45 protein-coding genes and 1 pseudogene (1 of these 46 running past the window's edge) are annotated in these 57,671 nt (G+C 71.7%); 30 read left to right on the forward strand and 16 right to left on the reverse strand.

The genetic code is table 11. The annotated features are described in order from the left end of the window. Nucleotides 1-292: 292 nt before the first annotated feature. A complete protein-coding gene (locus AB4Y83_RS18540; RefSeq protein WP_442274402.1) occupies nt 293-763 on the forward strand; it encodes an SRPBCC family protein in 471 nt (156 codons plus the stop codon). A gap of 69 nt (nt 764-832) precedes the next feature. Here AB4Y83_RS18540 and AB4Y83_RS18545 read toward each other — a convergent pair whose 3' ends face one another. Together AB4Y83_RS18545 and AB4Y83_RS18550 are read right to left on the reverse strand one after the other, a co-directional pair. After that, nucleotides 833-1,246 (reverse strand): (R)-mandelonitrile lyase, encoded by a 414-nt coding sequence (locus AB4Y83_RS18545; RefSeq protein ID WP_442297775.1) that lies wholly within the window; start codon nt 1,244-1,246, stop codon nt 833-835. After that, the gene (locus AB4Y83_RS18550; RefSeq protein WP_442297776.1) at nt 1,230-2,153 is read right to left on the reverse strand and encodes a helix-turn-helix transcriptional regulator; all 924 of its coding nucleotides are present in this window, start codon (nt 2,151-2,153) and stop codon (nt 1,230-1,232) included. Before AB4Y83_RS18550 ends, AB4Y83_RS18545 begins: the two co-directional genes overlap by 17 nt. Nucleotides 2,154-2,324: 171 nt before the next feature. On the opposite strand from AB4Y83_RS18550, the gene AB4Y83_RS18555 reads away from it, so the two are divergent. From AB4Y83_RS18555 to AB4Y83_RS18585, 7 genes are all read left to right on the forward strand, one after another. Further along, a complete protein-coding gene (locus AB4Y83_RS18555; protein WP_442297777.1) occupies nt 2,325-3,344 on the forward strand; it encodes a zinc-dependent alcohol dehydrogenase family protein in 1,020 nt (339 codons plus the stop codon). Between the two features lie 35 nt (nt 3,345-3,379). Further along, nucleotides 3,380-3,904 (forward strand): cyclophilin-like fold protein, encoded by a 525-nt coding sequence (locus AB4Y83_RS18560; protein ID WP_442297778.1) that lies wholly within the window; start codon nt 3,380-3,382, stop codon nt 3,902-3,904. Continuing rightward, nucleotides 3,904-4,485, forward strand: a complete 582-nt coding sequence (locus tag AB4Y83_RS18565) for a DapH/DapD/GlmU-related protein (protein WP_442297779.1) — start codon at nt 3,904-3,906, stop codon at nt 4,483-4,485. Before AB4Y83_RS18560 ends, AB4Y83_RS18565 begins: the two co-directional genes overlap by 1 nt. Before the next feature lie 179 nt (nt 4,486-4,664). Next, complete coding sequence (locus AB4Y83_RS18570) at nt 4,665-4,916, forward strand: hypothetical protein (protein ID WP_442274396.1); 252 nt, start codon at nt 4,665-4,667, stop codon at nt 4,914-4,916. A 385-nt stretch (nt 4,917-5,301) separates the two neighbouring features. Then, on the forward strand, nt 5,302-5,964 hold the full coding sequence (locus tag AB4Y83_RS18575) for an HAD family hydrolase (protein WP_442274395.1): 663 nt from the start codon (nt 5,302-5,304) through the stop codon (nt 5,962-5,964). Between the two features lie 576 nt (nt 5,965-6,540). Further along, nucleotides 6,541-9,201: a S8 family serine peptidase gene (locus AB4Y83_RS18580; RefSeq protein ID WP_442297780.1), complete on the forward strand. Its 2,661-nt coding sequence runs from the start codon at nt 6,541-6,543 to the stop codon at nt 9,199-9,201. A gap of 271 nt (nt 9,202-9,472) precedes the next feature. After that, on the forward strand, nt 9,473-11,380 hold the full coding sequence (locus tag AB4Y83_RS18585; protein ID WP_442297781.1) for a CocE/NonD family hydrolase: 1,908 nt from the start codon (nt 9,473-9,475) through the stop codon (nt 11,378-11,380). 143 nt (nt 11,381-11,523) lie between these two features. Here the strand turns inward: AB4Y83_RS18585 and AB4Y83_RS18590 are convergent, their stop codons facing one another. The 4 genes from AB4Y83_RS18590 to AB4Y83_RS18605 form a co-directional block, all read right to left on the reverse strand. Next, on the reverse strand, nt 11,524-11,955 hold the full coding sequence (locus AB4Y83_RS18590; protein WP_442297782.1) for a hypothetical protein: 432 nt from the start codon (nt 11,953-11,955) through the stop codon (nt 11,524-11,526). Between the two features lie 131 nt (nt 11,956-12,086). Then, a complete protein-coding gene (locus tag AB4Y83_RS18595) occupies nt 12,087-12,308 on the reverse strand; it encodes a hypothetical protein (protein ID WP_442297783.1) in 222 nt (73 codons plus the stop codon). Then, the gene (locus tag AB4Y83_RS18600; RefSeq protein WP_442297784.1) at nt 12,305-12,631 is read right to left on the reverse strand and encodes a fibronectin type III-like domain-contianing protein; all 327 of its coding nucleotides are present in this window, start codon (nt 12,629-12,631) and stop codon (nt 12,305-12,307) included. The genes AB4Y83_RS18595 and AB4Y83_RS18600 overlap by 4 nt, the downstream gene beginning before the upstream one ends. A 275-nt stretch (nt 12,632-12,906) precedes the next feature. Next, the gene (locus AB4Y83_RS18605; protein WP_442297785.1) at nt 12,907-16,368 is read right to left on the reverse strand and encodes a GH36-type glycosyl hydrolase domain-containing protein; all 3,462 of its coding nucleotides are present in this window, start codon (nt 16,366-16,368) and stop codon (nt 12,907-12,909) included. 93 nt (nt 16,369-16,461) lie between these two features. On the opposite strand from AB4Y83_RS18605, the gene AB4Y83_RS18610 reads away from it, so the two are divergent. The 4 genes from AB4Y83_RS18610 (at nt 16,462) to AB4Y83_RS18625 (ending at nt 20,272) form a co-directional block, all read left to right on the forward strand. Further along, nucleotides 16,462-16,938, forward strand: a complete 477-nt coding sequence (locus AB4Y83_RS18610; protein ID WP_442274388.1) for a hypothetical protein — start codon at nt 16,462-16,464, stop codon at nt 16,936-16,938. Nucleotides 16,939-17,091: 153 nt separating this feature from the next. Then, nucleotides 17,092-18,417 carry an ABC transporter substrate-binding protein gene (locus AB4Y83_RS18615; RefSeq protein WP_442274387.1) on the forward strand — a complete coding sequence of 442 codons (1,326 nt, stop codon included), beginning with the start codon at nt 17,092-17,094 and terminating at the stop codon, nt 18,415-18,417. A gap of 278 nt (nt 18,418-18,695) precedes the next feature. Continuing rightward, nucleotides 18,696-19,421, forward strand: a complete 726-nt coding sequence (locus tag AB4Y83_RS18620) for a carbohydrate ABC transporter permease (RefSeq protein WP_442297786.1) — start codon at nt 18,696-18,698, stop codon at nt 19,419-19,421. Then, nucleotides 19,421-20,272: a carbohydrate ABC transporter permease gene (locus AB4Y83_RS18625; RefSeq protein ID WP_442274386.1), complete on the forward strand. Its 852-nt coding sequence runs from the start codon at nt 19,421-19,423 to the stop codon at nt 20,270-20,272. Before AB4Y83_RS18620 ends, AB4Y83_RS18625 begins: the two co-directional genes overlap by 1 nt. A gap of 88 nt (nt 20,273-20,360) precedes the next feature. Here the strand turns inward: AB4Y83_RS18625 and AB4Y83_RS18630 are convergent, their stop codons facing one another. The 3 genes from AB4Y83_RS18630 to AB4Y83_RS18640 all read right to left on the reverse strand — a co-directional run bounded on the left by AB4Y83_RS18630 (nt 20,361) and on the right by AB4Y83_RS18640 (nt 22,321). Then, a complete protein-coding gene (locus AB4Y83_RS18630) occupies nt 20,361-20,693 on the reverse strand; it encodes a cupin domain-containing protein (protein WP_056780721.1) in 333 nt (110 codons plus the stop codon). 83 nt (nt 20,694-20,776) lie between these two features. Continuing rightward, nucleotides 20,777-21,166 (reverse strand): hypothetical protein, encoded by a 390-nt coding sequence (locus AB4Y83_RS18635; RefSeq protein WP_442297787.1) that lies wholly within the window; start codon nt 21,164-21,166, stop codon nt 20,777-20,779. A 33-nt stretch (nt 21,167-21,199) separates the two neighbouring features. Further along, nucleotides 21,200-22,321 (reverse strand): carbohydrate kinase family protein, encoded by a 1,122-nt coding sequence (locus AB4Y83_RS18640; protein WP_442297788.1) that lies wholly within the window; start codon nt 22,319-22,321, stop codon nt 21,200-21,202. Nucleotides 22,322-22,462: 141 nt separating this feature from the next. On the opposite strand from AB4Y83_RS18640, the gene AB4Y83_RS18645 reads away from it, so the two are divergent. Genes AB4Y83_RS18645 through AB4Y83_RS18655 form a run of 3 tightly spaced genes read left to right on the forward strand, consistent with a single transcriptional unit; the run spans nt 22,463 to nt 26,282 of the window. Then, entirely contained in the window at nt 22,463-23,830 is a 1,368-nt protein-coding gene (locus AB4Y83_RS18645) for a 6-phospho-beta-glucosidase (RefSeq protein WP_442297789.1), read from the forward strand. Between the two features lie 41 nt (nt 23,831-23,871). After that, the gene (locus tag AB4Y83_RS18650; protein ID WP_442297790.1) at nt 23,872-24,630 is read left to right on the forward strand and encodes a LamB/YcsF family protein; all 759 of its coding nucleotides are present in this window, start codon (nt 23,872-23,874) and stop codon (nt 24,628-24,630) included. Nucleotides 24,631-24,653: 23 nt separating this feature from the next. Then, nucleotides 24,654-26,282, forward strand: a complete 1,629-nt coding sequence (locus AB4Y83_RS18655) for a carboxyltransferase domain-containing protein (RefSeq protein ID WP_442297791.1) — start codon at nt 24,654-24,656, stop codon at nt 26,280-26,282. Between the two features lie 4 nt (nt 26,283-26,286). Here the strand turns inward: AB4Y83_RS18655 and AB4Y83_RS18660 are convergent, their stop codons facing one another. Both AB4Y83_RS18660 and AB4Y83_RS18665 read right to left on the reverse strand, forming a co-directional pair. Next, complete coding sequence (locus AB4Y83_RS18660) at nt 26,287-27,435, reverse strand: sensor histidine kinase (protein WP_442297792.1); 1,149 nt, start codon at nt 27,433-27,435, stop codon at nt 26,287-26,289. Beyond that, nucleotides 27,435-28,106: a response regulator transcription factor gene (locus AB4Y83_RS18665; RefSeq protein WP_442274379.1), complete on the reverse strand. Its 672-nt coding sequence runs from the start codon at nt 28,104-28,106 to the stop codon at nt 27,435-27,437. Before AB4Y83_RS18665 ends, AB4Y83_RS18660 begins: the two co-directional genes overlap by 1 nt. Before the next feature lie 316 nt (nt 28,107-28,422). Between AB4Y83_RS18665 and AB4Y83_RS18670 the strand changes: the two genes are divergently transcribed. The 13 genes from AB4Y83_RS18670 (at nt 28,423) to AB4Y83_RS18730 (ending at nt 50,099) form a co-directional block, all read left to right on the forward strand. Further along, entirely contained in the window at nt 28,423-33,894 is a 5,472-nt protein-coding gene (locus AB4Y83_RS18670; RefSeq protein ID WP_442297793.1) for an IPT/TIG domain-containing protein, read from the forward strand. 117 nt (nt 33,895-34,011) lie between these two features. Continuing rightward, on the forward strand, nt 34,012-35,310 hold the full coding sequence (locus tag AB4Y83_RS18675) for a multicopper oxidase domain-containing protein (RefSeq protein ID WP_442297794.1): 1,299 nt from the start codon (nt 34,012-34,014) through the stop codon (nt 35,308-35,310). 20 nt (nt 35,311-35,330) lie between these two features. After that, nucleotides 35,331-36,680, forward strand: a complete 1,350-nt coding sequence (locus tag AB4Y83_RS18680; RefSeq protein ID WP_442297795.1) for a multicopper oxidase domain-containing protein — start codon at nt 35,331-35,333, stop codon at nt 36,678-36,680. An 11-nt stretch (nt 36,681-36,691) separates the two neighbouring features. Next, entirely contained in the window at nt 36,692-39,853 is a 3,162-nt protein-coding gene (locus tag AB4Y83_RS18685; protein WP_442297796.1) for a multicopper oxidase domain-containing protein, read from the forward strand. Nucleotides 39,854-39,921: 68 nt separating this feature from the next. After that, nucleotides 39,922-40,446 (forward strand): hypothetical protein, encoded by a 525-nt coding sequence (locus AB4Y83_RS18690; protein ID WP_442274374.1) that lies wholly within the window; start codon nt 39,922-39,924, stop codon nt 40,444-40,446. Nucleotides 40,447-40,454: 8 nt separating this feature from the next. After that, nucleotides 40,455-42,392 carry a copper resistance CopC/CopD family protein gene (locus AB4Y83_RS18695; RefSeq protein ID WP_442297797.1) on the forward strand — a complete coding sequence of 646 codons (1,938 nt, stop codon included), beginning with the start codon at nt 40,455-40,457 and terminating at the stop codon, nt 42,390-42,392. Between the two features lie 147 nt (nt 42,393-42,539). Next, nucleotides 42,540-43,496 carry a lytic transglycosylase domain-containing protein gene (locus AB4Y83_RS18700; RefSeq protein WP_442274372.1) on the forward strand — a complete coding sequence of 319 codons (957 nt, stop codon included), beginning with the start codon at nt 42,540-42,542 and terminating at the stop codon, nt 43,494-43,496. 168 nt (nt 43,497-43,664) lie between these two features. After that, entirely contained in the window at nt 43,665-45,389 is a 1,725-nt protein-coding gene (locus tag AB4Y83_RS18705; RefSeq protein ID WP_442297798.1) for a nitrite/sulfite reductase, read from the forward strand. Then, nucleotides 45,386-46,135, forward strand: coding sequence for a phosphoadenylyl-sulfate reductase (locus tag AB4Y83_RS18710; protein ID WP_442297799.1), 750 nt, complete (start codon nt 45,386-45,388; stop codon nt 46,133-46,135). Before AB4Y83_RS18705 ends, AB4Y83_RS18710 begins: the two co-directional genes overlap by 4 nt. Further along, entirely contained in the window at nt 46,132-47,124 is a 993-nt protein-coding gene (cysD, locus tag AB4Y83_RS18715) for a sulfate adenylyltransferase subunit CysD (protein WP_442297800.1), read from the forward strand. Before AB4Y83_RS18710 ends, cysD begins: the two co-directional genes overlap by 4 nt. Beyond that, complete coding sequence (locus tag AB4Y83_RS18720; RefSeq protein WP_442274368.1) at nt 47,124-48,500, forward strand: sulfate adenylyltransferase subunit 1; 1,377 nt, start codon at nt 47,124-47,126, stop codon at nt 48,498-48,500. The genes cysD and AB4Y83_RS18720 overlap by 1 nt, the downstream gene beginning before the upstream one ends. Next, nucleotides 48,488-49,711 carry a uroporphyrinogen-III C-methyltransferase gene (cobA, locus tag AB4Y83_RS18725; protein ID WP_442274367.1) on the forward strand — a complete coding sequence of 408 codons (1,224 nt, stop codon included), beginning with the start codon at nt 48,488-48,490 and terminating at the stop codon, nt 49,709-49,711. The genes AB4Y83_RS18720 and cobA overlap by 13 nt, the downstream gene beginning before the upstream one ends. 214 nt (nt 49,712-49,925) lie before the next feature. After that, nucleotides 49,926-50,099: a hypothetical protein gene (locus AB4Y83_RS18730; protein ID WP_156415697.1), complete on the forward strand. Its 174-nt coding sequence runs from the start codon at nt 49,926-49,928 to the stop codon at nt 50,097-50,099. A 26-nt stretch (nt 50,100-50,125) separates the two neighbouring features. On the opposite strand, the gene AB4Y83_RS18735 is transcribed toward AB4Y83_RS18730, so the two are convergent. After that, nucleotides 50,126-50,680, reverse strand: coding sequence for a hypothetical protein (locus AB4Y83_RS18735; protein ID WP_442297801.1), 555 nt, complete (start codon nt 50,678-50,680; stop codon nt 50,126-50,128). Between the two features lie 98 nt (nt 50,681-50,778). Between AB4Y83_RS18735 and AB4Y83_RS18740 the strand changes: the two are divergent. Beyond that, nucleotides 50,779-53,812 (forward strand): annotated as a pseudogene (locus tag AB4Y83_RS18740) (alpha-mannosidase). 29 nt (nt 53,813-53,841) lie between these two features. Here AB4Y83_RS18740 and AB4Y83_RS18745 read toward each other — a convergent pair. The 3 genes from AB4Y83_RS18745 to AB4Y83_RS18755 all read right to left on the reverse strand — a co-directional run bounded on the left by AB4Y83_RS18745 (nt 53,842) and on the right by AB4Y83_RS18755 (nt 55,941). Then, entirely contained in the window at nt 53,842-54,795 is a 954-nt protein-coding gene (locus tag AB4Y83_RS18745; RefSeq protein WP_442274364.1) for a phosphotransferase enzyme family protein, read from the reverse strand. Between the two features lie 30 nt (nt 54,796-54,825). Continuing rightward, a complete protein-coding gene (locus AB4Y83_RS18750) occupies nt 54,826-55,425 on the reverse strand; it encodes a hypothetical protein (RefSeq protein WP_442297802.1) in 600 nt (199 codons plus the stop codon). 123 nt (nt 55,426-55,548) lie between these two features. Beyond that, nucleotides 55,549-55,941, reverse strand: a complete 393-nt coding sequence (locus AB4Y83_RS18755) for a YciI family protein (RefSeq protein WP_442297803.1) — start codon at nt 55,939-55,941, stop codon at nt 55,549-55,551. A gap of 167 nt (nt 55,942-56,108) precedes the next feature. On the opposite strand from AB4Y83_RS18755, the gene AB4Y83_RS18760 reads away from it, so the two are divergent. Beyond that, complete coding sequence (locus tag AB4Y83_RS18760; protein WP_442274361.1) at nt 56,109-56,642, forward strand: AAA family ATPase; 534 nt, start codon at nt 56,109-56,111, stop codon at nt 56,640-56,642. Nucleotides 56,643-56,714: 72 nt separating this feature from the next. Here AB4Y83_RS18760 and AB4Y83_RS18765 read toward each other — a convergent pair whose 3' ends face one another. Then, nucleotides 56,715-57,671: the 3' portion of an MFS transporter gene (locus AB4Y83_RS18765; protein ID WP_442274360.1), read on the reverse strand. It continues 327 nt past the right edge of the window; only the last 957 of its 1,284 coding nucleotides appear in the window; its start codon lies beyond the right edge, outside the window — the gene reads right to left on this strand; its stop codon occupies nt 56,715-56,717.

Below are 57,671 nucleotides of genomic sequence, written 5' to 3' on the forward strand. Positions count from 1 at the left end.
GCCACCCGCGACTACGTCGCTCGCCGTACTGCCGAAGGCAAGACCGGCCGAGAGATCAAACGCTGCCTAGCCCGCTACGTCGCCCGCGACCTCTATCGCCTACTCGAAAACACCACGACAGGTGCTTGACGAAGCATAGGAGCGTCGCACCGCCGCAAACGGCAGTCCTGACCCTGCCCGGCAACCGCAGCCGCGTCAGGGACGTGCCGTCAGCTGTGGCACCTGATGATGTAGGCAGATCACCTCGACCTGCCTAGGCTTGAGTGGTCGCCGCACCGATCGAGGAGGCTTCATGGCTGGGAGCGTGATTCGGTTCGAGGCGCGGACGGTGATCCGTCGGCCGGCGAGCGAGGTGTTCGAGCGGCTGGCCGATCTCCCCGGCTATCGGCAGTGGATGCACCGCGACGGCGTGTTCGGCGGCACGGAGCTGACGTCCGCGCTGCCGGTGCGGTCGGGCACGACGTATGTCGACCGGACGCGGATGGGCCGCTTCGTCGGGGAGGTGACCGAGCACGTGCCGTCGACGCGCCTCGCGTTCAGTGAGACGTTCAGCATCTTCGGCCACCCGCTCACCCAGGCGCGTCCGCGCTACGTGCTCGAGGTCGACGGCGACTCCACGGTCGTCCACCACACCGCCGAGGCGGAGCTCTACGGCGTGGCTCGGGTGTTCAAGCCGGTGGCCGCGCGAATGGTGACGAGGGAGCGGTCACACACCCTGGCCTCCCTCGAGCGCTCCTTCGAGGGCTCTCCCGAGACCGTCTAACAGGCCGCCTCCGCAGGCCTGCGGGCGTCCCGGGCCGGGCCGCTCGTGTCGACGGCAGGGCTGGGTCGGTCAGTCGGAGAGGGAGGGGGCGGCGGCATACTCCTCGTCGGAGACGGGGGTCAGCCAGTGCACGACGTCGTGGTCGGCGTCGCCCTCGTTGATGGCGACGTGCACCATGAGCCGGGTGGGCGCGGCGCCGTGCCAGTGCTCCTCGTCGGCCTCGAAGAGGACGCGGTCGCCGGGGCGGATGACCTCGATCGGGCCGCCGCGGCGCTGGCAGAGGCCGACGCCCTCGGTGACGAAGACGGTCTGGCTCAGGGGGTGACGGTGCCAGTGGGTGCGGGCGCCGGGCATGAAGTGCACGAGGTTGGCCGAGACGCGCGACGGTGCCGGCGCGGCGGCGACCGCGTCGATGTAGACGTCGCCGGTGAACCAGTCGCTCGGGCCCTTGACGGTGTCGACGGAGCTACGGGTGATCTGCATGGGTTTCCTTCTGACTGTTGGGGATCGCAGTGTCGGTGGTCGCGGTGGGGCTCGGTGTGTCGGCGGCCCAGGAGGCGAGCAGCTGGAGGCGCTCGGCCGAGGGCGAGCCGGGCTCGGCGGTGTAGACCATGAGGACGAGTCCGGGCTCGGCGGTGATGGCGAGCTCCTCGTAGGCGAGGGTCAGCTCGCCGACGACGGGGTGGGTGAAGCGCTTGGTGCCGGTGCCGTGGGTGCGCACGTCGTGGGCGCTCCAGAGCCGCCGGAAGACCTCGCTCTGCGTGGAGAGCTCGCCGACGAGGTCCTGCAGGCCGCGGTCGTGCGGGTCGCGGCCGGCCTCGGTGCGCATGATGCCGACGCACATCCCGGCGAAGAGCTCCCAGTCGGGGTAGAAGTCGCGGCTGGCCGGGTCGAGGAACTGGAAGCGGGCGAGGTTGGGCAGGCGGCCGCCCTCGCCGATGACCGGCGAGTAGAAGGCGCGGCCGAGCGCGTTGGTCGCGAGCAGGTTCTGGTGGGGGTCGCGCACGAAGGCGACGGCGTCGCGGATCGACTCGAGGGCCCACTGCAGGCTGGGCCGGGACGCGGGCTTGCCGGCCGCGCGTCGGCGCGGACGCCCGGACGTGGGTATGCCGTCCGCTGCCCTCGCGAGGTCGAGCAGGTGCGCGCGCTCGGTGTCGTCGAGCTGCAGGGCGCGAGCGAGCGCGTCGAGGACGCCGGCCGAGGCGCCGGCGATCTGGCCTCGCTCGAGGCGGGCGTAGTACTCGACGCTGAGCCCGGCGATGGTCGCGACCTCGCTGCGGCGCAGACCGGGCACGCGTCGGCCGCGGCTGACGGGCAGGCCGACCTGGTCGGGGGTGATGCGGGCGCGGCGGGTCATGAGGAACTCGCGCACCTCTTGGCGGTTGTCCACGCCTTCGAGACTAGGCCGCGTCGAGGGGTGGGCCGAGCCGTGAGAGGTGCCCTGTCAGTACGTGCCTCGACAGGGACTTCCTCGGTCTCTCGCCGGCGGCTTCACTCGAGTGGTGGGCCGTCGGGCCCGGCGGGCCGTGGGCTCGCGACGAGACGATGGAAGGAACACGCGATGCGTGGAGTGGTCATGTACGAGCCCGGCGACGTGCGGGTGGAGGATCGCGCGGATCCACAGATCATCGAGCCGACCGATGCGATCATCCGCCTGACGGCGACGTGCATCTGCGGCAGCGACCTGTGGCCCTACCGCGGTGCGGAACCGGTCGACCACCAGGTCATGGGGCACGAGTACGTCGGCGTCGTCGAGCAGGTCGGCTCGGAGGTGCGCACCGTCACGGTCGGCGACTTCGTCGTCGGGTCGTTCTGGGCGTCGGACAACACGTGCGAGATCTGCCGGGCCGGCTACCAGGCGTACTGCGTGCACCGCGTCCTCATGGGCACGATCGGCACCCAGTCCGAGCTGACGCGGATCCCCCTCGCGGACGGCACCCTCGTGGCGACGCCGGGGCAGCCGGAAGCCGACCTGATCCCCTCGCTCATGGCGGCCTCCGACGTGCTCGGCACCGGGTGGTTCGCCGCGGTGGCCGCCGAGGCGGGCCCGGGCACGACGGTGGCCGTCGTCGGCGACGGCGCGGTGGGACTGATGGGCGTTCTGGCCGCCCGGGAACTGGGGGCCGAGCGGATCATCGCCTTCAGCCGCCACGCGGACCGTCAGGCGCTCGCGCGCGAGTTCGGTGCCACCGACATCGTCGAGCAGCGCGGCAAGGCCGGCGTGGCGCGGGTGAAGGAGCTGACCGACGGGCTCGGGGCGCACTCGGTCATCGAGGCCGTCGGGACGCAGGAGGCGATGATGCAGGCGATCCACTCGACGCGGGCCGGTGGGCACGTCGGCTTCGTCGGGGTGTCGCACGACGTCGCGATCCCCGGCGACGAGCTGTTCATGGCCGGCGTCCACCTCCACGGCGGACCGGCACCGGTTCGGGAGTACCTGCCGCACCTGATCCAGCTGATCTGGGACCGGAAGATCAACCCCGGCAAGGTCTTCGACCTCACCCTGCCGCTCTCGGAGGCTGCCGCTGGCTATGCGGCGATGGACGAGCGTCGGGCGACCAAGGTGTTGCTGACGTTGTGAGTGTGGGCTTGCTCTCGAGAAGGACGCACGGCCCGATGGTGGCCCTCGGGCTGACGACGGTCCTGACCGCGGGCTGTGGCTCGACGGTCGAGACCGTCGACGCCCGGGAGGCGCCCGGCCGCGCGCAGACCATCGCGACCGCCACCACACGGCATACGCCATCCACACCACTTCCGTCGACCGACCACGCAAAGGACCAACAGGTGAAGATCGTCATCACGCTCGGGGGCCAGCGCCTCGGCGCCACCCTCGACGATGACAGCGCCGCGGCGCGTGACCTGCTCGCACAGCTGCCGGTGACCGTTGACATGGTCGACCACGGCGGGGTGGAGAAGACGGGACCGCTGCCGTCACCGCTCTCGCTCGACGGGCAGCCCGAGGGTGCGGACCCGGACGTCGGAGACGTCGGCTACTACGCCCCCGGCAACGACCTCGTCCTCTACTACGGCGACCAGTCCTACTTCCCGGGCATCGTCATCCTCGGCCGCCTGGACGAGGGCGTCGCTGCGCAGTTCGCCGACCAGCAGGGTCCCGTCACGGTGACCGTCGAGGCGGGGTGATGGCGGTGACGCTGGAGGAGTTCCTCGACCACGTGAACAGCGGACGCCTCATCGAGGGCGGCTCGCCGGCGCACGCGTTCATGCACGAGGCGTCGCAGGAGGCGCTGCGGACGCTCGCCGAGCTGAACGGCGCCTACCGCTCGCCGGACGAGGTGCGGGCGTTGCTCTCCCGGCTGACCGGTCGGGAGGTGGCTGAGTCGGTGACGGTCTTCCCGCCGTTCTACTCCGAGTTCGGCAAGAACCTCACGCTCGGCGAGGGCGTCTTCATCAACATGGGCTGCCGCTTCCAGGACACCGGCGGCATCTCCATCGGAGACGGGTCGCTGATCGGCCACGGCAGCACGCTCACGACGCTGAACCACTCGATGGACCCGGCGCGGCGCGCCGACATGGAGCCGGCCCCCGTGACGATCGGCCGCAACGTGTGGCTGGGAGCAAACGTCACGGTCGTGCCCGGCGTGACCATCGGCGACGGCGCCGTGGTCGGCGCCGGAGCGGTCGTGACCAAGGACGTCCCCGCCGACACCATCGCCGCCGGAGTCCCGGCCCGAGTCATCCGACCCACCGGTTTCGAGGCCTGAGGCGCGGCCTTCAGGGCCCATCGTCTCTCGACGGTCAGGGGTGGGATGTCGCCCTTCGGACGGTGGTGACGCTCGACCCCAGCCATGCCAATCGCCTGCTGCGGCGCACCTGTCGACCTGGACGCGGTGACGTGTGCGATTCGCCTGCGCGCGCTCTGCTCGCGCCCTACCGTCGAGGAATGGCTGAGTCCAACTCTCAGACGGCGGTGACCTTCTTCAGCGCGCCGATAGGCGGTGGAGTGCTCGCCCTCCTGCTGTGGTTCGTCCTGAAGGGCCCGTGTCAGCTGGCTGGGTTCGAGACGGAATGTGTCAGCGTGGGCGATCAGACGTTCTACAACCCCGGCGGTCTCATGGCGATCGGCGGCTTCCTGGGTTTGCTGCTCGCCGTCGGCATCGAGCTCGTCCGTCATCTGGGCGCGTCCAACGACTGATTCCGTATGCCGTCAACCGCGTCGGTGTCTGGCACCATCGCCGGGCCAGCGGGGGTCGCGGCAGACGTCCCGAGCTTCTCCGGCCGAGAGAGGGCGTTTGCAGCACGCGACAGCGGGCATGGTGGAGGCATGCGTCTGCGGGATCACCACAAGGGAGACCTGGCACTGACGGCACTGACGCTGGCGGTCGCCGCGGCGGCTGCTGCCAACGAAGCAGCCCGCTGGGCAGCTCGCCGTCATCGTCGACACCACGGCTCCGGGCCGTCGACGCGTCCCACGGGGACGTAGGCCGGCAGCGCTGAGCCGACGGTCTCCGGCCGGCCCCGCGTCCATCGTCAACCGCGCGCGGGCTGGTCACTGCTGCCCTGCGGGGTATGAGGATGGCATGGCGGATACGGCGATCTTCGATGTCGACGGCACTCTCGTGGACACCAACTACCAGCATGCGCTGGCGTGGTTCCGCGCCCTGCGCCGCTACGACATCACTCGGCCGATGTGGCGCATCCATCGCGGCATCGGGATGGGTGGCGACCAGTTCGTCTCGGCGGTCGCCGGTCGTGAGGCCGAGGAAGCCCACGGGGACGACCTGCGCGAGGCGTGGGCGGAGGAGTTCGACGAGCTGATCGGCGAGATCCAGCCTTTCGAGGGCGCGCACGAGCTGTTGGCCGAGGTCAAGGAGCGCGGCTTCCGGCTGGTGCTCGCCAGCTCGGGCAAGACCCAGCACGTCGAGGCCTTCCTCGACCTCATCGACGGCAAGTCCCTCGCCGATGCCTGGACGACCTCGGACGACGTGGAGAAGAGCAAGCCTGAGCCGGACATCGTGTCAGCGGCGCTCGCCAAGGTCGATGGCGCCAGCGCCATCATGGTGGGCGACTCGATCTACGACGCCCAGGCAGCGGCCAAGCTCAGCATCCCGACCCTCGGGGTCCGCACCGGCGGCTTCTCCGTCGGTGAGCTGCAGGAAGCCGGGGTCTTGCAGGTCTTCGACTCGCTGGTTGCGTTCCGTTACGCCCTGGATGGCACCCCCTTGGCCCGCCCCAGCCGCTGAGCCCGGCGGGCGAAACCGTGTGAGTGTGGGCTGAGCTCCCGGTCCACTCGCCTCTGCCGAGGCCGGCGCCGCTGGCGCGTCCCCGGGGCTCCCCCCACAAGCAGCGGGATGCCGGCGCCCGAGTTTTGCGATTCGTCCCTCGGAGGGACAAATCCGCCGATACATTCCGATCTCGGCCCGCTGCAGTCCTGCGCGGGAGATCAATGCCGCGTGTCAGCCCACCGGGCCGCGCGGGCCATACAGGGGAGTTCTTCTATGGGCGCTCGTCGCCGATGCTTCGTTGCTGCCACCGTCGCGATAGGCCTGTTCGTCCCGACGGGATCAGCAGCAACCGCGGCTGATGGCAGCCCTTCGCCGACCACGAAGCGAGAGCGGCTGGAGGAGCTGCACGGCCAGCCCGTCAGAACGCCGGCGCCGACGGGACGCGGAGCAGGCGGTCGGTTGGGCGGCCTTGCGGCGCAGCGTGACTCCGACCGGGTCGTGTTGTCGGTGAAGGTCCGAGGCGGTGCTGGCGCAGCCAAGGCCCTGACCGAGGTCTCACGTTCAGCCACAGCGCAAGGTGGTGTCCAGCGGCGCATGATGCGCCAGCTGGCCACCGTGTCCGTGGAGGTCCCGAAGGCTGATGCGGCATCCATGGCCGCCGCCCTGCGTCAACGCCCTGACGTCGAGCACGTCGACATCGTCAGCCGCAGAACGCTGACGTTCGTGCCCAACGACGAGAAGTACTCGGCCAGCGCCCCCTATCTCGAGGCGGTCAACGCGCCGTCCGCGTGGGACGTGCAGCATGGTGACGCTGCCGTGCGCATCGCCGTCATCGACAGCGGCCTCGACGTGAACCACCCCGACCTGACCGACCGAGTGGTCGGTACCTACAACGCGTTCGACGGCAGCAGCGACGTCGTCGACGAGATCGGCCACGGCACCTTCGTCGCGGGCGTCGCAGCCGCCACCGCCGACAACGGGATCGGCGTCGCCGGCGCGTCGATGGGCGCAAGCGTGATGGCCGTCAAGGTCGCAGACCCGTACGGTCAGGTGTTCACTGACACCGAAGCCGCCGGCATCATCTGGGCTGCCGACCACGGCGCGAACGTCATCAACATGAGCTTCTCCGGCGACACGCCCGACCAGGTCGAGTCCGACGCGGTCGCGTACGCCGTGAGCAAGGGCGTCCTCGTCGTTGCCGCCGCCGGCAATGATGCCGACACGCTCCCCGCGTACCCCGCTGCCTACCCCAGCGTCGTCGCCGTGGGAGCCACCGATGCCGCCGGCCACCGGGCGTCGTTCTCCCAGTACGGCTCTTGGGTGACCGTGGCCGCCCCAGGCACTTCCATCACGAGCACCTCGCCCACCAGCGCCAGCTCCGGCTTCCAGCTCGACTACGACACCGCGGACGGCACCTCGTTCTCCGCACCGCTCGTGGCCGCTGAGGCGGCACTGCTGTGGTCGCGAAGCCCCAGCGCGAAGGCCGCCGACATCCGTGCAGCCATCGTGACGACCGCGCACGGTTACACCGGTCTCGGGCTCGGCACAGGACAGGTCGACTTCCGCGCCGCTCTCGACGCGGTCGCGCCGAACACCGTGCCTGCGCTGACCAACCCCGCCGACGCGTCGTCCGTCACAGGCGTCGTCACCCTGACCGCAGCCTCCACCGCACCCAAGGTCCGCTTCTTCGTCGACGGCGCTCCCCTGGGTGCGCCCGTGGCCAGCAACAGCGGCACCGCCACGACCACCTGGTCGACGTGGGGGCTGGCCAACGGCGCCCACACCCTGCGCGCTGTCGACTGCAGCCTTAAAGACCTGTGCAACACGGCGGGCACCCAGGTCGCCGTCGCGCTGGGCAACGCGGCGCCCGTCATCACCTCGCCGCGGCCGTCGCAGCTCGTCTCCGGGTCCGCGACGTTCACCGCCACCGCGCCGGGCGGCGCCGTGGCCTTCTTCATCGACGGTGTACGCCGCGGGCAGGACACCAGCGCGCCGTACGCCCTGACCTACCCGGTGAGCGCGCTCACCGATGGAACCCACACCGTGAAGGCCGTCAGCTGCACAACTGGCGGCACCTGCAGTGGCCCCACCTCGACCGCGGTGTCGTTCAAGAACCAGTCACTGCACCCCACGTTCACGGGGGTCAGCCCGAGCGTGTTCAGCCCCAACGGTGACGGTCGCTCCGACAGCACGAAGCTCACGTACTACCTGCCCGACAGCGAGACGGTGAAGTACCAGGTCCGCAACGCTGCCGGCACTGTGGTTCGCGGCCCCGGAAGCCTCGGCACGCTTGCCGCGGGCACCCGCAGCTTCGTCTGGAACGGTCTGCTCAACGGCGGCGCACGCGCCACGAGCGGCGCCTACAAGGTCGAGCTCGTCACGACGCGGACGACGAGTGCCGGCACGTTGCGCGGCCTCGCCACGATCAACGTCCGCGTGGACCAGCTTGCCCCGACGATGAGCTCCATCACGGGTAGCGGTTCCGGGTTCTACCCGTACCCGGACACCTACCGTGACACGTTCGCGCCGGCCTTCACGTTGAGCGAGGCGGCGACGATCACGCTGACGGTCCGGACCAGCGGCGGGACCCTTGTTCGATCCGTCAGCGGCACTCGAGGCACCGGCCGGGCGAGCATCATCTGGAACGGTCGTAACAACGCAGGTTCCCTCGTCGCTGGCGGCACGTACTACTGGACGTTGACCGCTCAGGACCCAGCCGGCAACCGGCGCTCCAGCGCCAAGTACTCCGTCACCGTGAGCAGCAAGCGGCTCGTGACGAAGACGGCCACGCTCGACAAGCGAGGCAGCCAGTTCTACAGCGCCGGCGGCAGCGACGACTACTGCGCCGGAGCGAGCCTGAGTCTGTCGTACTTCAACCCCTACGGTCTGTGGCTGGCCAACACGTGCAGCGCGTCCTACGACGGCTACCAGATTGCCGGAGCCGTGTACCGCTTCTCGGTGCCGTCCGCCGTCAGTTACGGCTCGCTGAAGGTGCAGACCTACGGGTTCTCGATGGATACGTCGACGCTCGGTGCAGGCTTCACGAAGTGGGGCACCTCGAACTACGCGTTCACCCCCGAGATCTACACCGGCACGGCGAGCGCGTGGCGCACCATCGGTTCAGTGTCCGCGTCCGGGCTGGTGAACTCCTCACGGGCCGTCGAGACGACTCTGTATGTGCCGAACGACTTCTACGACAACGACTACGACATCAGCTACGTGCGACTCGTCGTCACCTACAAGGTGCTCGCCTGACGAAGCGGGCGTCGCACGCGGACATCTGATCTGCACTCTGGAGCCGGTACGGCATCACCTGCTGTGCCGGCTTCGGCGTGCCGACCAGGCGGGTTTTGCGAGGCCGCTGGCCCCGTCAGGTGCGAGACAGTGGGCTGACAGTGAGACAGGAATTCGGACAACGAGGCATCTAGTTCGTCGTGCCCTCCTTTTCCGGGCATTTGCTCGTTACGTTGTGAAAGCCCCTCACCCTCAAGGGACGTCGCCGGTCCCGGGGGCAGGAAGGACTCACATGAAAGCCAGGATCCTTGCCCTCGCCAGCTCACTCGCCGTGGCCGCACCGTTGGCCCTCGGGACTGTCGGGGAGGCCAACGCCGCACCGACCAGCGCCACCGACGCCCCGCCCGTCACTCTGGTCGACGGGATGACCTCGTCGAGGTACGACTACACGACCGCCATCCGCGAGACCGTCTGGGTCGACACGCCCGACCTGGACGGGGACGGCAAGGCGGAGCGGATCGCGACCGACATCATCCGGCCGCGCGAACTCGACGGCAGCGCGCGGGTGCCGGTCATCATGGACGCCAGCCCCTACTACCTCAGCCTCGGCCGCGGCAACGACGGCGAGTTCAAGGAGTACGCGGCTGACGGCAGCCCGACGAAGTTCCCGCTCTACTACGACAACTACTTCGTTCCGCGCGGCTACGCGTTCGTCGCCGTCGACATGGCCGGCACGGCCCGATCGACCGGGTGCACCGACGAGGGTGGCCGCTCCGACGTCGAGTCGGCCAAGGCGGTCGTCGAGTGGCTCAACGGCAAGGGCAGCGCCCACGACTCGAGCGGCGCACTCGTCCAGGCGACCTGGAGCAACGGCAGCACCGGGATGATCGGCAAGTCCTACGACGGCACGCTCGCCAACGGCGTCGCCGCCACCGGCGTGGACGGGCTCAAGACCGTCGTTCCGATCAGCGCGATCAGCTCGTGGTACGACTACAACCGCTGGCAGGGCGCCGTGAAGTCGCGCCACTACGCCAGCAGCCTCTCGCGCACCATCGCCCAGCGCCGCACCATCCCCACGGACTGCTCGGCGCGGTTGGCATACATGGACGCCAACGACGCCGACTCCACCGGCGCCTACACGGACTTCTGGGCCGAGCGGGACTATCGCGACGGCACCTTCTACGACGCGTCCAACGTCAAGGCCAGCGTCTTCATCGTCCACGGGCTCCAGGACACCAACGTCAAGACGATGAACGCCTCCAAGTGGTGGGAAGCGCTGGGGCAGAGTGGAGTCGAGCGCAAGATGTGGCTCAGCCGGCTCGGCCACGTCGACCCGTTCGACCACGACCGGCAGGAGTGGGTCACCACCCTCAACCGGTGGTTCGACCACGAGCTCATGGGGATCGACAACGGCATCGACCGCGAGCCGGCCGTCCGCGTCGAGACCGCCCCGAACCAGTGGGAGACGTCGAAGACGTGGCCCATCCAGTCCGCGCGCACGATGTCGCTCAACCCGCGCGAGGACGGCACGCTGGCCCTGGGCAAGCGGGACACGGCTACAGCGTCCTACGTCAACAACTCCCGCCTGTCCGAGACGAACGCCGTCTCGCTGGCCGCCAACCCGAACCGGGTGCAGTTCCTCACCGGAGGGCTGACGAAGGACGTCCGGATCTCCGGGACGCCGACGGTCGACCTCACCGTGACCCACTCGGCTCCGGTCGGGCAGGTGTCGGTCATGCTCGTCGACTACGGCGCCATGGACCGGGTCAGCACCACCGGTGACGGTGCCCTGACCTTGGCCACCGAGACCTGCTGGGGCGAGTCCATCGCCACCGACGACGCCTGCTACAAGGACGTCACGCGTCGCCTGCAGACCACCCAGCTGCAGGTGCTGGCCCGCGGTTGGGCCCGTCTCGACGGCGCCGGCAAGCACCAGGTCACCGTCGAGCTGGCCGCGAACGACATCGTCGTCCCGGCCGGACACCAGCTGGGACTCGTCGTGAGTGGAGCGAGCAACGGTGTCATCGCTGTCGACACCAGTTCAGGCACGTATGCCGTCGACCTGCGCTCCACGCGGCTGAACCTGCCCGTCTCCGGCTCGATGAGTGGCTTCGCTCCCGGACGCCTGACCGCCAAGGACACCGACAACCTGGCGAAGGGCACCCTGCCCCACCTCGACGAGACGCTCTGGCCCCGGTGACCCGGCCGGCACGGGGGTTCGTCAGCCCCTAGCGCCGTCTTCCAGTACGAGCGGCCCCCACTCCTGAACCTCAGGAGTGGGGGCCGCTCCACGCCCGGGAAGCAAGAAGGCCGGGCCCAAGCGCACAGTCCCGCAGCGGCGCGTCAGGAGACGGCCCGCTTCACCAAAGCGATGATCTTCTCCTCCTCAGCAGGTCCAATCTTCAGCAGGGCGAAGGAGGTCGGCCACATGTTGCCGTCGTCAAGGTTCGCAGTCGGATCGAAGCCGATCGTGCAGTACCGGACCTTGAACTTCGTCGCCGGCTGCATGAAGACGCAGATCTTGCCGTCGCGTGCCCATCCGGGCATGCCGTAGTACGTCTTGGACGCGAGTTCCGGAGCGTGCTCGCGCACGATCGCATCGATCTTCTCTGCCATCGCTCGTTCATCCTCCGGGAGCTGGGCAATCACATCTGCGAGGGCCTTGTCCAGGTCCTGCTGCTTCTGTGACGCCTTGCGCTCAGCGGCGGCCGCTTTCATCGCGGCGCGTTCCTCCGCGCTGAACCCGCTCTTCGCGTTCTTCTTCGTCTCAGCCATACTGCCAACGCTGCCCGACATCGGGCTGGGTTGTCGAGCGCCTGAACCCTTCGTGCAGCTGACGTGTGTCGAACCCCGTCCGTGCAGACGTGTGTGCGGGTCGGGGCGGGGTCAACTCGCGGCGGAATGCGCTACTCGCGCTCGGTCCGCTGGTCAGCAGCAGAGCGGCCGGGGTGCGAACTCTTGTCGCGCCCCCGGCCGTTCTCCGCGCCGTCGCTCTCGGGGGCGGAGCGCCCGCTCCCCTGGACCAATTCGATCGGGAGGGCGTCGACGATGACTGTTGTTGATGAGACGCACGGCGCCATGACGGGCTCGCCGTCGATGCGGATCGGGCGCTGGACGGTCTCGATCATGAGGAGGCCTTCGGGGACGTGATGGTCACCGACACGTACTGGAGGCGGGCCGCGTCGGGCCCGGTGAGCAGGACGATCTCGCCCTCGTCGACACGCGTCGTGAGGTCACGGCCTGCGTATGCGAATCGCGAGGCCTGCACGTCGAAGGTGACCTCGCGTGCCTGGCCGGGCTCGAGGTCGACGAGCGCCCAGTCGGTCAGCTCGACGAGGGGACGGGTCACCTGGGCGACGGGGTCGCGGAAGTAGAGCTGGACGACCTCGCGGCAGGGTCGCTCGCCGGCCGAAGAGGAGCGGGATGCCGAGGCGGCTGCCCTCGACGGCATGCCTCTGGGCGGCGTCGATGTTGCCGACGAGGACGCCCTCGTCGCGCTCGTTGCCGGCCGTCGCGCCCGAGGCGTAGAGGCTCGAGCTGATCCGGCCCGACGCGATCTCGGCGGCGTCGTCGTCCGGGTTGATGTTGGCGACCTGGTGGGTCTGGCCGACCTTCTCGGCCAGGGTCATCTCGGCCATGAGAAGGTCGATGCGCTCCTCGACGGGCAGGGTGGCATCGAGCCACGGCCGCTGCTGGGTGGGCGGCGTGGCGGTGACGTCGGTCATGTCAGTGGGTCTCCACGAGGATCTCGCTGGTCGGGGCCGTGGCGTCGGTGGCCTTGGCAGTCTGGGCAGTCTGGGCAGTCTGGAGCCCGAGCAGGTCGGCGGTCCGGACGGCCGCACCCGCCCGCCGGTAGGGGTTGGTCAGCGGTCGCAGGCTCAGCTCGCGCCCGTTCACGGTGACGCGGCGGACGCCGTGGCCGACGGGCCCGACGACGTAGCGGACCGTGAGGTCGGTCCCGGCCAGCGGCAGCCGCGCGGTCAGCTCGGAGGCGCCGGCGTCGCCGCTCGGTGGCAGGACCGGGTCGATCTCGACGTCGTCGCCGCGCTGGCGGATGCCGAGGAGCACCTCGGTGACGAGCCGCAGCACGATGCCGGGGCCGGAGGAGTAGACGCGCCACCCGCCCTCGAGGGGCACGTCGCCGGCCATGAGCGCGGCATACCGCTCCGACGCGTCGTAGCGGTCGGTGAAGGCGCCGTCGGACGAGGAGTAGTAGCACGTCGTCTGGCGCGGGCGGGCCTGCGGCACGAGCGAGTCCAGGCCCACGGGGCTCGCCTTTGCGAGAGCGGTGAGCAGGGCTGCGCCGTCACCGACACGGGCCAATGCCTCGGCGTAGCGCAGGTGGGCGTGCATGTACATGAGCCCGATCTCGCGACCCCAGAAGGTGCTCGCCTCGGCCCGCTGGAAGACGGCCATCGGCCCGCCGACGTAGCTGACCGGCCGGTCGAAGAGCCGCGCCCCGTCGGGTCCGAGGAGGTGCTCCTCGATGAGGTCGAGGTGGTGGCGGGCCTGCTCGGGCGTCAGCAGGTCGGCGCCGATCGCGTGGATCCACGGCAGCACGCCGTAGTGCAGCCCGGTGCGCTCGTCGCTCGGGTGGACGAGCGGCTCGAAGTGCCCGTCCTCGTGCTGCAGCAGGTAGCCGGGAAGCACCGGGTCGGTCGCGAGCTGGTCGAGGAGCGCGTCGTGGGTGCGCTCGGCGAGCTCGTCCGCGTCGGCGGCCAGGGCCGAGGCGCCGTTGGGCGCACCGACCGCGTGCAGGCCCTCGGCGAGGGTGCGCAGCGACTGCGTCTGGAGCACCGCCGTCCACGTGGAGACGAGGTGGGCCGCGAGGTGCGGGTCGGCCGGCTGGAGCGAGTCGTTCCAGTCGCCGTGGCCGTATGCCGGCAGCGGGCTCCCGGGGACCGTGCACTCCGCGATGCGCGCGACCGCACGACGCAGGTGCTCGGCCACGCTGGCCGGCTCGCCGAGTGCGTCGTCGCCGACGAAGGCGACCGTCTCGTCGAGCAGGCTCGCGTCACCGGTCGTGCGCAGGTAGTCGCCGGCCGCGAGGACGGGCCAGAAGATGACGTCGCCGTGTGAGTCCTGCTGGCCGGTCTCGGGCAGCGGCGGGAGGAACTCGAAGGCCTGCGGCCAGTCACCCCGGGCGTTCTGGGCGCGGAAGACGCGCAGCAGCACGTCGCGGACGGCGTCCTGACGGCCGAGCGCCGTGAGCAGACCGACCGGACCCTGGCAGACGTCTCGGGTGCCCCACGCGCCGCCCGAGAACTGCTCGAGCCCGCGCGGCGAGAGGTAGTGGACGAAGGCGTTGTGCGTGAACCACGGCAGCGCCGCCGAGAGGTTCGCGGCCTGGTAACCGGCCTCGCCGAGCGCGGAGCCGTCGAGGGCGACGGCGTGACCGGCCTTGTCCCAGAACGATGCTCCGAGGTGCTCACCCGAGGGCACGACCTCGCCGGCCGCGGCCTCACCGGCGCCCGGGGCGGAGCGGACGACGACCTCGAGCTGCCCGCTCGGGTCGAAGAGCACGGTGAGCCAGCCCGGTCCGCGGCCGACGCCGTCGGCCTGGAGCCGGGCGTCCCCGACCTCCGGGTCGCCGGGGCCGGTCCACGAGATGCGCCACGGCCGTGGGTCGTTCGCCGTCGTGACGTCGACGTGGTCGATGGAGGTCGCCACCGACGGGGCGTCGGACAGGTCGTCGGCGACCTGCAGCGCGAGCAGCACCCGTCGCGGAGCCGCGCCGTGCTGCCCGATCGAGAGCGTCAGGGCGTGCTCGTCGGCAGGCGCGCTCGAGGTCACGGTGAGCACGGGACCCGACGCGGCGGCATACCACCACGTGCAGTGGTCGAGGCCGGTGAACCACGCGCTCGGGGTCTCGAGGAGGCTCCACGTGCCGTCGGCGTCCTCGATGAAGAGGCGCACGCCGTGGGCGCGCTGGAGGCCGAGGTAGGTGCGGCGGCCCGTCACGACCGGGTCGCGGCCGACGTGGCCGCGGGTGATCTGCGAGTGGAAGGTGCCGGCCATCCACACCGTCGACGCGAGCGAGCGCGAGTCGGGCGTGAAGGTGTCACCGGTGCGGAGCAGGTGGCCGTGCGGGCGCAGGACCGCGAGCTCCTTGGCGAGGGTGACGAGCTGCCCGCCGCGGACGGTCCACGCGAGCTCGGTGCCGTCGTCGGCCGTCTCGACGTCGGTGCGGTGCTCGAGCAGGCAGGCGTCGCCGAGCTCGGCGCGGTCGAGTGGCCGTGACGCGAAGGCCGGGCTGGACGACCACAGCGTCGCAGGCGTCGCGGCGTCGTCTGCACCGTCGAGGGCCTGGCCGTGGGCGCCGTCGCCCGCCGGCGCCCACAGGGTCGGGGTGGCCGCGATCGCGGCGTCGGCCCAGCGGGCGTCGGCGTCGGACGTGGCCTCGGGGTGGTCCTCGAGGGCGATGCCCCAGAAGCCGGTGCGGTGGGTGTCGGCGGGTGCGATCTCGACCGGGGCGTCCTGCAGGGCGATGAGCGAGTGCTCGTGCTGGAGGCGCGCGCTCGGCAGGTCGACGGCGTCGAGCCCGGCCCAGTCGACACCGTGCGCGGTGCGGCGGGCGAGCTGGAGGGCGTCGGTCGCCCAGCCGGTGCCCGTGCCGGTCGTCCCGACCATGAGCCACGGGACGCGCTCACCGGGCATGTTCTGGCGAACGGCGACCGCGGTGCCGTGGCCGTCCGTCGCGACCGGGGTGAGGTCGAGGTACTGGCTGACGTAGTACTCGTTGATCCGGACGTTGCCGAGGGGCGCCAGAGCGGGGTCGTGGGTCAGCACCGCATCGGCGGTGACGGGCTCGCCCGTCGTGTTCGTCAGCTCGAGGTCCCAGTGCCACGTCGGCGTCTCGGGTGAACCGTCGCCGAGCGTGAGGACGAGGCGGTAGTCGAGGCCTTCGTGGCGGCCGGTGACGACGACGGCGCCGTCGACCGAGGTGACGACCGAGCCGCTGCCGGGGCCCAGCAGGGCCCGACGACGGATGCCGTCCGGCCGGTGCACGCGCAGGTGGACGTTCGTCAGACCTGCCTCTGCGACGGTCGCGGGGTGCAGCAGCAGGCTGGTGCCGAAGGCCTCGAGACGGCGCAGGGCGCCGTGGGCGAGGACCTCGGCGGACAGCCCTGAGCTGCCCACCAGGGTGAGGACCGTGGGGGCGGTCAGGACGGCGTTGTCGTCGAGCACGGTTCCTGTCTACGAGCGGTGGACTCCGCGACCTGACGGGCAGGGCGGTCGTACGCTGGAGGGGCCCCGAGCGCGTGAGAGGCGGTGGCGGTCGTGTCGCAGTGGCGTGAGCAGTGGTCGGAGCAGGAGTGGTTCACGCTCCGGCTCGCCCCCGTGTGGGTGCTGAGCGCCCTGGCCGGCCGCATCCGCTTCGACGACGACGAGCGCGGCGCCTTCTGGGACGCCGTGACCGACGCAGCCCTGCGCAGCGAGGGTCCCGGGCGCGAGCTGCTCGGCACCGCTGCAGCCGAGCGCCTCTGGCTCTTCGACGAGTTCGAGCTCGACGGCCGACCGGTCGTCTCCGGACTGCTCTCCGTGAGCCGGCTGCTCGAACGCATGGACCCCGACACGCGGACCGACGTCCGGTCGAGCATCCTGCGCGTCGGTGCGGGCGTGGCCCTGGCCCGCGGCCACTTCGGCCGCCGCATGACCCTCGAGGACGAGCAGACCCTGCTCCTCGTCGAGCAGCTGCTCCAGACGGCCCCCGAGACCCTGAGCGACAACCCGCTCAACTCCCCGGCCACCATCTGAGCCGCGCTGACCTCCGGGGGTGGCCCATCCGGCATACGCGGAGGTAACGGGCATACGATCGGCGGGTGGGCGAGGTCGAGCAGACTGGCCGAGCGCCCGCCCCGTCGTGAACGGTGCCCGCACACCCGGGCAGGAAGGACGCAGGGGAACCCTATGTCTGACAAGCAGATCGGTCGCGAGATCGGCCAGGCCCTCGGGGCCAACCTCACCCGGCGCTCGCTCTTCGCGCTCGGCGGTGCCGCTGCGGTCACGGGTGCGCTCGCCGCGTGCGGCAGCAACACGGGACGCGAGCCGGCAGCCACCGGTGGCGCGACCGGAGGCGGCAGCGGGACCACGCTCAACCAGTGGTACCACCAGTACGGCGAGGCCGGCACGCAGCAGGCTGTCGAGAAGTACGCCGCCGCCTACAAGGACGCCACGGTCAAGGTCAGCTGGAAGCCCGGCGACTACGACCAGTCCACCGCGGCCTCGCTGCTCACGGACGCCGGGCCCGACGTCTTCGAGTACGGCAACGGCCCGACCATCGACATGATCAAGGGCGGACAGGTCGTCGACCTCACCGACCTCATCGGCGACACGAAGTCCGACTTCAACCCGAGCATCCTCGAGCGGATGACCTACGAGGGCAAGACGTATGCGATCCCACAGGTCGTCGACATGCAGCTGCTCGTCTATCGCAAGTCGATGCTCGACAAGGCCGGCATCACGCCACCCCAGACCATCGACGAGCTCATCGACGCGGCGAAGAAGCTGACGCAGGGCAACGTCAAGGGCCTCTTCCTCGGCAACGACGGTGGTGCCGGCCTCATGGGTGGCCCGATGCTGTGGTCGGCCGGGCTCGACTACCTCACCAAGGACAACCAGTTCGGCTTCGACGACCCGCGCGCGGCGACCGCCCTCGGCAAGCTCCGCGAGATGTGGGACGCCAAGGTGCTGCTCCTCGGGGCGCCCAAGGACTGGTTCGACCCCTCGGCCCTGACCGCCGGCCTCACGGCGATGCAGTTCACCGGCCTCTGGACCTTCCCCGACCTCAAGAAGGGCCTCGGTGACGACTTCGGCGTCATGGCCTGGCCCGCCCTCGACGGCCAGGGCAAGGCGTCGGTCCCCGTCGGCGCCTACGGCTCGTGCGTCAGCGCCAAGAGCAAGGACGTCGAGGCCGCCAAGAAGTTCGCGAAGTGGCTGTGGATCGACCAGACCGCCTACCAGCTCGACTTCGCAACGGCCTACGGCTTCCACATCCCGTCGCGCACGAGCCTCATCGGCCAGGCCTCGACGCTCACGAGCGGGCAGGCGGCCGAGGCGGCCAAGCTCGCCACCGACGTCGGCCACGCGCAGAGCCCGATCCTGTGGACGCCCAAGTGCGCCACGGCCTTCGGTGACGCGATGAACCGCATCGTCAAGGAGGGCGCCGACCCGGCCGGTGAGATCGCCAAGGTCAAGACCGTGGCCGACGCCGAGCTGAAGCGGGTCCTCGCCTGACAGCGCAGGCCGACCCGGCGGCATACGACAGCGCCGCGCAGCGGAAGGCAGCCGACCGGGCGACGCCGCCCCCCACCGCGGGGAGGCCGTCGCTCGGTCGGCGCCTGCGCGGGCGCCAGGACCGCAACCTGTGGTTCTGGGTCTTCGTCGGGCCGTTCGTCATCGGGCTGATCGTCTTCGTCTACATCCCGATCGCCTGGTCGATCTACCTGTCGTTCTTCGAGTCCTACAACACCGTCACGCCCACGAAGTTCGTCGGCGTCGGCAACTACCTCGACATGCTGCGCGACCCGGCCTTCCGCAACAGCCTCGTCACGTTCCTCGCCTTTGCCGTCTTCATCGTGCCGACGACCTTCGTCATCTCGCTCGGGGCGGCGCTGCTCGTCGCGCGCACCCGGGTCATGCAGTCGTTCTTCCGGTCGGTCTTCTTCCTGCCGACCGCGTGCTCCTACGTCGTCGCCGCGCTCGTCTGGAAGATGTCGATCTTCAGCGGCATCCGCTCGGGCCTGGCCAACGCGGTGCTCGGCTGGTTCGGCGCCGACTCGATCCCGTGGCTCAGCCTCGCCGACCCGCCGTGGTACTGGCTCGTCATCGTCACCGCGCGGCTCTGGCTGCAGGTCGGCTTCTACATGATCCTCTTCCTCGCCGGCATCCAGCGGATCAGCCCGACGCTCTACGAGGCGGCTGCGATCGACGGCGCCGAGGGGTGGAAGGTCTTCCGGCACATCACCCTGCCGCAGCTGCGCGCGACGTCGACGGCGGTGCTGCTGCTCCTGCTCATCAACGCGTTCCAGGCGTTCGACGAGTTCTACAACATCCTGTCGACGTTCGGCACCTACCCGCCGTACGCCCGGCCGCCGCTCGTCTACCTCTACTACACGGCGCTCGGCTCGGGCCAGGACTTCGGCCACGGGTCGGCGGGGGCCGTCATCCTCACCCTCATCATCGCGATCGTCGCCGTGGTGCAGGGCCGCATCCTCCGACTCGGCGACAGGGGCGACTGATGGCGATCGTCCGCAGCAAGCGGCAGTCCCGGATCACGGGGTGGGCCCGCTACAGCGCCCTCGTCGCGGCGGCGCTGCTCTTCCTCGTCCCCTTCTACCTGCTCGTGCGCAGCGCGTTCATGCGCGAGCAGGACCTCGGGTCGCCGGACTTCCACTGGCTGCCGCCGGTCTGGGAGACCTCCAACCTCACCGGACTCTTCGACAACCCGGCGATCCCGATGGCGCGCAGCCTGCTCAACTCGGGGCTCATCGCCGTCACCCAGACGGTCGGCGTGCTCGTCGTCTCGGGGCTCGCCGGCTACGGTCTCGCCCGCATCCCCTATCGCTGGTCCAACGCCGTCTTCTACACGATCACTGCCACGCTGCTCATCCCGGCGGCCGTGACGTTCGTGCCGAGCTTCGTCCTCGTGTCGACGCTCGGGTGGATCTCGACGCTGCGTGGCCTCATCATCCCCGGGCTCTTCCAGGCGCTCGCGACGTTCCTCTTCCGGCAGTTCTTCCTCGGCTTCCCCAAGGAGATCGAGGAGGCCGCCTTCATCGACGGGCTCGGCTACTGGGGCACGTTCTGGAAGATCGTCGTCCCCAACTCGTTCGGCTTCGTCGCGGCCATCGGCACCATCACCTTCATCGGCTCGTGGAACGCCTTCCTCTGGCCGCTCGTCATCGGCCGCGACCAGGAGTCGTGGACGGTGCAGATCGCGCTGTCGACCTTCCTCACCGCCCAGTCGGTGCAGGTGAGCCAGCTCTTCATGGCCGCGCTCGTCGCGATCGTGCCGCTGCTGCTGATGTTTCTCTTCCTCCAGCGCTGGATCGTCGAGGGCGTCGAGCGCACCGGCATCGGCGGCGACTGAGTGCGGTGGATCGCCGGCGTGTGCTGCCGGTGATCCACCGCGCACCGCCGCGTGACGGCCACCCACGGCGTGGGCCGTGCAGCCCGGGTCAGGGCAGCTTGGCGACGGTGAGCAGCACGGCAGAGTCCTCGAGTGCCTCGAGCGAGTGGCGCGCCTGCGGGACGACGAGCAGGTCACCCGGCGCGCCCTCCCAGGCCGCGTCGGCGGTGCTGATGCGCACCCGTCCGCGCAACACCTGCACCGTCGCCTCGCCGGGGTTCTCGTGCTCGGTCATCGACCGACCTGCCGCCAGCGCGACGACGGTCTGGCGCAGCACGTGCTCGTGGCCCCCGTAGACCGTGTCGGCGCCGCGACCGCTCGAGGTCGTCCTGGCGTGCTCGAGCAGCTCCCGGGCGAGGGCGGTCAACGACGACTTCTCCATCCACTCACCATGGCACCCCGGGGCCCGGTCGTCGATGGTGCCGTCGCCCCTGATGGCGTATGCCGGGTGGCGCGGTCTCCGGGTCAGCGCAGGCGCCGCAGGTGATCGGGTGCCGGCATCCGACGCACCTCGACGCTCCAGAAGCGGACGACGAGCGGGTAGGCCGGCACGAGCGTGACCCGGTGCTCGAAGCCGCCGTCGGTGGTGGGCACGACCTCGGACCGCTCGATCTCCGCGGCGGCCGCGACGGCACGGTCGAGGTCGCGGCGGTTGGTGTGGAGCACGACCGCGCCGACGTAGGTGATGGTGGCGAGCTCGTGTCCCCGGTCGGCGTGACCGGCGAGCAGGATCCACGTGAAGGAGTCGCCGGCGATCGACCAGTGCTGCACCTGCGCCGCACGCAGGTCAAGGGCCGCCAGGTCGCTGACGTCAACGGGCAGCTCCGCTGGGAGCTCGGCGGGCAGGTCGGTCACGTCACCATGGTGCCGCGTGGCAGCGGACGACGGTCAGTCGAGGTCCTGCACATCGGCGCGCTTGGCGATCGTCGCGGTCGCGCGACGGCACGCCGTGACCGGGACGCGCGGCACGATCTCGTCGAGGAAGCCGAACCGGCGCCGGAGCGAGCGGTGGTAGGCGTCGCCGCTCGTGTCGGAGACGAGGGCCGTCCACCAGTCGGCGAGGTCGCCCCAGCCGGGTGCCGCGAGGGAGCCGCCGTACTGCTGGAGCGCGAGGCCCGCGCAGAGGCTGGCGAAGGTCATCCGCTGCTCGAGCGGCCACTCCGCGAGCGTGCCGACGAGCAGGGCGGCCCCGAAGACGTCGCCGGCGCCGGTCGGGTCGACCTCCTGCACCCGCAGCGACGGGACCTGGGACTCCTCGCCCGTGCGGGCGTCGATGCCGAGCGCCCCGTTGGCGCCGTCGGTGACGATGGCGACGGGCACGCGGTCGGCGAGGGCGTAGACGGCCTCGACGGGCGACCGGGTGCCCGTGTAGGCCATCGCCTCGACGGCGTTGGGCATGAAGACGTCACAGCGCTCGAGCCGGTCGAGCACGTGCGGCGACCACTCCTCCTTGGGGTCCCAGCCGACGTCGGCGAAGACGAGCGCGCCGTCGTCGCGCGCCCGGTCGACCCAGGTCCGGCCGCTCGCACCGAAGGCCTCGTCCTCGCCGAGGTCGACCATGACCGCGCGAGACCGCGGGGGTGTCCCGATGAGCTCGGCGGCGGCGACGGGTGACGGGTGACCGTGCGACACCATGCTGCGGTCGCGGTCGACCGACATCGAGACGGTGACGGGGCTGTGCCACTCGGCGAAGCGGCGGCTCCGGGCGAGGTCGATGCCCTCCTGCTCCTCGAGGGTGCGCCAGCAGAAGTCGCCGTAGTCGTCGTCGCTGAAGGCGGCCGCGAGACCCGTGCGCAGGCCGAGGCGACGGGTGGCGACGGCGAGGTTGGCGATGCCGCCGGGGCACGAGGCGAGCCCCTCGGCCCACACCTCGGTGCCCGGCTTCGGCGCGCTCGGCAGCCCCGCGAAGATCATGTCGAGGAAGACGGTGCCCCAGACGAACACGTCGAGAGCCGGCTCGTCGGCGGTGCGACGAGCCGCGAGCGGGTCGAACGTGTGGTGGGGCGGCACGCCCCCATGATCCCGCACTGCCGTCCGCGACTCGCCGGGTTTTTCCACGGTCGTATGCCGTGTCGGCGCAGTTCGTCCCATGTCGCCCGCGTCGAGTGGCCCCGCCGTCACACCTTGGTACGGTCCGAGGGTGGTGCTGCCATGAAGCTGGTCATCCTCGGCGGAGGCGGGTTCCGCGTGCCGCTCGTCCACGGGGCGCTGCTGCGCGACACCGCGGACCCGCGCGTCACCGAGGTCCTCCTGCACGACACGGACGGCGCGCGGCTCGACGTCATGCGCCGGGTGCTTGCCGCCCGGGCCGCGCTTGCCCGGGATTCCGGCGCGGCGACCGCGCCGCCGACGGTCACGGCGACGACCGACCTCGACACGGCGCTCGCGGGGGCCGACTTCGTCTTCTCCGCGATGCGGGTCGGAGGCCTCGAGGGCCGCACCGCTGACGAGCGGATCGCGCTCGACCTCGGCCTCCTCGGACAGGAGACGACCGGCCCCGGGGGTGTCGGCTACGGCCTGCGCACCGTGCCGGTCGCGCTCGACGTCGCCGAACGCGTACGCCGTCTGGCGCCCGACGCGTGGGTCATCAACTTCACCAACCCGGCCGGGCTCGTGACCCAGGCTATGCAGTCGGTGCTCGGTGAGCGGGTCGTCGGCATCTGCGACTCCCCGCTGGGCCTCGCCAAGCGCGCAGCCGGGGCCCTCGGGCACGACCTCGACGACCTCGAGATCGACTACGCCGGGCTCAACCACCTCGGCTGGCTCACCGGGCTGCGCCACGAGGGCCGCGACCTGCTCCCCGACCTCCTCGCCGACGACGTCGCCCTCGGAGCCATCGAGGAGGGCCAGCTCTTCGGCACCGAGTGGCTGCGGACGCTCGGTTCCCTGCCGAACGAGTACCTCTTCTACTACTACTTCACCCGTGACGCGATCGCCCAGATCACCGGGGCGCCGCAGACGCGCGGGGAGTACCTCGTCGGTCAGCAGGCCGACTTCTACGCCGGGGTGACCGACGAGCCCGAGCAGGCTTGGCAGCGTTGGGACTCCGTGCGACGTGACCGCAACGCGACCTACATGCAGGAGACCCGCGAGAGCGACGACGGGCACACCCAGGAGCGCGCCGAGGCCGATGTCGAGGGAGGGGGCTACGAGGGCGTGGCGCTCGCGCTCATGGCCGCGATCGCGCGCGACGAGCCGGCGCGCCTCATCCTCAACGTCCGCAACGGCGGCGCCGTCGTGGGGCTCCCGGACGACGCCGTCGTCGAGGTGCCGTGCCGGGTCGACGCGGCCGGCCCGGTTCCGGTCACCGTGAGCCCGCTCCCCGGCCACGCTCTCGGGCTCGTGCAGCAGGTCAAGGCCGTCGACGAGCTCGTGATCCGGGCAGCCGTCGAGCAGTCGAGATCGCTTGCGGTGCAAGCCTTTGCGCTTCACCCGCTCGTCGACTCCGTCACCGTCGCGCGCGAGGTGCTCACGGCATACTCGGCGCGTCTACCCGAGCACTACGCAGGCCTGCGGTGAACGCCGCCGCGGAGCCGGCCGGCGTGGGGGAGGATCGGGTCGTGCGACTCGACCTCAATGCCGACGTCGGCGAGTCCTACGGGGCCTGGACGCTCGGCGACGACGCCGCCGTGCTCGACGTCGTGACGAGCGCCAACGTCGCCTGCGGCTTCCACGCCGGCGACCCGCTCACCCTCCGCACGACGTGCCGGTATGCCGCCGAGCGGGGTGTCGTCGTCGGCGCGCAGGTGGCCTACCGCGACCTGGTCGGCTTCGGGCGCCGCTTCATGGACGTCCCTCCGGACGAGCTGACCGCCGACATCATCTACCAGCTGGGCGCCCTCTCCGCGATCGCCCAGGTGGAGGGCACCGACGTCGCCTACGTGAAGCCGCACGGCGCCCTGTACAACGCGGTCGTCCACCACGAGGCGCAGGCCCGGGCGCTCGTCGACGCCGTCGTGGCCGTCGACACGTCGCTGCCCGTCCTCGGCCTGCCCGGCAGCCTCGTGCTCGAGCTCGCGTCGGACGCGGGGCTGCGCGCCGTCACCGAGGCCTTCGCCGACCGCGGGTACACGCCGGACGGCCGTCTCGTCCCGCGGACCGAGCCCGGAGCCGTGCTCCACGACCCGGGGGAGGTGGCCGCCCGCGTCGTCCGGCTCGCGCAGGAGGGCCTCGTGACCGCCGTCGACGGCACCGACGTCGAGGTGCGGGCCGAGTCGGTGTGCATCCACGGCGACACCCCCGGGGCGGTGGCGATGGCGCGGGCCGTGCGCGCTGCGCTCGAGCAGTCCGGCGTCGAGATCCGCCCCTTCGCGGGCTGAGCGTGGAGGCCCGGCTGCTGCCGATGGGCGGCGCAGCCCTGCTCGTCGAGGTGGCCGACACCGATGCCGCGCTCGCCCTGCGTGCCCACTTGGGGCCCCTCGCCGAGCGCGCCACGGGTGTGTGGGAGGCCGTCGACCACCTCGTGGCCGGGGCGCGCACCGTCCTCGTCGTGCTCCGGGACCCCGGGCGGCGGTCGGACGTCGGCCGGGAGTGCCTCGACGAGGCGAACCGCCTGACCGTGGCGGTCGCCCCGCCGGCCGACGCGGCTGAGGTCGTGATCGAGGTCCTCGTGCGCTACGACGGGCCCGACCTCGACGAGGTCGCCCACCTCACCGGACTGACCCGCGACGAGGTGGTCCGCGCCCACACCGGCACGACGTGGCGGGTCGGGTTCGGGGGCTTCGCACCCGGCTTCGCCTACCTCGTCGACGGCGACCCGCGCCTGCACGTGCCGCGTCGCGGCGAGCCACGCACACGTGTCCCAGCCGGATCCGTCGCTCTCGCAGGCGATTTCAGTGGCATCTACCCCCAGGACTCCCCCGGCGGGTGGCAGCTCATCGGCACGACCGACGCCGTGCTGTGGGACGTCGACCGCGACCCGCCCGCGCTGCTCGCGCCGGGCACGTCGGTCCGCTTCGTCGACGCCGACCAGACCTCCTCGAGTAGCAACCTGGCACATGCCGCCCCACCCGTCACGGGGATGGGTGGGACGACGGGGCCACTCGACTCCGGGGGGTCTCGGGTGGGTGGGGACATCGGGCAGCGGGGGCTCGAGGTGCTGGCCACCGGGCCGCTCACCCTCGTCGAGGACCTCGGCCGTCCGGGCCTCGCCGACGCGGGGGTGGGTCGCTCCGGGGCGGCCGACCCGACGGCATACCTCCTCGGTCTGCGGCTCGTCGGGCACCTGCTCGACCCCCACGAGACGAGCGGGCCGGCGCCCGCGTCCCTGGAGGTCACCCTCGGCGGGCTCTCGGTGCGCGCCCACGGTGACCTGCTCGTCGCGCTCACCGGCGCGCCCTGCCCCGCTGACGTCGACGGACGGCCGGTCCCGCACGGCGCCCCCGTCGCGCTGGTCGACGGGGCCGTGCTCACCCTCGGGGTGCCTGCTGCCGGCCTGCGCACGTGGCTCGCGGTGCGTGGCGGCGTCACGGTCACGCCGGTGCTGGGCTCACGCGCAACCGACACCCTGGCGCGCGTGGGTCCGCCGCTGCCTGGCGCCGGTGACCTGCTCCCGATCGGGCCGCCACCGGCGACGTTCCCCGTCGTCGAGGTGGCACCGCAACCGAGCCTCACCGACGGCGAGGTCGTGCTCGACGTCGGGCCCGGCCCCCGTGCCGGCTGGTGCGACCTCACCGGCGTCGACGAGACCTCCTGGGCGGTCTCCTCGCGCAGCAACCGGGTGGGAATCCGCTTGGAGGGCAACACGATCCAACGATTGCCCGCGTATGCTGACCGCGAGCTCCCGAGCGAGGGGATGGTCCCCGGGGCGGTGCAGGTGCCCCCCGGTGGCGAGCCCGTCGTCTTCCTCGCCGACCATCCCGTGACCGGCGGCTACCCCGTCGTCGCCGTGCTCACCTCACGAGCCATCGCGCTCGCCGCGCAGCTGCGCCCCGGCCAGCGGGTGCGGCTGCGGTGGTCGCGCGGGGACTGAATCCTCAGGCGCTGCGTGCCCCGGTCCCGGTGTCCGGCTCTCGCCGCACTCCGGAGCGCCAGAACGACATCTGCTCGGCGGCCTCCGGGGCGATGACCGTTGTCGGGCGCGCGACGGGCAGGGCCGGCACCGCGGGACGCACCGGGAGGATCATCGCGACGTCCGCACCGCCCCACGCGGACACCCCGAGCTGGACCCACCCGCCGCGTCGCGTCGCGACATCACGCACGAGGGACAGGCCGAGCCCGGTCTGGGAGAGGTCGTCACGCACCCCGTCGAGCACGCCGCCCAGGAGAGCCTGACCGGCGGCCGAGCGCAGCATCTCGGTGGTGAAGCCGCGCCCCGAGTCGGCCACCCCGAGAGCGATGGCGTCGCGCATCGGTCGGGCGTAGAGCAGCACGGTGTCGTCGTCGTGCGCGGTGTAGCGCAAGGCGTTCTCGATGAGGGTGTCGAGGCAGGCCCGCAGCCGCTCGCTCGAGCAGTGGAGCGTGAGCGCCGACGACTCGACCTTCCAGTTCCGCTGGGCGACCGCCGACCACCGCTCGGCCGTCTGGTGGAGCACCGAGTCGAGCTCGACCTCGGTGACCTCGAGATCGGACCCGACGCGCATGCTCCGCACGAGCCGCTCGCACACGCGGGTGAGCCGCTCGAGCTCCTCGTCGACGACCTGGAGGTCGGCGAGGTCCTCACCGGGCGGGGTCCGGTCCATGAGCATCTCGAGGTAGCCGCGGGAGATCATGAGCGGTGACCGCATCTCGTGCGACGTGCGCAGCGTGAGCAGCTCACGCATCGTCGAGTCGGCGCGCTCCCGGGCCGCATTGACCGTGAGATCCGAGAGCGCCTGCTGACGACGGCGCACGTGCCAGATCATGAGGGCCATGAGCAGGAGCATGAGCGGGATCTCGGTGGTCTCCTGCCACTCGAGGACGTTGGTCATGACGCGGTAGACGAGGATCGCGCCGGTCACGAAGGTGAAGACGCCGAGGCCGACCCACGTGGACCGCGGGCTCCACTGTTCGAGGCCGAAGCAGAGCGCGAAGGCCGCCCAGGCGATGTGGTACGGCACCGTCTCGCTGCCCGGCAGCGCGATCATCGCGGCCGAGCAGAGCGCCGCGAAGACGCTCCAGACGAGGACCATCCGGTGCCGCACCATCAGGCGTCCTCGTAGAGCCCGTAGCCGACGCCGCGCAACGTCTCGACCGGGATGTCCTGGCCGAGCTTGGCGCGGAGCCTGCCGACGCACACCTCGACGACGTTGCTGCCCGGGTCGAAGTCGAGGTGCCAGACGTCGTGGAGCAGCTCCTCCTTGTGGCACACCTGGCCGGCGCGCCGCATGAGGTGTGCGAGCAGGCTCAGCTCGCGCTCGGTGAGGGCGGCGCTGCGCGCCCTGAACGTCGCCCGGCGGCGCCCGACGTCGAGGCGTATGCCGGCCACCTCGAGGAAGCCGTCGTCAGCGGGAGCGCGCGCCGCCCCGACGTTGCGTCGGACGCGAGCCATGAGCTCGGTCAGGCTGAATGGCTTGGACACGACGTCGACGGCTCCGCGGTCGAGCGCCTCGACCCGGGCTCCCACGTCGGTGACGCCCGACAGCACGATCACCGGCGTCGTCTGCTTGCGCTCCTTGATCGCGTTGAGCACGGCCAGGCCGTTGAGCCCGGGCATCACGAGGTCGAGCACGACGAGATCGACGTCCCTCGACGCGAGCCGGTCTATCGCGGCGTTGGCCGAGGCAGCGGTCACCACCGAGTGTCCTTGGGACGACAACGACTTCGCCAGCAACGTGCGTACGCGTTCCTCGTCGTCGACCACCATGACAGTTGCCATGAAAGTCCCCCCTCCCCGATCTGTCGCCAAGTATGGATCCGAGCGTGTGACGGCGGAGTGGGAAAGGTCACAGAGCTGGGAAATCCGTGGTCGAGACCCGGATCTATCAGCGCAAATCGGGCGCCAACATGACAGGAACATGACGGCGGGCTGGCAACGGCATGACAGGTCCCTGAGCCGAGACCAACCCCGTCGATGACAGTTGCCTGAGCCGTCGACCCATCTCGGCAGAGCGCCGTGACGGCGCGTGCGACGTTCTCGGGACGACGGGCTCGCACCGAGCCCTGTAGAGCATCACGTGGGGGTTGCCGTGGACATGCCAAGGCTGCGTAGGCGTTGCGTCCCGATCATCGCCGGACTGACCGCACTCGCCATCGCGGGGGTGGCCCAGGTCGGTGGACCGCTGGCTGCAGCGGCAGCCGCGCCGAGACCGGCGGTCGCGCCCGCGGCGCCCGCCGCCGCGGCACCGACCGCGGCACCGGCGGTGACCACCCCGACGGGTGGACCCTGCCCGTCGACCACCGCGGCAGGCAAGGGCTGCATCACGCTGACGGTGGCGAGCGCACGCTCGGTCGGCAAGGGCGCGGGCTTCATCCACCAGGGCGACCCCGTCACGGCCTACCAGTGGATGGTCAACGAGGACAGCACCGGCGACCCGGGCACGGCTGACGCGCCGCTCCTCGACCGGTGCCTGCCGTCGCGGGCGCCCGGCGGCAGCACGAAGCCGGCCAACCCGCAGGCGGGCGACCCGACCGAGCCCTATGCCGACAGCTGCCCGTGGCCGTCGGTGCGGCCCACGTCCGGGTTCTCGAAGATCGTCGCGCAGGGCTCCGAGGCCGACCTCGACTCCGCGAAGGTCCTCGAGGGTCTGGCTCCCGGCAAGTACCTCATCTCCGTCACGGCCGACGGCTACAAGATCGACGGCGCGCACTTCACCGTCACGGCGGGGCTCAAGGGCCTCGTCGACGTCAGGATGCAGCCGCTGCCCCTGCCGCTCGCCACGATCAAGATCCAGGTCTTCAACGACAACGTCCCCGCGGACGGCACCTACGAGGCCGACGCCGAGCGAGGGCTGTCGGGCTTCACCGGCAACCTCTCCGACGTGCTCGGGCCGGTGACCGTCGACTACTACGGCAACGCCCTGTGCACTGCCTACCTGCACGACGCTGCCGGCCGGATCCGCTTCAGCGCCGGCAAGCCGCTCGTCGACACGACCCGCTCCACCGGCAAGTGCACGAGCGACGCCTCGGGCGTCATCACCATCCCCAACCTCGGCCCGAACCGTTACGGCGCCACCGTGTCCCCGCCTGCCAGCCAGACGGGCTGGGTCCAGACGACGACCCTCGAGGGCGGGCACGACCACGACATCTGGGTGCAGGAGGGTGACACCGGCCTCGACACCGAGTTCATCAAGGGCGCGGAGCCCGTGCCGGCGACGCAGTTCGGCTTCGTCCGCGTCAAGGCCATGCCCAGGTCCACCGCGACCGGTGAGGTCAAGGGCGTCGCCGTCGCCGGCCTGCCCTACGTCGGTGGCCAGAACGGCCAGGTCGTCCCCGAGACCGGCTGGGCCGGCTCGAAGTATGCCGGCCCGATCGCGTCACCGTGGGTGGCGCTCTCGGACCTCACCGGTGGGGACGCGGCCGTCTACGTCGGGCGGGGCGCGGCCAACGGCTCCTTCGACATCAAGAACGTCCCTGACGGCACCTACCAGCTGACCCTCTGGGACGACGCGCAGGACTACATCCTCTGGAGCTTCAACGTCGAGGTGTCCGGCGGCGACCTCGTCGACGTCGGCAACAAGATGCTCGTCGGCTGGTTCACGCACGTGCGCGGCACCGTCTTCGTCGACGACAACGGCAACGGCAAGCGCGACCCGGGCGAGGCTCCGGTCCCCGGCTTCACGCTGACCGTCCGCGAGCGGGACAACTCGCTCATGGACCAGTACACGAACCTCGTCAACACCGGCGACGACGGCGTCTACGACATCAAGGAGGGGTACCCGCTCAGCAAGTGGCTCGTCCTCGAGGCGTTCAACACCCGCTACCGGACCACCGGCGTGACCTACCAGGCGGACAACGAGGACTCCCCGACGACCATCCTCGGCGGGCTCGTCGACATCGACTTCCTGCCCGTCATCGGCCTCTCGGGCCGCATCGACTGGGGCGTCGAGCCGTACGCGACGAACGAGAACGGCGGCATCGCCGCCACCGTGTCGTACGACGTGACGCGCAACGAGCTCGACCCGGCCGACGCCGTGAGCGAGGACTACCAGCCGGGCATCCCCGACGTGAACGTCCACGTCTACGCCTCCGTGCCCTGCACGGCCGCGACGGCCGAGGAGAAGGCGAACGCGTGCCGCCAGGGCAAGGCGATCGTGCCGCTGTCGGTGCCCAACCCGGCCCACGAGACCGACCCGACCGCCCCGGCGACCATCGCGAACCCCGATCCCGAGCGCGGCGCGCTCGTCAAGGGCGCCGAGGTGCAGGACCACTACCCGAGCGAGGAGTGGGCCCCGCCGCGGGGCTGCACCGCTCGCCAGTGGGACGGCACCGAGCTGACCGACCAGCTCGCCCTGCCCGAGTCCGGGCCCGACGCGAACAACCTCTGCGTCGAGGCGCCGATGATGGGAGTGCAGGTCGGTCCGTCCGACAACACCCCCGGCGCCGCCGGCCAGACGGTCAACGGCAACTACGGCTTCGGCGGCCTCGACGCCGGTGACTACATCGTCGCCGTGGACGTGCCGAAGGACCCGGTCGACGGCAAGCCGATGTACCAGGTCACCCGTGAGGAGGACGTCAACGTCTTCGACGGAGACACCTACCTCTCCCAGGAGAACTTCCCGCCGACCGTGGCCGAGGCGGCCTCCGACGGCCCCGGCACCGGCAACGACCCGCTGCCCCCGACCCAGCCCCCGTCGCAGGGAGCCGGCATCATCTCGGGCTGCGCGGGCGCCCTCCACACCGTGCGCGTCACGAACCCGGCCTTCCTCGACGGCGGCGGCAGCCCCTTCGAGGGCCAGGACCGGCCCCTGTGCGACTCGAAGCTCATCACCGTCCGCAGCGGCCAGACCGTCGCCCCGAACTTCAACCTCTACACGCCCGTCCCGATCCCCACGCACTTCTGGGGCCTGACGATCAACGACCTCGGCCTGTCCCTCGACAAGCGGAGCGCCAACTACGGCGAGGCCCAGGGCCTGCCCAACGTCCCCGTCGGCCTCTACGACTGGAGCGGCCGTCTCGTCGACACGACGCACACCGACTTCAACGGCTTCTACGAGGCCCTCGAGCCCTCGACCGGGACGTACAACTGCCCGGTCCCGGCCGGTCCCTGCCCGAACATGTATCGCTTCACGGGCAACGACCCCGGAGGACCGGGTGACCCGAACCCGGACTACAACCCGGCCTACCGGACGATCAGCACGAACTTCCAGGGCTGGCCCGGTCTCTACACCGTGACCGACACGGCGCCCACCCAGGCCGCCGCGACGGTGCTCGCGCCCGGGACCACCGCGTCGAACCCGGCGCGCTGCAACCTCGGCACGACGGACCCGCAGCTGCTCGCCGTGAGCCGGCCGTATGTGCGTCCCTCGTCGGCGGCCGCCGACCGCACCGTGACCATCACGGGCACGGGCTTCGGGGCGACCCGTGGAACCGGCACCGTGACGCTGACGAACAGCGCCGGCACGAACGTCCCCGTGACGACGTACGGGCCGTGGTCCGACACGAGCATCACCTTCACCGTCCCGTCCTTCACGGCGACGGCCACGGCCGCCCGCGGCCCCCTCAAGGTCAGCGTCACGAACTCGGCGAAGCGCTCGACGTACAACGGCCTGACCGTCTGGAACCTCGCGGCGGCCCCCGCCTCGGGAGCCTCGACGACCTACAACCCGAACGTCGTCGAGGTGGGCCCCCACAAGCCGTACGCCACCGTCCAGGCCGCGCTCGAGGCGGCCACGCCGTCCTCGACGAGGCGGCACTGGCTCGTCGTCGTGTGGCCGGGCGCCACGACAGCGCTCAACCCGCGCGGTGAGTACAACGAGAACCTCCTCGTCCACCACCGTGTCGCCATCCAGGGCGTCGGCCCGGGCGGCTTCACGACCAACGCCGACGGCTCCCAGCGGTGGGTGCCCGGCTCGATCATCGACGGGTCCGGCTTCAGCCCCGACCTGCCCGGTGGCACGGCGTGGATCACCCGACTCGGCACGCTGACCTACAGCGGCGAGCTCGACGTGCCCGACGCCGCGACGATCACCGTGCTCGACGACCCGCGTGCCCCCGTCAACGACCCGTCCTACCCTGTCGCCATCGACGGGCTGCAGGTCACCGGCGGCGCCCAGTCCGACTTCCCCGGCAACGTCAACGTGCTGACCGGCGGCGTCACGACGCCGTACGGCGCGTCGGGTGCGCTCGTCACCCAGGGTGGCGGCATCTACCTGCACAACAACAACCGCAGTGTGCGCATCACCGACAACGTCATCGTCGGCAACAGCGGCAGCTACGGCGGCGGCATCCGCGTGGGCACGCCCTACACCGGCGACAACCGCAACTACGACACCCTCATCGCCGACAACCAGGTGCTCAACAACGGCGGGACCAACCTCGCCGGCGGCATCGGGCTCTTCACCGGCAGCGACGGCTACAAGGTGCAGCACAACGCCATCTGCGGCAACTTCTCCGCGGAGTACGGCGGCGCGATGACGGCCTTCGGCTACATGTCGAACACGGGTGGCAGCGACGGCGGCACCATCACCGGCAACACCATCTGGTTCAACAGCTCCTACGACGAGGGTGGCGCCGTGATGCTCGCAGGCGAGCTGCCGTCGAGCCCCAGCGGCCTCAGCCCCGGCACGGGCGAGGCGACGATCGACGCCAACGTCATCGACGCCAACCTCGCGAGCGACGACGGCGGCGGGATCCGACTGCTCCAGGTGGCCGGCACGCACGTCACCCGGTCCGACCCGCAGCCGATCACCATCACGAACAACACGGTCACCAACAACGTGTCGGCCCATGAGGGTGGCGGCATCGCCCTCGACGACGCGCCGTTCGTCAACCTCGTCGACAACACGGTCGCGGGCAACATGACGACGGCGACCGCGGTCACCTCGGACGGTCTCCCGGCCCCGGCAGGCCTCGCGACCGGGCCGAACAGCGACCCGCTCATGGCGAGGCTCAACAGCGGCGGCCCAGGTGCCTTCGCGATCGTCAGGGTCACCGATCAGTCGACGTTCAGCAAGCCGGTGCTCCTCGACAACGTCTTCAACGACAACCGTGCCGGCACCTACGTCGGCGGCTACGTCTACGGCATCGGTGGCACCCTGCCCGACGGTGCGACCAACTCGGTCGACACCTGGGACATGGCGGTCGTCGGCGGGCCGGGCACGCTCCACCCGGTGGGTGGCGTCATCCAGACGACGACGGGCACCGACGGTGGGGACCACGTCACGATCAGCGACACGCCGGGCTTCAAGGACCCGACGCCCGAGCTGACGGTCACCGTCCTGGCCGCACGCACCTTCCCGGCCTTCCGGGAGGCGGCCATCGTCACGGCCCTGCTGCCCCCGCGCCTGCGGGCGGACTACCACCTCTCGGGGACGGCAGCCACGGCATACGCCAAGGGACGCGGGACGACGACCGTCACCTACGGCACCCAGACGGTCATCCGGACCACTGTCCCGTGGACCGCGACCGTCAAGGCCGCAGCGCGCGACATCGACAACCAGGCGAGGCCGACCGGATCCGGGACTGCCGCACGGTACGACTCCGGCTCCGACCAGTACTACCCGTAACCCCCAGTCCGGCCCCCGGGGCACCCCAGTCACTCCCACTGGATCCCCCGGGCCCCGGGGGCCAACCCACTCACCACCCGTCCGGCCCAGGAGCCGGACCGACCTCAGGAGCACCTCATGACCGACGAATCACGCTCAGACGCCGCACGGCGCACGGCGGGCTCAGGTCTCGGCCGGCGAGCCGTCATGCTCGGTGGGGCGGGCGCCGTGGGCAGCGTCTTCCTCGGCACGCGCCTCAGCTTCGGACAGCAGGCCGCCCGCCCGACCGTCGTGCAGGCCGCCGCAACCGGCCCCGCCAAGACGGTGCACCTGGCCGGCACCGACGGCTGGGTCAGCATGCCGGCCGGTTCGCCCGACGACCTGCCCTTCTTCCCGGACTCGCTCGCGCCGTCGCCCTTCGACACGTACGTCTTCGGCTTCCGTGACGTCACGGGGATGTCGGCGACGCAGGTGGCGGCCACGCGCGGCAAGGCGCAGATCTCGGCGCCGATGCTCGCCTTCGACGAGCTGGACGAGGTGACGATCACGCTGTCGAACCTCGGACTCGTCATGCGGCCCGACCTCTTCGACGGCCACACGCTGCACTGGCACGGCTTCGTCAACGCCATCCCGCTCTTCGACGGCGTGCCGGAGCTCTCCCTCGCCGTGCCGATCGGGCGCGACCTGTCCTACTTCTACCGCCCCCGCGACGCCGGCACGTACATGTACCACTGCCACTTCGAGGACGTCGAGCACGTGCAGATGGGCATGACCGGCATGGTCTTCGTGCGGCCGAAGCAGAACGGCACGCGCGTTGGCACGGTTCCCGTCGGCAAACGTCTCACGTACGCGTACAACGACGGCGACGGCAGCACGCGCTACGACCGCGAGTTCGCCTTCATGATCACCGAGCTGTGGTCGGCCGCCCACTACCGCGACGCCCACATCCAGGTCAGCGACTGGACCGACTACGCGCCCAGCTTCTGGCTGCTCAACGGCCGCGGCTACCCCGACACCATCGCGCCAGGGGGCAACCCGACGTCGACGGCGGCGGGCCGGCTGCAGTACCAGCCGATCAGCTCTCTCATCACCTGCAACGTCAACGAGACGGTGCTGCTGCGAATGTCGAACCTCGGCTACCAGAACCACGCCCTGACGCTCGACAACGTCGACATGCAGGTCATCGCCAAGGACGCGACCCTGCTCCGCGGTCGCGACGGCTACACGAACTACCTCGAGACCAACACCGTCGACGTGGGGCCCGGCGAGAGCCGGGATGTGCTCGTCACACCCCACCAGCCCGGCGAGTACCTGCTCTACGACCGCAACTACGCCTATCTGGGCAACGGCGGGGGACCCGGCTGGGGCGGCATGATGACCGTCCTCCGCGTCGGCGCGCCCGGCACCTACGGGCCCCAGACCCAGCCCAACACCTGACGAGCCGACGGAGGACGATCATGCGACTCAACCGATCACGACGCCACCCGGGCGACGCGGCGAGTGCCGCGCGCACCCGACGGCGCACGGGCATCCTCGCGGCCGTCGGCGCCCTCGTCGCCGCCGTGGCCGTCGGCTCGACCGCCGGTGCCCAGGCCGCGACGTCCGAGGGGCTGCTCTGCCAGACGGACCCGCAGCAGACCTTCTCGCTCACCGCGCGGCCGGGCTACGTCTCGACGCCGGACGGCAACTCGATCTACATGTGGGGCTACGGGATGAGCTCCGGACAGTTCCAGCTGCCCGGGCCGGTCCTCTGCGTCACGTCGGGCCAGCCGGTCACCGTCATCCTGCACAACGACCTGCCGGAGGCGACCTCGATCCTCTTCCCGGGCCAGAAGGCGGTCAAGGCGAACGGCAACCCGGCCCAGCCCCAGTTCGACGCCCCCGCTCCGGCCGGCTCCCTCACCTCGATGGTCCAGCCGGCCGGTGCCTCTGGCGGCTCCGTCACGTACACCTTCACGGCGGGCTCGCCCGGGACGTACCTGTACTCGAGCGGCACCGACGTGACGAAGCAGCAGCAGATGGGCCTCTACGGAGCGCTCGTCGTGCGCCCCGCCGGGGCGGCTGGGCAGGTCAACGCCCGCGCCGACTCGGCCTTCAACCCACAGCACGAGTACGTCTTCCTCCTCTCGGAGATCGACCCCGAGGTGCACCTGGCCGTCGAGCGCTCGCAGCCGGTCGACTGGAGCGCCTACAACGCGCGCTACTACCTCATCAACGGCCGCAGCATGCCCGACACCCTGGCGCCCAACAACGCCTCGTGGCTGCCGAGCCAGCCCTACGGCGCCCTCGTGCACATCAAGCCGTACGACCCGACCAGCAACCCGCTCCCCGCGGTCATCCGCTACCTCAACGCGGGACGCGGCAACTACCCCTTCCACCCGCACGGGAGTGACGAACGCGTCGTCAACAAGGACGGCCATGCCCTCCAGGGCACGAGCACCACTGCGCCACAGGATCTCTCGTACCTCAAGTACGACATCGACGTCATGCCCGGCCAGACCGTCGACGCGCTGATGGACTGGCGCGACGTCGAGCAGTGGAACGCGACGACGAACCCGATCCCGACGCAGCTGCCCGTCATCACCGACCAGCTGCTCGTGGGCGCCGACACGTGGTTCAGCGAGAGCCCCTACCTCGGCAACAAGGGCACCTTCCCGTCGAACATCACCGTGAACAACGAGTGCGGCGAGTACTACCACGTGGCCCACAGCCACGCGCTCCAGCAGGCGACCAACTACGGCGCAGCCTTCGGCGGCATGATGACGGTCTTCCGCATCGACCCGCCCGCCGGCTGCCCGACGAGCTGAGGACGACAACGATGACCTCTCGACCCAGCCTCCGGCACCGCCTCGGCGTCTCCGCCGTCGCCGCCGCGCTCGCGACCGTCCCCTTCGCCGCCACGACTGCGTATGCCGTCTCGCCGGCCTCCGTGGCCACGTCGGCCTCCGCGGTCGGCTCCTCCGTCACCACGGCTGTCGTACCCGCGGTTGCGCCGGCGGCGCCGGTCGGCAAGCTGACCCCGAACACGCCCGGCTGCACCGTCACGCCGGCGTCCGCGCCTGACCCGGAGATCGTCGCGTGCGACCTCTGGGCCAAGCCCGGCACGAACCAGGTTCTCGGACAACCGATCCCGATCTGGGGCTACTCGACGACCTCGGCCGGTGCGGCCACCGCGCCCGGCCCGGCCATCATCGCCCGCCAGGGCGACCGGGTCGTGCTGACGCTGCACAACGGCCTCGACGAGCCGACCTCGCTCGCCCTGCCCGGGCAGCCCGCGGCGTCCATCACCGAGGGGCTGCCCAGCGCAGCCGCGACGACGGGCATCGCGCCGGGAGCCACCGCACGCTACGTCTTCACCGCCGGCCGGCCCGGCACGTTCCTCTACGAGGCCGGCCACACCTCGGGCGGAGCCCGTCAGGTGGCGATGGGTCTTGCCGGTGCGCTCGTCGTCCTCGGCGACGGCACGGCATACGGCCAGGCGTACAACGACGAGGCGGTGCTCGTGCTCAGCGAGATCGACCCCGCCCTCAACGCGCACCCGACCACCTTCGACATGCGCGAGTTCCACCCGGCCTACCGGCTCATCAACGGCAAACCCTTCCCGTCGAGTGACCCCGTGCCGACCGACCAGGGCCACACCGTGCTGCTGCGCTACGTCAACGTCGGGTCCGAGCTGCACTCGATGAGCACGCTCGGCGCCGACCAGGTGGTGCTGTCGCACGACGGGCACGGCCTCGCGTTCCCGGAGCCGTCCGTCGTCGTGCCGGTCGACCCCGGCGTCAGCGTCGATGCGCTCGTCACCGTGCCCACCGGACCCGAGTCGAAGGTCGCGGTCTACGAGTCCTCGGCTCGTCTCGACAACGCCGGCCAGAGCACGAACGACCCCCTGTCGGTGGCCTTCGGCGGGATGATGACCTTCTTGGACACGAACGCCCCCGCGCCCTCGAGCGACGGCGTCGGCCCTGTCTCGACCGGCATCAAGGCAGACCCGAACCCGTCGGATGCCACCGGCCCCGTCACCATCACCGCGACGGTGAGTGACGCGACCACGGGTCACGGCACCGTCAGCCAGGCCGAGTTCGTCGTCGACGACGCGGTCACCGTCGGTGTCGGCAGCGGCGTCCCGATGACCGGGACCTGGGGGGTCGAGACCACCACGGTCACCGGCACGATCCCGGCCGTGGCGAGCGCCGCAGACTGCGGGGCGCCCGTGCCTCCCGTCGACCTGCACTGCCTGACGTCGACGAAGCACACGGTGTTCGTGCGCGGTCTCGACGCCGCCGGCAACTGGGGCGTCGTCGGGTCGGTGATCCTCAACGTCGCCAAGTCCGGCCCGCAGACCGTCGCACTCTCGGTGAGCCCGTCGCCCGCCAGCGGCAAGGGCACCGTCACGGTCAACGCGACCGGTGACGACACCGCGGCCGGGGGCACGATCACCGGAGCCGAGTACTTCCTCGGTGCGGCCGCCGGCGCCAACGGCACCGGCCACGCGATGACCCTCAACCGGGTCGCGACGAAGGTCGCCGAGACCGGGACCATCCCGGCCGCGGACGTCCTCGCGCTCGGCGAGGGGACCGCGCAGGTGTGGGTCCACAGCCGCAACTCCCAGAACATCTGGGGCCCGGCCGTGCCCGTCGACCTCACCGTCGACCTCACCGCGCCGGCCGTCAACGCCGCCACCGTCGGGCCCAACCCGACCAATGCGGTGCTCAGCTCGAAGTCCTACCCCGGCTACCTCGTGATCTCTGCCGAGCTGCAGGACCGCGACGCCGGCAACGGGCTCCAGAGCCCGGTGCTCGCCGGCGAGGCCTTCGTCGACCCGACGAGCACGACCCCGACCTTCGGCAAGGGCCTCAGTCTCATCGCCGTCGACGGCGCGTTCGACTCGCCGACGGAGCAGGTCTACGGCCTCATCCCGCTGACCCAGGTCAAGGCGATGACGCCGGGCGAGCACAAGGTCTACGTGCACGGCAAGGACGCCGCCGGCAACTGGGGCAGCCTCACCGCGAGCAACGCCCTCGTGCGCCTCTTCGTCGACAAGACGGCACCGGTGCTCGGCGCCGTGACGGCCTCGCCGAACCCGACCAACGGCTCGGCCACGGTCACGCTCGCCGCGCCGGTGAYGGAGGCCCCGGTCGCGACCTACGTCGGGCCGCGCTTCCAGGGCGCCGAGTTCTGGACCGGCACGACCGACCCCGGCGCCGGCAAGGCGACGCGGGTCCAGGTGACCGACTCGGGGAGCGGCGTCACCGCGGCGATCCCGCTGGCCGGCATCCAGCAGGGCACCGTCTCGTTCAACCTCCGCGTCCAGGACGCGGCGGGCAACTGGAGCAACGCGTCCTCGGTCACGGTCCAGGTGACCCGACCCAACGCGATCTTCAGCGACACGTTCAACGGCAACTCGCTGTCGAGCTGGTCGGTGCGGAACGGAGCGGTCACGACGTCCTTGGCTGCCGGCATACCGCTCGGCTCCGGCAACTACGGCATGGCCGTCACCGGCTCGGCCACCCCGGCGTACGTCACCGACACCACGCCGTCGGCCGAGACGACCTACCGCGCGCAGTTCTCCTTCAACGCCAACACGCTCTCGTCGGGCACCAGCACGACGGCCTGGCTGACGGTGTTCGAGGGGCGCAGCGCCACGGGTCAGTCGTTCGCGGTGCAGTACCACCGCGTCGGCACGGGGGCGGTGACGCTCCGCACCGTGATGAACCGCGCTGCGTTCGGCGCCACGACGAGCAACGCGCTCAGCCTGGCTACGGGCAGCCACACGATCCGCATCGACTGGGTGCAGGGGACGGGCGGGTCTCTGACCCTCCGCGTCGACGGCACCCAGCGTGACCAGCGGCTCGGCAACAACACCGGCACGGCACTGCAGATCGAGACGGCTCGTCTCGGGGTCATCGCCGGCACGACGTCGACCACGGCGGGCACGGCCTGGTTCGACAGCTTCGTCTCCACCCGGAACAGCATCCCCTGATCCGGTCCCACCTCGTGCCGGGGTCACCTGCCCGTGACCCCGGCCGGCAGCATCGGAGGGCAGTCCGAATGAGCACCACCACAGCAGTTCCGCCGGTCCAGCCGGCCGGTCCCTCCGGCCCCGCCGCCCCGTCCACCCGGACGGGTCGGCAGGGTCGGGCCAGGGTCGCGCTCGCCGTCGTCGCCGTCCTCGTCGTCGCGGTCCTCGGTCTCCTCGGGGCCCGTGCGCTGCGAGGCGGCGACGACCCGGGGCGACCGGTCCCGCACTCCGCCGCGATGGAGACGGCCCTCGGCGTCCGCATCTCGCGGGTCGCGGTCGTCGGCGACGGTGGCCTCGTCACCGTCAGCTACGTCGTCCTCGACGTGGACAAGGCGAGCCGCTTCCAGGCCGATGTCAGGCACCCACCGGTGCTGCGCAGCGAGTCCCGCGACGGTTCGACGAACCGCGTCTCGGTCATGCGTCAGGGGCACATCAACCGCGCGGGCGCGACGTACTACTTCGTCTACCAGAACACCGGGGGCGCGCTCCGCGCCGGTGAGGACGTGACGATCGAGTACGGCGGCCTCCGCCTCGAGCACGTCCCGGTGCTCTGATGGGCCTGGTGGGACTGCGACGGGCCCTGCTGGCCCTCGCGGTGACGCTCGGCACGGCCCTGCTCGTCGCTCTCGGCGCCGGCCCCGCCTCGGCCCACGCCTACCTCGCGTCGAGCAACCCGGCCGACGGGGCCAGCCTCGCGGCCGCCCCACGCACCATCGAGCTGCGCTTCACCGAGCACGTCGTCCTCGCCTCGACCGAGATCGTCGTCACCGAGCCGGACGGCCACCGCGTGGCGCCGACGGCGATGACGCTCGTCGAGAGCGACGAGGACCAGGAGGCCCCGGCGACGGTCGTGGCCACGATCCCCGCGCTCGGCGTCGGCGCCTACCACGTGTCCTGGCGGACCCTGTCGAGCGACGACCTCCACGAGTCCGCGGGCATCTTCGCCTTCGGCGTGCAGAGCGAGGTGCAGGCGGCCGGTCCGAGCGAGACGAACCCGGACCTCTTCGAGCTCGTCGGCCGCTGGGCCGTCCTCGCGGGGATCGGGGCCGGGCTCGGCGCCGTCGTCGTCGGGCGCCTGCTGCGCCGCGTGCCGGAGGCGACGAGTGGTATGCCGCGGGCCTGGCTGCGCCGTCAGGCGTTCCGTCTCCTCGTCGTCGGGGCGACCGCGGCCCTGGCGGTTGCGCTCGTCGATCTCGTCCGCTTCGGCGGCGGGGCCTTCACCCCCGGCTACGTGCTGCGGTGGGGGCTGCGCGAGGTGGCCCTGCTCGGAGCGGCGCTCGCCCTCCGACCCGCCCGGCCGGCACCGGGGAGGGTGTCGCGCGACCTCGCAGCCACGACCGCGCTCGTCGGCGCGGGTCTGCTCACCGTGAGCATCGGTCACTTCGGGGTCCGCGGCGGCCCGACGTGGGTCGTCACCTCGACGGCGCACCTCGTCGCCGCCCTCCTGTGGGCGGGCTCGGTGGCCGCCCTCGCGCTGCTCGGCGTGCGCGCCGCGCGGCTGGGACTCTCCCGTTCGGACGTCCGCGCGGTTCTGCGGGGCTTCCGCACTCCCGCGACGGTCTCTGTCGTCGTCGTCGCCGTCACCGGCGTCTACCTCGCGAGCGACGTCGTCGTCTCGGTCGATGCCGTGCTGCTCACCACCTACGGTCGCGTCCTGCTGGCCAAGGTCGCCTTGGCCGGTCTCGTCGGTCTCGTCGCCCTCGCGACCACCCGTGCCCTGCACCCTCGGGGGTTGCAGGACGGTCGGGTCCGCCGGCGGCTCATCGCAGCGGAGGCGCTTGGACTGCTCGTCGTCGCCGCCCTCGGTGGTCTCCTCGCCACGGGGCAGCCCGCCGTCTCTCCCCGTCTCGTCAGCGCGCAGGCACCGAGCGTCATCGACGACCGACCGGTTGCCGACCTCCAGYAGACCGTCGCCCTGCGGCCGAACCGTCCCGGCGCCAGCGTGGCCCTCATCGACGTGCTCGACACCCGTCGCCCGTCCCCCGGGCCGGTCACGGGTGTCTCCCTCACGGTCCGCGGCGGTTCGTCCGGTGGTGTCGAGGCTCGTCCCGCCGCGGCCGAGGCCCCGGTGACGGCGACCGCCGTGACGCCGTCGCGCTGGTCGGCGGCGCTCGAGCTGCCGGCCGGTGGACCGGTCGACGTCGACGTCGTCGTGCACCGGCGCGGTCTCGACGACGTGCGCAGCACCGTGCACTGGGTCGTCGGCCCGAGCTCCTCAGACCCGGCCCCGGTCGTGTCGCGGGCGCCCGTCTCGGGGCTGCTGGCCTCGGCGTCCGCCGCGCTCGCCGTGGCCGCCGTGTTCGGGGCCGCCTGGCTGGTCTGGAGGCGCCGCCGCCGTCCGGCTCCGGCACCGGGTCGTACGCGCGCGGTGGCCGAGCACGGGGCCGCCCGGCCCGCGGCGTCCGCTGCCGCGCCCGCGGCGTCCGCCGTCCCCGGCAGCACCGACGCGGCTCAGGACGAGACCGGTGCTGTCGCCCCACGATCCGCCGCGAGTCGGTGACGGCCGTGGAGCCCTCCCGTCGCGACGAGTCGGGCCGGAGGGCAGGATGGCCCGTGGTCCTGTGGGACTCGGCGTTCGTCGCCGCGGTCGAGGATTTCGCGCTGTACTGGTGAGTGGGCGGCCACGCGCCCGAGGAAGGACACGGACATGTCAGGGGCGACCAGGCGACGACTGACCGCAGCACGAGCCGTGGCCGCCTCCGTCGTCGTGGCGACGGCCCTGGTCGGGTCCGCAGCGCGGGCCGTGGCCGACACCGCGCCGGCCGTGCCGACACCGACCCCGGCGCCCTTGCTCTCACCGCTGGTCCCGGGAGGCGCTGCGGCCACGTCCAGCAGTGATGGCTCGACGCCACCGGCGCCGCAGCTCTTCGACAGCGGGTTCGGCTCTGTCGCAGGCGATCTCGTGCTTCCCGTCTTCGACGAGATCCGCGTCGCGGCTGCGACCCTCGCGCAGGAGGCGCCTCCGGTCATCGCCGCGACCCTCGAGCCGGGGGGCGGGTCGAGCGCCAACCCCACACCGTGGCGACCCAAGGCGGTCATCAAGATCCCCGTCGTCGTCACCGTGCCGCCCAAGGGCGCCACGCGGCCGACCGCGCGCACCCAGGACGAGATCATCTGGGCGGCATACGCCTCCGCCGCGGAGCGGCAGCGTGCCTGCCACATCCCCGTCATGCTGCTCGCCGCCATCGGCGAGGTGGAGTCGTCCTCGCTCCGTGGCCGGACACTCGACGCGTCGCACGACGCCGTCCCGCCGGTCCGGGGTCCGGCGCTCTCGGGCGGCTCCTTCTCGGCGATCCGCGACACTGACGGGGGCCGCTACGACGGCGACCCGGTCTGGGACCGCGCCGTCGGCCCGATGCAGTTCATCCCCGGCACGTGGCGCATCTGGGGCGCCGACGGCAACGGCGACGGCGTCAAGGACCCGCAGAACATCGAGGACGCGGCGCTCGCGGCCGCTAACTACCTCTGCGCCGGTGGTCGCGACCTCTCGCGCCCGGCCGACCTCACGGCGGCGGTGCTCTCCTACAACCACTCGCAGGCGTATCTCTCGACCGTGGTCGGCATCGTCCAGGCCGTCGACTCCGGCCAGCTCGCCGGCCCCTGACCGCGCCACCCCGTCAACCGTCGAAAGGCCACGAACCGGGACCCGGTTCGTGGCCTTTCGACCGTTGACGGGTCGCGGGGTGCCCGGCATTCCCACCGGTTCGGTGGGAAAGGGCCGCACTCTGGACCCGTTTGGGCGAGGATAATCCCTGGTTATACATTCGATTACATGACCGTCACCGACTCCGCGACCGGCACGGCCCCGGTGCGCCCCGGCACCCGCCCGCCCCGCGCCGGCCGCTCCAACGGGCAGTGGAAGGTCGACGGCGCCGAGCCGCTCAACGCCAACGAGACCTGGAAGCAGGAGGACGGCGGGCTCAACGTCCGCGAGCGGATCGAGCAGATCTACTCGCGCGAGGGCTTCGCGTCGATCCCGCCCCAGGACCTCTCGGGGCGCTTCCGCTGGTGGGGTCTCTACACGCAGCGCCGCCCCGGCATCGACGGCGGCCGCACCGCTCAGCTCGACGACACCGAGCTGTCCGACGAGTACTTCATGCTCCGCGTCCGCCTCGACGGCGGCGCGATCAGCCTCGCCCAGCTGCGCGTCCTCGCGGAGATCAGCCACGAGTTCGCCCGCGGCACCGCCGACATCAGCGACCGGCAGAACATCCAGTACCACTGGATCCGCGTCGAGGACGTCCCCGAGATCTGGCGTCGCCTCGAGGCGGTCGGTCTCCAGACGACCGAGGCGTGCGGCGACACCCCCCGCGTCATCCTCGGCAGCCCGCTCGCCGGGGTGGCGCAGGACGAGATCATCGACCCGACGCCCGTCATCGACGAGATCCTCGACCGCTACATCGGCGACCCCGAGCTCGCCAACCTGCCGCGCAAGTTCAAGTCGGCCATCACCGGCCACCCGAGCCTCGACGTCGTGCACGAGATCAACGACATCTCCCTCGTCGGGGTCATCCACCCCGAGATCGGCGCCGGCTACGACCTCTGGGTCGGCGGTGGCCTCTCGACGAGCCCCCGCCTCGCCGAGCGAGTCGGGGTCTTCGTGCGGCCCGAGGAGGCCGCCGAGGTCTGGCACGGCGTCATCCGGATCTTCCGCGACTACGGCTACCGCCGGCTGCGCAACAAGGCCCGCCTCAAGTTCCTCCTCGCCGAGTGGGGCCCCGAGAAGTTCCGCCAGGTGCTCCAGGACGAGTACCTCGGTCGCGAGCTCCCCGACGGCCCGCCGCCGGCGCCCGCCAGCGGCCCCGGCGACCACGTCGGCGTGCACCTGCAGAAGGACGGCAAGCGCTACATCGGCGCGGCGCCGACCGTCGGGCGCATCAGCGGCGACGTGCTCACCGGGCTCGCCGACCTCATGGAGCACGTCGGCTCCGACCGGCTGCGCCTGACCCCGCACCAGAAGCTCGTCGTCCTCGACGTCCCGGGCCGCCTCGTCCGGGGCGCCGTCACCCGCCTGGACAAGCTCGGTCTCAGCACCGCGCCGAGCCCCTTCCGCCGGCACACGATGGCCTGCACCGGCATCGAGTTCTGCAAGCTCGCCATCGTCGAGACCAAGGCGACGGCGGCGACGACGATCGCCGCGCTCGAGCAGCGTCTCGCCGACGTCACCGAGCAGCTCGACACCCCGATCAGCCTCAACGTCAACGGCTGCCCGAACTCGTGCGCCCGCATCCAGGTCGCCGACATCGGTCTCAAGGGCCAGCTCGTGACGATCGACGGTGAGCAGGTGCCCGGCTTCCAGGTGCACCTCGGCGGCGGCCTCGCCTCCGTCGACCGCGACGAGGCCGGCCTCGGACGCACCGTCCGCGGCCTCAAGGTGACGGCCGACGACCTGCCCGACTACGTCGAGCGCGTCGTGCGGACCTTCCTCGACCAGCGCGAGTCCGGCGAGAGCTTCTCGTCGTGGACCCGCCGAGCAGACGAAGGAGCACTCCTGTGACCGCAGTTCCCCTCGCGACGCCCAAGGTCCCGCGCAGGCGGCGCAGCGACGCCGAGCTCAAGGCGATCGTCGACGACTTCAACGCCACGCTCGGCGCCGACCCCGAGCGCGAGCCGACCGCCGACGAGGTCGCGGCGTGGGCGGCGTTCCACTTCGACGGCACCCTCGCGGTGGCCTGCTCGATGGCCGATGCGGTGCTGCCCCACGTCGTCTCGCGCTTCGCGCCGGGCGTCGACGTCCTCTTCCTCGAGACCGGCTACCACTTCTCCGACACGATCGTCACCCGCGACATCGTCGCCGAGGACCTGCCGATCACGCTCGTCAACGTCATGCCCGAGCTGACCGTCGCCGAGCAGGACGAGAAGTACGGCGCCCGCCTCTACGAGCGCGACCCGGCACTGTGCTGCCAGATGCGCAAGGTCGAGCCGCTCGCGCGGACCCTGCCGCTCTACGAGGCCTGGGTCACCGGCGTCCGCCGCGAGGAGGGCCCGACCCGGGCCGACACCCCCCTCGTGACGTGGGACGCCAAGAACGGCCTCGTCAAGATCAACCCGCTCGCGGCATGGACCTTCGACGAGCTCCTCGCGTATGCCGGTGAGCACCAGGTCGAGGTCAACTCCCTCCTCTCCGACGGCTACCCGTCGATCGGCTGCGAGCCGTGCACCCGCCGGGTCGAGCCCGGCGAGGACCCCCGCGCCGGCCGCTGGGCCGGCTTCTCCAAGACCGAGTGCGGACTCCACACATGACGACGACCAGCACCCCCGCCACCCGCGTGACCGCTGACGAGCGCGCCACGGGCGACACGGCATTCGCAAGCGTCCCCGCGGGGGACTCCGACGACCGCCGCCTCACCCACCTCGACGCCCTGGAGGCCGAGGCGATCCTCGTCATCCGCGAGATGGCCGGCGAGCTCGAGCGTCCGGCGCTGCTCTTCAGCGGCGGCAAGGATTCCGTCGTCATGCTCCACCTCGCGACGAAGGCCTTCTGGCCCGCGCCGATCCCCTTCCCGGTGCTGCACGTCGACACGGGCCACAACTTCCCCGAGGTCCTCGCCTACCGCGACGAGACCGTCGAGCGCCTCGGCCTGCGGCTCGTCGTCGCGAGCGTGCAGGACTACATCGACGACGGCCGGCTCCGCGAGCGCGCCGACGGCACTCGCAACCCGCTCCAGACGTTGCCGCTGCTCGACGCCATCAACGACCACCGTTTCGACGGCGTCTTCGGCGGCGGGCGACGCGATGAGGAGAAGGCGCGCGCCAAGGAGCGCATCGTCAGCCTCCGCGACGAGTTCGGCCAGTGGGACCCGAAGAACCAGCGGCCCGAGCTGTGGAACCTCTTCAACCCCAGGCACCGACCGGGCGAGCACGTGCGCGTCTTCCCGATCAGCAACTGGACCGAGGTCGACATCTGGCGCTACATCGACCGCGAGGACATCCCGCTCGCGCCGCTCTACTACGCCCACGAGCGCGAGGTCTTCCAGCGCGACGGCATGTGGCTCGCCGTCGGTYCGGTGAGCCAGCCGCGAGACGACGAGCCCGTCGAGACGCGCCTCGTGCGCTACCGCACCGTCGGCGACATGTCGTGCACCGGGGCCGTCGAGTCCCCGGCGCGCACGAACGCCGAGATCGTCGTCGAGGTGGCCGCCTCGACCCTGACCGAGCGCGGCGCCACGCGCGCTGACGACCGGATCTCCGAGGCCGCCATGGAGGACCGCAAGAAGGAGGGTTACTTCTAGTGACCGCCCCCACCCAGACGACCCCCGTCCTCGACCCGGCCGCCGTTGCCGGTGCCGCCCGCGGCACCCTGCTCCGGCTCGCCACGGCCGGCTCGGTCGACGACGGCAAGTCGACCCTCGTCGGCCGCCTGCTCCACGACACGAAGTCGGTGCTCTCCGACCAGCTCGCCGCCGTCGAGCGGGTCAGCCGCGACCGTGGCCTCACCGCCGCCGACCTCGCGCTGCTCACCGACGGCCTCCGCGCCGAGCGCGAGCAGGGCATCACCATCGACGTCGCCTACCGCTACTTCGCGACGGCCAACCGCTCGTTCGTCCTCGCCGACTGCCCCGGCCACGTGCAGTACACGCGCAACACCGTCACCGGCAGCTCGACGGCCGACGTCGTGGTGCTCCTCGTCGACGCGCGCAAGGGCGTCCTCGAGCAGACCCGCCGCCACCTCGCGGTCACAGCGCTGCTCCGGGTGCCGCACGTCGTCGTCGCCGTCAACAAGATCGACCTCGTCGACTTCTCGCAGGAGGTCTACGACCGCGTCGAGTCCGAGGTGCAGGCCGTGGCCCGCGAGCTCGGGGTCGTCGACGCCATCGCCATCCCGGTCAGCGCCCTCGACGGCGACAACGTCGCCGAGCGCTCACCACGCACCCCCTGGTACGCCGGCCCGAGCCTGCTCGAGCTGCTCGAGGCGCTCCCGCCGTCGGACGACCCGGGGGGCGAGTCCTTCCGACTGCCGGTCCAGCTCGTCATCCGCCCCCAGGGTGCGGCCCGTGACGAGGCGCACCGCGACTACCGGGGGTATGCCGGCCAGGTGGCCTCCGGCGTCGTGCGGGTCGGTGACGAGGTGGTGGCCCTCCCGTCCGGCCGCCGCACGACCGTCGCCGGCATCGACCTCGGTGACCGTGAGCTCCAGGAGGCCTTCGCGCCGCAGTCGGTGACGCTCCGGCTCACCGACGAGATCGACATCTCGCGCGGCGACGTCATCGCCGCGGCCGCCGACGCCCCGGAGCCGACGCAGGACATCAAGGCTGTCGTCTGCTGGCTCGGCGACGCGCCGCTGCGTCCGGCCCAGCGCCTGCTGCTCAAGCACGGCTCGCGCACGGTGCAGACGGCCGTCCGATCGCTCGACGGCGCCCTCGACCTCGACGGACTCCACACCGTCCCCGCAGAATCCCTGTCGCTCAACGACATCGGCCTCGTGACGCTCCGGCTGGCGGCGCCGGTCCCCGTCGAGAACTACTCGACCTCGCGCCGCGGCGGGTCGTTCCTGCTCATCGACGCGCACGACGGACGCACCGTCGCCGCCGGCATGGTGGGCGCGACGCTGCCCACGGCCGCCGACGCCCCGACGCAGCCCGAGGGTGACGAGGAATGGGAGATCTGAAACCGGCCCTGCCGGTCGTCCTCGACCTGACCGGTCGGCTCGTCGTCGCCGTCGGTGGCGGGCCCGTGTCCGCGCGCCGGGTCCGGGCCTTCCTCGACGAGGGCGCGGTCGTACGGGTCGTCGCCCCCTGGCTGTGCGAGGACCTGCACGACCTGGCCGACGCCGGCAGCGTCGAGTGGCTCGAGCGCGACTACGCCGGACCGGCCGACCTCGCCGGCGCGTGGTTCGCCCACACCGCGACGGGCGAGCCGTCCGTCGACCGCGAGGTCGCCGCCGACGCCGAGGCGCTGCGCGTCTGGTGCGTCGACGCCACGGACGCCGTCGGCACGACCGCGAGCGTCGCTGCCCGCGCCGACGTGACGACCCCCGACGGTCGGGTCACCGTGGCTGCGTATGCCGCCGGCGACCCCGGTCTCGCCGTGACGGTCCGCGACGGGGTGGAGCGGGCGCTCGTCTCGGGCACCCTCGACCTGCGCCGCACCCGCACGCACGGCCGTCGCGGCTGGGTGGCGCTCGTCGGCGGCGGCCCGGGCGTCGACGGCCTCCTGACCGCACGCGGCCACGAGCTGCTCGCCTCGGCCGACGTCGTCGTCGTCGACCGTCTCGCGCCCCGCGCCGTCGTCGACCGGCTGCCGGCCTCGGTGCGCGTCATCGACGTCGGCAAGACCCCCGGCAACCACCCGGTGCCGCAGTCGCGCATCAACGACATCCTCGTCGAGGAGGCCCAGCGCGGCCTCGGCGTCGTGCGCCTCAAGGGCGGTGACCCCTACGTCCTCGGACGCGGCGGCGAGGAGCGCGACGCCTGCGAGGCACACGGCATTCGGGTCGAGGTGGTGCCCGGCGTGACGAGCGCTGTCAGCGTGCCCGCGGCGGCCGGCATACCCGTGACCCACCGCGGCGTCGCGCGCGGCTTCACCGTCGTCACGGGCCACGAGGACATCCCGGTGCTCCCGACGGGCGGCGACCACACGCTCGTCCTGCTCATGGGTGTCACCCAGCTCGCCCGCACGACCGAGCTGCTCGCCCGGCACGGCCGGTCGGCCGACTGCCCCGTCGCGGTCGTCGAGCGCGGCTTCGGGCCCGACCAGCGCACCACGGTCGGCACGGTCGGCACCATCGCCGAGCTCGCCCGCGAGCGTGGCGTGCGGTCCCCCGCAGTCGTCGTCGTGGGCGACGTCGTGCGCCTCGGCCCCGACTGGCAGCAGCGCTGACCCGTCCCAGCAGCGCCGCTCCCGCTCACCGACCCCGCAGCGCTCCGGCGCTGCTGAGCCGTACCCCGGCCTCTGAGCCGTACGCCGGCTGCTGGGCACGCCCCGGCGCCGAGCCGCACCCCGCCGCCGAGCGGGCTTGGACGCGCGCCCGCTCTCGGCTATCGTGGTCGTGAACGCATACCCCCATGGGTATATATCGACCAAGGAGATCGACATGTGCCGAGCGGCCACCTGCAAGACCTGCGGCAAGACGACGTGGGCCGGCTGCGGCCAGCACGTCGACCAGGTCATGCGCAACGTACCCGCGGGCCAGCGCTGCCCGGGCCACGCGGAGTCCGAGAAGGCGTCGGGTCCCGGCTTCCTCAGCCGCATCCTCGGTCGAGGCTGAGGCACGCCTCGGCAGGCGCGACCCGCTCAGCCGAGCGCGGCCGCCTGCGCCTCGACGATCGCCGCGAGCTGCGGCCAACGGACCGCCTCGGCCCGCCCGCCGAGCGCCGCCACGACGACCGTGCTGCCGACGACGCACCACACCGTGAGCGTGCGCGAGTGCTCACCATCGAGGACGAACGCCTGCTCGGCCGCCTCCACGTGCGTCGTGCCGGCGACCTCGGGCGCCGCGACCGCCCGCAGCTCGCCGACGTCGGAGAGGCCCTTGCTCTGCGGCATCGTCCTCGGGAGCGCGCGCAGCTCGGTGAGGGCCGCACGGGCGTCCTCCGGTGACGCGAAGGGGATGACCTGGATGAAGAGGTCGGCCCGGCCGACCTCCTGGTAGCCGCGCACGCTCGTGACCGAGCGGATCGCGCGTGCCCGGGTGATGGCCTCGCTCGTGCTGCCGCTCGCCCCGGTGCGATAGGTCCGTCCACCGCGTGCGACCCACGGGCCGCCGGGCACGTCGCCCGCCGACAGGCAGGCGTTGCGCGAGCCGATCGACCTGACCTGCGCGAGCATGAGGCGTCCGATGTTCGTCACGCGGTCACGATATGCCGGGGGTCGCCACTCGTGCGGGCATCCGTCGGGGTCGTGTCGACGGACCGACCCCCGTGGACCCGCACTCCCGAGAGGCAGCCATGCACGACGACATCCCCCTGACCGTGGGGCGCGTGACGCGCGTCCTCACGGAGCGCATCCTCCCGGCCGTCCATGCCGAGTCCGTGCCGCTCACGGCCCAGTGGCACGAGCTGCCCGGCGAGCCGGTGTCGCCGGCCGAGGGCCTCGCCCTCGACTACACGCCGTATGCCGTCGGGACCCCGTGGGGCGCCGCCTGGGGCACGACGTGGTTCCGGCTCACCGGGGAGGTGCCGGCGCACTGGGCCGGACGCCGCGTCGAGGTCGTCGCCGACCTCGGCTTCGACCGCGACATGACGGGCTTCCAGTGCGAGGGACTCGTCTACCGCGCCGACGGCACGCCGGTGAAGTCGCTCAACCCGCGCAACCAGTGGGTCCTCGTCGCCGAGGAGGCGGCGGCCGGGCAGGCCGTCGAGCTCTACGTCGAGGCCGCCTCGAACCCGATCCTCGTCGCGGGCAACCCCTTCGTGCCGACTCGCGAGGGGCGACATCGTCACGAGCTCGTCGACGCGCCTCTACACGACGGGTCGCCTCGACCTCGCGGTCTTCGAGCGCGACGTCTTCGAGCTCGCGCTCGACGTCCAGGTGCTCCTCGAGCTGCAGGCCGAGCTGCCGCCCGGACCGCGGCGCATGCAGGTGCTCCAGGCCCTCGACGAGGCCATGGACCGTCTCGACCTCCAGCACGTGGCGTCGACGGCCGGGGACGCGCGCGCCGCCCTCGTCGACGTGCTCGCCCGCCCCGCCGAGGCGAGCGCGCACGAGATCTCCGCCGTCGGCCACGCCCACATCGACAGCGCCTGGCTGTGGCCCGTGCGCGAGACGATCCGCAAGGTCGCCCGGACGACCGCGTCGATGACGACGCTCATCGACGAGACCGACGACTTCGTCTACGGCATGTCGAGCGCCCAGCAGTACGCGTGGATCAAGGAGCACCGACCCGAGGTCTGGGATCGGGTCAAGGCAGCCGTCGACGCCGGCCGCTTCGTGCCGCTCGGCGGCATGTGGGTCGAGAGCGACACGGTCATGCCGTCCGGCGAGTCGCTGGTGCGCCAGTTCCTCCACGGCCAGCGCTTCTTCGAGACCGAGCTCGGCATCCGGTGCCGCGGCGTCTGGCTGCCCGACAGCTTCGGCTACTCGCCCGCCCTGCCACAGCTGATGCGCCGGGCCGGCTTCGAGTGGTTCTTCACCCAGAAGATCTCGTGGAACCAGGTCAACACCTTCCCGCACCACACCTTCCTCTGGGAGGGCATCGACGGCTCCCGCGTCCTCAGCCACTTCCCGCCGATGGACACCTACAACGCGCAGCTGTCCGGCGCAGAGGTGGCCCTGGCCTCGCGCCAGTTCCGCGAGAGCCGCGTCGCCACCGGCTCGATCGCACCCGTCGGCTGGGGCGACGGCGGAGGGGGCACGACCCGCGAGATGACGGGCAAGGCGAGCCGCCTCGCCGACCTCGAGGGCAGCCCGAGGGTGCGCTGGGAGCACCCCGACGCCTTCTTCGACCGCACCCGTGAGCAGCTGTCGCAGGCGCCCGTCTGGGTCGGGGAGCTCTACCTCGAGCTGCACCGGGCGACGCTGACGTCGCAGCACCGCACGAAGCAGGGCAACCGCCGCACCGAGCACCTGCTCGTCGAGGCGGAGCTGTGGGCGGCCACGGCCGCCGTGCGGACGGGGACGGCATACCCCCACGACGAGCTCGACGCGCTGTGGCAGCAGGTGCTGCTCCAGCAGTTCCACGACATCCTGCCCGGGACGTCGATCGCCTGGGTGCACCGCGAGGCGGTCGAGCAGTACGCCCGTGTCACCGAGGCGGCCGAGGCGATCATCGCGCGCTCCCTCGCGGCGCTCGTCGGTGAGGGCGACACGGCCCTCGAGGCCAACGCCGCGCCCTTCGAGCGTGCCGGGGTGCCGGCCGGCGGCGCCGTCGAGCGGGAGTCGCGGACCGACGAGCCGGGGGCGTATGCCGTGTCGCTGAGCGAGCGCGACGGCGGCTGGGTGCTCGACAACGGCGTCGTCGCGGTGACCGTGTCGGCCGAGGGACTCGTCACCTCGGCCGTCGACCTCGCGACGGCACGCGACGCCATCGCACCGGGGCGCGAGGGCAACCTCCTCCAGCTGCACGAGGACGTCCCGAACCGCTGGGACGCGTGGGACGTCGACCGCTACTACCGCAACCGGGTCACCGACCTGCGCGACGTGAGCGTGCTGTCGGCGGCGGTCGACGACGAGGGCGTGGCGCGGGTCGTCGTCGAGCGTCACCTCTCAGCGGACTCGACCGTGCGACAGGAGCTCTCGCTCGCACCGGGAGCCCGGCTGCTCGAGATCTCGCAGGAGACCGACTGGCATGAGACGGAGACGTTCCTCAAGGTCGCCTTCCCGCTCGACGTGCGCGCCGAGCACGTCGCCGCCGAGACGCAGTTCGGCTTCCACCGCCGGGTCACGCACACGAACACGAGCTGGGAGGCGGCGAAGTTCGAGACGTCCATGCACCGCTTCGTGCTCGCCGAGGAGCGCGGCTTCGGGGTCGCGCTCGTCAACGACTCGACCTACGGCCACGACGTGACCCGCGACGTCGTCGGTGACGACGTCGTCACGACGGTGCGGCTGTCGCTGCTGCGCGCCCCGCGCTTCCCCGACCCCGAGACCGACCAGGGCGTGCAGACCCACCRCTACGGGCTCGTCATCGGCGCCGACGCCGAGGTCGCCACGCGCGAGGGCGCGCTCATGGGGACGCCACCCCGGCGGCTGACAGGCGCTCGCCGTGTCGCTCCGCTCGTCACCGCTACGGGTGAGGGCATCGTCGTGTCGAGCGTCAAGGAGGCCGCCGACCGCTCCGGCGACCTCGTCGTCCGGGTCTACGAGTCGCTCGGGGGCCGCGCCCGGGGCACGCTGCGGCTCGACCTCCCGGTGGCCGCGGTGACGACCGTGTCCCTGCTGGAGGAGCCGCTCGACGACGGCGAGGTGGTGGTCGTCGACGGCGAGGTGCCCGTCGTGCTGAGCGCGTTCGAGGTGCGGACCTTCAGGGTCGCTCGCGCCTGAGCCCAGCCGCGCAGCGGTGCTCTCCGACGTCAGGTGACGGCGGCGAGCACCCGGTCGATGCGCGGCAGCGTCACCGGGTCGTCGGGGATCTCGAGGAACCAGGCGGCGAGGCGCTCGCGTTCCGGCTCGCTGCTCGCACCGACCCAGCGCGAGCAGGCGAGCTGGCCGATGTGGGCCTGCTCGGCGACGAGCATGGTGAAGTGGCCGCGGCGGGTGACCCGCCCCGGTCCTCCGGCCGCGCGGTATGCCGTGTGCAGCCGCCGGGCGCGGGCCGGGTCGTCGTCGCCGAACTCGAAGAGCACCATGGCGAGCTCCTGGCTCGGGTCGGCCGGGCCGAGGTTCTCGAAGTCGATGACGCAGACCTCACCGCCGGACGTGGCGAGCACGTTGTCGGCCCAGAGGTCGCGGTGGCAGACGATGGGCGACTCGTGCGGCTCGACGACCGACTCGACGGCGACGAGCTCGTCGACGAGCGCGCCGAGCTGCCCGGCGAACGGTGCACCCTCCTCGAGGACCCGCTGGTGCAGGTCGCGCCACCGCTGCTCGCCGAAGCCCGTCGCGAACCAGTTGTCGACGGCCTCGTCCGACGGCTCGCCCGCCCGGTGCAGCCCCGCGAGCGTGCGCCCGACCGCGACCGGGTCGAGCCGACGGGTCCGCGGCTGTAGGTCGACCCACTCGAAGACCCGGACGGCCGTCTCGCCGTCCGCGGTGGCGACGGTCGTGGCCACGTCCCCGGTGGTCGTGCGCAGGATCCGCGGCGTGACGACACCCTGCTCTCGGGCGGCCGCGACGAGGTCGGCGTCCCTCGAGGCCTCGCCGAGGTCGGGCGTGGCGAACCACTCCTTGACGGCGTGACTGCCGTGACCGGTGTCGAGCCGCCACACCTGGCCGAGCTGGCCGCGCGCGACCGGGCCGGTCAGGCTCGCGGTCCCGTCGAGACCGTAGGCGTCGGCGACCTCTCGGGCCGCTGAGGGGGTGAGCATCGGATCCCGTTCGCGCTCAGGCGATCCCGGTCACGGCAGGAGGCGCCAGACGGCGACGCCCACCGTGACGACGGCGAGTGCGAGGGAGGCCCAGCCGAGGGGTGATCGGCCGGACCGCCCGCGACCGAGGAGGAGCAGCAGCGCCGCGAGGACCGACAGGACGGCTGCGACGACCGTCTCCTCGGCGCCGAGGTCGATGGTCCGGATGAGGATCGTGTCGGTGACGCCGTGACGGGTCAGGAAGCCGAGGATGCGGATGACAACGAAGAGCCACCAGCCGACCGTGATCCAGAAGAGCGCCACACCGATCTGCCCGAGCAGCGGGTCGACGGTCTCGTCGTTGACCCGGCTGGGAGCAGAGGCGGCCGGCCAAACCGGCTGTCCGGCATACGGATTCGGCGGCACGGGGGGAGCAGACGGCTGTGGGGAGGGCCACGACGGGTCGGCCGTCGGCAGCTCACGCGTCGGCTCGAAGACGGGGATGGCCTGCGTCGGCGCCGCAGCCGCAGGTGTCGTGGGTCCGGCCGCGCCGGCGCCCGGACCGCGCGGCACGTTGGGCACGGGGACGGTGAACTGCTCGTCCGGGCCCGTCGGCCCGGTGGACCCGCCTGACACGGGGGTGTCGCTCATGGCGACAACGTACCTCGCGACCCGGCGCCCCGGCGGGATCGTCAGCGCCCGGAAGGCACGGAGGACTGCCCGACCGTCAGTGCGGGAAGGACGTCCACGTGTCGTCCGTGGTCCGCCCGTCGGTCAGGCGTCGACGGGCGGAGGCCCGGCGAGCGGACGCACCTCGATGGGGACGTCCGTCGGCGCCCCACCCGGCCCGGGCGACGACGACGCCTTCGCCGCGATGGCATACGCCCGTTCCTCGCTGTCGCACTCGACGACCCAGAAGCCGATGAGGAACTCCCGACCCTCGGGGAACGGCCCGTCGCTGACGGTGGGCGCCCCGTCGGCGTGGCGCACGATCCGTGCCTGGTCGGGCCACGCGAGCCCGGCGTTGAAGACCATCTCGCCGTTTTCCTCGAGCTCCCGGTCGAACGACCGCTGGAACTCGATCATGTTCGCGATGTCTGTCTGGCTCCACTCCAGCACCTCGCGACCGTCGTCGTGCCCCACGTGCATCATCAGCATGAACCTCATCGCGACCTCCTTCGACGCTGCCGGTGCTCCGATGTCGACACTAGCCATGGGTCGCTGCTCGCGGAGGGAGAGACGTCGTCGGCGTCGTCGGCGACTGACCGGACAGGGCCGACCCCCGGCGAGGCGTCGACGATGATGGGACGAAACGCTCGCACGGAAGGTGATCGATGAGCCCCCCGACCCTGTTCCTGACCGTGGGACTGCCCGGCACCGGCAAGACCACCGCCGCCCGGCGCCTCGAGGTCGAGCAGCGGGCCCTCCGACTGACGAAGGACGAGTGGGTCAAGGCGCTCTACGGGCAGGACAACCCGCCGTCGGCCCAGGACGTCATCGAGGGCCGGCTCATCGAGGTCGGCCTGCGCGCCCTCGAGCTCGGCACCAACGTCGTCATCGACTACGGACTGTGGGCCCGGGACGAGCGCTCCGCCCTGCGGCAGGCTGCAGCCGACCGGGCTGCGGGGGTGGAGATCCACTACTTCGAGCTGACCCGGGCCGAGCAGCGTCGTCGTCTGGAGCTGCGCCTGGCCGAGGCGTCGCACACGACGTGGCACATGTCCGACGAGGAGCTCGACGCGTGGGCCTCGAGCATCGAGGTCCCGACGTCCGGTGAGCTCGACGGCAGCGAACCCGTCGACGACCCTCCGGCGGGGTTCGCCTCCTGGGCGGACTGGCGCGCCCGTCGCTGGCCGGCCTCCGTCTGAGACACGCCAGAGCGGGGGCGTATGCCGTCCGCGACGTCGCGCGAGCACGCCGACGCCGCGGACGGCGGGCGCTCAGGCGGCGCCGTAGCGTCGGCGGGCCACCGTCAGGCCGACGAGCGAGATCACGGCGACCACCATGTAGTAGACGCTTGGGGCGTTGAGCGAGCCGGTGAGGCCGATGAGCCAGGTCAGCACGAGCGGGGCGATGCCGCCCATGACCGTGACGCCGACGTTGTAGGCGACGGAGACGCCGGTGGCCCGCACGTCGCTCGGGAAGAGCGTGGTCAGCAGGGCCGGCAGAGGGCCGAAGTAGAAGGCCATGATGACGCCGAGGAGCCCGATCGACACGACGAGGACCGGGACGGTCGGCGAGGCGATGACGATCGCGAAGAGCGGCCACGCGAGCACGAGCGCGCCCACGGCTGCCCACACCATGACCCGGGCCGGTCCGACGCGGTCGGCCAGCCGGCCCACGAGCGGCACCCCGACCATCGTCACGACGCCCGCGACCACGCCGCCGAGGTAGGCGGCGCTCGCGGGGACGCCGAGGTTCTTCACGGCATACGTCGGCATGAAGAGGATGAGGTAGACCGAGATGGTGGCGACGCCGACGCAGGCCGAGCCGGTGACCACCCGTCCCAGGTGCTCGGTGAAGGTCGCGCGGATCGGCGCCTCGTTCGGGGTGTTCTCGGTGAACTCCTTGGGCTCCGTGAGGTGCGCACGGATGTAGAGGCCGACGGGCCCGATGAGGCACCCGATGACGAACGGGATGCGCCAGCCCCAGGAGTAGAGGTCCTCCTTGGACAGCTGGGTGAAGAGCACGTAGCCGAACGCCGACGCGAGGAACATCGAGATGCCCTGGCTCGCCACCTGCCAGGAGGCGTAGTAGGCCTTGCGGTGGGGTGCGGTCTCGACGAGGAACGTCGTCGCCGAGCCGAACTCGCCGCCCGCCGAGAAGCCCTGGACGAGCCGTGAGACGAGGATGATGACCCCGGCCCAGGCGCCGACCATGGCGTGGGTGGGCGCTGC

This window comes from Terrabacter sp. RAF57 (assembly GCF_052113925.1).
Lineage (GTDB): Bacteria > Actinomycetota > Actinomycetes > Actinomycetales > Dermatophilaceae > Terrabacter.

Coding starts and splice junctions, on each gene's coding strand:
- AB4Y83_RS18540 (WP_442274402.1), top strand. CDS start 293: ATGGCTGGGAGCGTGATTCGGTTCGAGGCGCGGACGGTGATCCGTCGG.
- AB4Y83_RS18580 (WP_442297780.1), top strand. CDS start 6,541: ATGATGCGCCAGCTGGCCACCGTGTCCGTGGAGGTCCCGAAGGCTGAT.
- AB4Y83_RS18555 (WP_442297777.1), top strand. CDS start 2,325: ATGCGTGGAGTGGTCATGTACGAGCCCGGCGACGTGCGGGTGGAGGAT.
- AB4Y83_RS18660 (WP_442297792.1), bottom strand. CDS start 27,435: ATGGTGCGGCACCGGATGGTCCTCGTCTGGAGCGTCTTCGCGGCGCTC.
- AB4Y83_RS18590 (WP_442297782.1), bottom strand. CDS start 11,955: ATGGCTGAGACGAAGAAGAACGCGAAGAGCGGGTTCAGCGCGGAGGAA.
- AB4Y83_RS18615 (WP_442274387.1), top strand. CDS start 17,092: ATGTCTGACAAGCAGATCGGTCGCGAGATCGGCCAGGCCCTCGGGGCC.
- AB4Y83_RS18585 (WP_442297781.1), top strand. CDS start 9,473: ATGAAAGCCAGGATCCTTGCCCTCGCCAGCTCACTCGCCGTGGCCGCA.
- cobA (WP_442274367.1), top strand. CDS start 48,488: ATGGGAGATCTGAAACCGGCCCTGCCGGTCGTCCTCGACCTGACCGGT.
- AB4Y83_RS18745 (WP_442274364.1), bottom strand. CDS start 54,795: ATGCTCACCCCCTCAGCGGCCCGAGAGGTCGCCGACGCCTACGGTCTC.
- AB4Y83_RS18600 (WP_442297784.1), bottom strand. CDS start 12,631: ATGCCGTCGAGGGCAGCCGCCTCGGCATCCCGCTCCTCTTCGGCCGGC.
- AB4Y83_RS18575 (WP_442274395.1), top strand. CDS start 5,302: ATGGCGGATACGGCGATCTTCGATGTCGACGGCACTCTCGTGGACACC.
- AB4Y83_RS18680 (WP_442297795.1), top strand. CDS start 35,331: ATGCGACTCAACCGATCACGACGCCACCCGGGCGACGCGGCGAGTGCC.
- AB4Y83_RS18565 (WP_442297779.1), top strand. CDS start 3,904: ATGGCGGTGACGCTGGAGGAGTTCCTCGACCACGTGAACAGCGGACGC.
- AB4Y83_RS18700 (WP_442274372.1), top strand. CDS start 42,540: ATGTCAGGGGCGACCAGGCGACGACTGACCGCAGCACGAGCCGTGGCC.
- AB4Y83_RS18545 (WP_442297775.1), bottom strand. CDS start 1,246: ATGCAGATCACCCGTAGCTCCGTCGACACCGTCAAGGGCCCGAGCGAC.
- AB4Y83_RS18620 (WP_442297786.1), top strand. CDS start 18,696: ATGCTGCGCGACCCGGCCTTCCGCAACAGCCTCGTCACGTTCCTCGCC.
- AB4Y83_RS18690 (WP_442274374.1), top strand. CDS start 39,922: ATGAGCACCACCACAGCAGTTCCGCCGGTCCAGCCGGCCGGTCCCTCC.
- AB4Y83_RS18755 (WP_442297803.1), bottom strand. CDS start 55,941: ATGAGGTTCATGCTGATGATGCACGTGGGGCACGACGACGGTCGCGAG.
- AB4Y83_RS18750 (WP_442297802.1), bottom strand. CDS start 55,425: ATGAGCGACACCCCCGTGTCAGGCGGGTCCACCGGGCCGACGGGCCCG.
- AB4Y83_RS18560 (WP_442297778.1), top strand. CDS start 3,380: ATGGTGGCCCTCGGGCTGACGACGGTCCTGACCGCGGGCTGTGGCTCG.
- AB4Y83_RS18760 (WP_442274361.1), top strand. CDS start 56,109: ATGAGCCCCCCGACCCTGTTCCTGACCGTGGGACTGCCCGGCACCGGC.
- AB4Y83_RS18705 (WP_442297798.1), top strand. CDS start 43,665: ATGACCGTCACCGACTCCGCGACCGGCACGGCCCCGGTGCGCCCCGGC.
- AB4Y83_RS18730 (WP_156415697.1), top strand. CDS start 49,926: ATGTGCCGAGCGGCCACCTGCAAGACCTGCGGCAAGACGACGTGGGCC.
- AB4Y83_RS18655 (WP_442297791.1), top strand. CDS start 24,654: ATGGGCGGCGCAGCCCTGCTCGTCGAGGTGGCCGACACCGATGCCGCG.
- AB4Y83_RS18630 (WP_056780721.1), bottom strand. CDS start 20,693: ATGGAGAAGTCGTCGTTGACCGCCCTCGCCCGGGAGCTGCTCGAGCAC.
- AB4Y83_RS18670 (WP_442297793.1), top strand. CDS start 28,423: ATGCCAAGGCTGCGTAGGCGTTGCGTCCCGATCATCGCCGGACTGACC.
- AB4Y83_RS18645 (WP_442297789.1), top strand. CDS start 22,463: ATGAAGCTGGTCATCCTCGGCGGAGGCGGGTTCCGCGTGCCGCTCGTC.
- AB4Y83_RS18665 (WP_442274379.1), bottom strand. CDS start 28,106: ATGGCAACTGTCATGGTGGTCGACGACGAGGAACGCGTACGCACGTTG.
- AB4Y83_RS18675 (WP_442297794.1), top strand. CDS start 34,012: ATGACCGACGAATCACGCTCAGACGCCGCACGGCGCACGGCGGGCTCA.
- AB4Y83_RS18595 (WP_442297783.1), bottom strand. CDS start 12,308: ATGATCGAGACCGTCCAGCGCCCGATCCGCATCGACGGCGAGCCCGTC.
- AB4Y83_RS18570 (WP_442274396.1), top strand. CDS start 4,665: ATGGCTGAGTCCAACTCTCAGACGGCGGTGACCTTCTTCAGCGCGCCG.
- AB4Y83_RS18625 (WP_442274386.1), top strand. CDS start 19,421: ATGGCGATCGTCCGCAGCAAGCGGCAGTCCCGGATCACGGGGTGGGCC.